The organism is Algoriphagus terrigena DSM 22685, from assembly GCF_000429445.1.
Taxonomy (GTDB): Bacteria; Bacteroidota; Bacteroidia; order Cytophagales; family Cyclobacteriaceae; genus Algoriphagus; species Algoriphagus terrigena.
In genome coordinates, this window is sequence record NZ_AUBW01000008.1 from 1 (window position 1) to 57,671 (window position 57,671).

Annotated in this window: 50 protein-coding genes (1 of these 50 running past the window's edge); 22 read left to right on the top strand and 28 right to left on the bottom strand. The window is 47.7% G+C overall.

Translation table 11 applies throughout. From position 1 onward, the window contains the following. A partial coding sequence (locus G459_RS0108310) for a transposase (RefSeq protein ID WP_026967235.1) occupies nucleotides 1-344 on the top strand: 344 nt, incomplete at its 5' end. A gap of 147 nt (nucleotides 345-491) precedes the next feature. Here G459_RS0108310 and G459_RS0108315 read toward each other — a convergent pair. Then, on the bottom strand, nucleotides 492-791 hold the full coding sequence (locus tag G459_RS0108315; RefSeq protein ID WP_026967236.1) for a hypothetical protein: 300 nt from the start codon (nucleotides 789-791) through the stop codon (nucleotides 492-494). Nucleotides 792-952: 161 nt separating this feature from the next. On the opposite strand from G459_RS0108315, the gene polA reads away from it, so the two are divergent. From polA to G459_RS0108370, 10 genes are all read left to right on the top strand, one after another. Continuing rightward, complete coding sequence (gene polA, locus G459_RS0108320; RefSeq protein WP_026967237.1) at nucleotides 953-3,790, top strand: DNA polymerase I; 2,838 nt, start codon at nucleotides 953-955, stop codon at nucleotides 3,788-3,790. A gap of 205 nt (nucleotides 3,791-3,995) precedes the next feature. Further along, entirely contained in the window at nucleotides 3,996-5,369 is a 1,374-nt protein-coding gene (radA, locus tag G459_RS0108325) for a DNA repair protein RadA (protein ID WP_026967238.1), read from the top strand. 186 nt (nucleotides 5,370-5,555) lie between these two features. Then, a complete protein-coding gene (locus tag G459_RS0108335; RefSeq protein ID WP_026967239.1) occupies nucleotides 5,556-6,446 on the top strand; it encodes a fructose bisphosphate aldolase in 891 nt (296 codons plus the stop codon). Nucleotides 6,447-6,531: 85 nt separating this feature from the next. Next, the gene (locus tag G459_RS0108340) at nucleotides 6,532-7,863 is read left to right on the top strand and encodes a rhamnogalacturonidase (RefSeq protein ID WP_026967240.1); all 1,332 of its coding nucleotides are present in this window, start codon (nucleotides 6,532-6,534) and stop codon (nucleotides 7,861-7,863) included. 144 nt (nucleotides 7,864-8,007) lie between these two features. Then, complete coding sequence (locus tag G459_RS27085; protein WP_245588145.1) at nucleotides 8,008-8,721, top strand: TMEM175 family protein; 714 nt, start codon at nucleotides 8,008-8,010, stop codon at nucleotides 8,719-8,721. Continuing rightward, nucleotides 8,718-9,086 carry a DMT family protein gene (locus tag G459_RS0108350; protein WP_026967241.1) on the top strand — a complete coding sequence of 123 codons (369 nt, stop codon included), beginning with the start codon at nucleotides 8,718-8,720 and terminating at the stop codon, nucleotides 9,084-9,086. Before G459_RS27085 ends, G459_RS0108350 begins: the two co-directional genes overlap by 4 nt. A 373-nt stretch (nucleotides 9,087-9,459) precedes the next feature. After that, a complete protein-coding gene (gene aqpZ / locus G459_RS0108355) occupies nucleotides 9,460-10,146 on the top strand; it encodes an aquaporin Z (RefSeq protein ID WP_026967242.1) in 687 nt (228 codons plus the stop codon). Between the two features lie 57 nt (nucleotides 10,147-10,203). Continuing rightward, nucleotides 10,204-10,638, top strand: coding sequence for a hypothetical protein (locus G459_RS27090; RefSeq protein WP_051315137.1), 435 nt, complete (start codon nucleotides 10,204-10,206; stop codon nucleotides 10,636-10,638). A 296-nt stretch (nucleotides 10,639-10,934) separates the two neighbouring features. Continuing rightward, nucleotides 10,935-11,381, top strand: a complete 447-nt coding sequence (locus G459_RS0108365; protein WP_026967243.1) for a hypothetical protein — start codon at nucleotides 10,935-10,937, stop codon at nucleotides 11,379-11,381. A gap of 50 nt (nucleotides 11,382-11,431) precedes the next feature. After that, a complete protein-coding gene (locus G459_RS0108370; RefSeq protein ID WP_026967244.1) occupies nucleotides 11,432-11,893 on the top strand; it encodes a YdeI/OmpD-associated family protein in 462 nt (153 codons plus the stop codon). Here the strand turns inward: G459_RS0108370 and G459_RS0108375 are convergent. The 8 genes from G459_RS0108375 to G459_RS0108410 form a co-directional block, all read right to left on the bottom strand. After that, nucleotides 11,890-14,292 carry a TonB-dependent receptor gene (locus G459_RS0108375; protein ID WP_026967245.1) on the bottom strand — a complete coding sequence of 801 codons (2,403 nt, stop codon included), beginning with the start codon at nucleotides 14,290-14,292 and terminating at the stop codon, nucleotides 11,890-11,892. The two genes, G459_RS0108370 and G459_RS0108375, sit on opposite strands and share 4 nt — an antisense overlap. Nucleotides 14,293-14,374: 82 nt before the next feature. After that, on the bottom strand, nucleotides 14,375-15,085 hold the full coding sequence (locus G459_RS0108380) for a fatty acid desaturase (RefSeq protein ID WP_026967246.1): 711 nt from the start codon (nucleotides 15,083-15,085) through the stop codon (nucleotides 14,375-14,377). A 17-nt stretch (nucleotides 15,086-15,102) separates the two neighbouring features. Next, nucleotides 15,103-15,948: a 4-hydroxy-3-methylbut-2-enyl diphosphate reductase gene (locus tag G459_RS0108385; protein ID WP_026967247.1), complete on the bottom strand. Its 846-nt coding sequence runs from the start codon at nucleotides 15,946-15,948 to the stop codon at nucleotides 15,103-15,105. Beyond that, complete coding sequence (locus G459_RS0108390; RefSeq protein ID WP_026967248.1) at nucleotides 15,945-16,661, bottom strand: lycopene cyclase domain-containing protein; 717 nt, start codon at nucleotides 16,659-16,661, stop codon at nucleotides 15,945-15,947. The genes G459_RS0108385 and G459_RS0108390 overlap by 4 nt, the downstream gene beginning before the upstream one ends. Further along, the gene (locus G459_RS0108395) at nucleotides 16,661-17,503 is read right to left on the bottom strand and encodes a phytoene/squalene synthase family protein (protein ID WP_026967249.1); all 843 of its coding nucleotides are present in this window, start codon (nucleotides 17,501-17,503) and stop codon (nucleotides 16,661-16,663) included. Before G459_RS0108395 ends, G459_RS0108390 begins: the two co-directional genes overlap by 1 nt. A gap of 20 nt (nucleotides 17,504-17,523) precedes the next feature. After that, nucleotides 17,524-19,008, bottom strand: coding sequence for a phytoene desaturase family protein (locus tag G459_RS0108400; protein WP_026967250.1), 1,485 nt, complete (start codon nucleotides 19,006-19,008; stop codon nucleotides 17,524-17,526). Between the two features lie 4 nt (nucleotides 19,009-19,012). Continuing rightward, nucleotides 19,013-19,525, bottom strand: a complete 513-nt coding sequence (locus G459_RS0108405) for an RNA polymerase sigma factor (protein WP_026967251.1) — start codon at nucleotides 19,523-19,525, stop codon at nucleotides 19,013-19,015. 325 nt (nucleotides 19,526-19,850) lie between these two features. Further along, nucleotides 19,851-20,741: a MerR family transcriptional regulator gene (locus G459_RS0108410; protein ID WP_026967252.1), complete on the bottom strand. Its 891-nt coding sequence runs from the start codon at nucleotides 20,739-20,741 to the stop codon at nucleotides 19,851-19,853. Between the two features lie 442 nt (nucleotides 20,742-21,183). Between G459_RS0108410 and G459_RS0108415 the strand changes: the two genes are divergently transcribed. From G459_RS0108415 to G459_RS0108435, 5 genes are all read left to right on the top strand, one after another. Beyond that, nucleotides 21,184-21,528 (top strand): PadR family transcriptional regulator, encoded by a 345-nt coding sequence (locus tag G459_RS0108415; protein WP_026967253.1) that lies wholly within the window; start codon nucleotides 21,184-21,186, stop codon nucleotides 21,526-21,528. A gap of 45 nt (nucleotides 21,529-21,573) precedes the next feature. Next, nucleotides 21,574-24,192 carry an ABC transporter permease gene (locus G459_RS0108420; protein WP_245588146.1) on the top strand — a complete coding sequence of 873 codons (2,619 nt, stop codon included), beginning with the start codon at nucleotides 21,574-21,576 and terminating at the stop codon, nucleotides 24,190-24,192. Between the two features lie 397 nt (nucleotides 24,193-24,589). Further along, on the top strand, nucleotides 24,590-24,934 hold the full coding sequence (locus G459_RS27095; protein WP_035455466.1) for a PadR family transcriptional regulator: 345 nt from the start codon (nucleotides 24,590-24,592) through the stop codon (nucleotides 24,932-24,934). Between the two features lie 3 nt (nucleotides 24,935-24,937). Continuing rightward, nucleotides 24,938-27,529 (top strand): ABC transporter permease, encoded by a 2,592-nt coding sequence (locus G459_RS0108430; RefSeq protein ID WP_245588147.1) that lies wholly within the window; start codon nucleotides 24,938-24,940, stop codon nucleotides 27,527-27,529. A gap of 1 nt (nucleotide 27,530) precedes the next feature. Next, nucleotides 27,531-30,143, top strand: a complete 2,613-nt coding sequence (locus G459_RS0108435) for an ABC transporter permease (RefSeq protein WP_084454428.1) — start codon at nucleotides 27,531-27,533, stop codon at nucleotides 30,141-30,143. Nucleotides 30,144-30,308: 165 nt separating this feature from the next. Here the strand turns inward: G459_RS0108435 and G459_RS0108440 are convergent, their stop codons facing one another. From G459_RS0108440 to G459_RS0108450, 3 genes are all read right to left on the bottom strand, one after another. Continuing rightward, nucleotides 30,309-30,779 carry a hypothetical protein gene (locus G459_RS0108440; RefSeq protein ID WP_026967257.1) on the bottom strand — a complete coding sequence of 157 codons (471 nt, stop codon included), beginning with the start codon at nucleotides 30,777-30,779 and terminating at the stop codon, nucleotides 30,309-30,311. A gap of 92 nt (nucleotides 30,780-30,871) precedes the next feature. Next, entirely contained in the window at nucleotides 30,872-31,312 is a 441-nt protein-coding gene (locus tag G459_RS0108445; RefSeq protein ID WP_026967258.1) for a sterol desaturase family protein, read from the bottom strand. A 40-nt stretch (nucleotides 31,313-31,352) separates the two neighbouring features. Next, on the bottom strand, nucleotides 31,353-32,018 hold the full coding sequence (locus G459_RS0108450; RefSeq protein ID WP_026967259.1) for a carotenoid biosynthesis protein: 666 nt from the start codon (nucleotides 32,016-32,018) through the stop codon (nucleotides 31,353-31,355). Between the two features lie 96 nt (nucleotides 32,019-32,114). Between G459_RS0108450 and G459_RS0108455 the strand changes: the two genes are divergently transcribed. The 5 genes from G459_RS0108455 to glgP all read left to right on the top strand — a co-directional run bounded on the left by G459_RS0108455 (nucleotide 32,115) and on the right by glgP (nucleotide 38,127). After that, nucleotides 32,115-32,417: a DUF4286 family protein gene (locus tag G459_RS0108455; protein ID WP_026967260.1), complete on the top strand. Its 303-nt coding sequence runs from the start codon at nucleotides 32,115-32,117 to the stop codon at nucleotides 32,415-32,417. Between the two features lie 393 nt (nucleotides 32,418-32,810). After that, complete coding sequence (locus G459_RS0108465) at nucleotides 32,811-34,127, top strand: DUF418 domain-containing protein (protein ID WP_026967262.1); 1,317 nt, start codon at nucleotides 32,811-32,813, stop codon at nucleotides 34,125-34,127. 470 nt (nucleotides 34,128-34,597) lie between these two features. After that, nucleotides 34,598-35,116 (top strand): nuclear transport factor 2 family protein, encoded by a 519-nt coding sequence (locus tag G459_RS0108470; protein WP_026967263.1) that lies wholly within the window; start codon nucleotides 34,598-34,600, stop codon nucleotides 35,114-35,116. 37 nt (nucleotides 35,117-35,153) lie between these two features. Further along, entirely contained in the window at nucleotides 35,154-36,161 is a 1,008-nt protein-coding gene (locus tag G459_RS0108475) for a c-type cytochrome (RefSeq protein WP_026967264.1), read from the top strand. Nucleotides 36,162-36,471: 310 nt separating this feature from the next. Continuing rightward, entirely contained in the window at nucleotides 36,472-38,127 is a 1,656-nt protein-coding gene (glgP, locus tag G459_RS0108480; RefSeq protein WP_026967265.1) for an alpha-glucan family phosphorylase, read from the top strand. Between the two features lie 34 nt (nucleotides 38,128-38,161). On the opposite strand, the gene G459_RS0108485 is transcribed toward glgP, so the two are convergent. Together G459_RS0108485 and G459_RS0108490 are read right to left on the bottom strand one after the other, a co-directional pair. After that, a complete protein-coding gene (locus G459_RS0108485) occupies nucleotides 38,162-38,524 on the bottom strand; it encodes a hypothetical protein (protein ID WP_026967266.1) in 363 nt (120 codons plus the stop codon). A gap of 12 nt (nucleotides 38,525-38,536) precedes the next feature. Beyond that, complete coding sequence (locus G459_RS0108490) at nucleotides 38,537-40,210, bottom strand: PQQ-dependent sugar dehydrogenase (RefSeq protein WP_026967267.1); 1,674 nt, start codon at nucleotides 40,208-40,210, stop codon at nucleotides 38,537-38,539. Nucleotides 40,211-40,379: 169 nt separating this feature from the next. Between G459_RS0108490 and G459_RS28915 the strand changes: the two genes are divergently transcribed. Beyond that, nucleotides 40,380-41,165 (top strand): bestrophin-like domain, encoded by a 786-nt coding sequence (locus tag G459_RS28915; protein ID WP_026967268.1) that lies wholly within the window; start codon nucleotides 40,380-40,382, stop codon nucleotides 41,163-41,165. 51 nt (nucleotides 41,166-41,216) lie between these two features. Here the strand turns inward: G459_RS28915 and G459_RS0108500 are convergent, their stop codons facing one another. From G459_RS0108500 to G459_RS0108570, 14 genes are all read right to left on the bottom strand, one after another. After that, nucleotides 41,217-42,353 (bottom strand): BamA/TamA family outer membrane protein, encoded by a 1,137-nt coding sequence (locus G459_RS0108500; protein ID WP_051315139.1) that lies wholly within the window; start codon nucleotides 42,351-42,353, stop codon nucleotides 41,217-41,219. A 134-nt stretch (nucleotides 42,354-42,487) separates the two neighbouring features. Further along, the gene (locus tag G459_RS0108505; RefSeq protein ID WP_026967270.1) at nucleotides 42,488-44,281 is read right to left on the bottom strand and encodes an acyl-CoA dehydrogenase family protein; all 1,794 of its coding nucleotides are present in this window, start codon (nucleotides 44,279-44,281) and stop codon (nucleotides 42,488-42,490) included. A gap of 48 nt (nucleotides 44,282-44,329) precedes the next feature. After that, nucleotides 44,330-44,689, bottom strand: a complete 360-nt coding sequence (locus tag G459_RS0108510; protein WP_026967271.1) for a four helix bundle protein — start codon at nucleotides 44,687-44,689, stop codon at nucleotides 44,330-44,332. Between the two features lie 68 nt (nucleotides 44,690-44,757). Next, nucleotides 44,758-45,933: a thiolase family protein gene (locus G459_RS0108515; protein WP_026967272.1), complete on the bottom strand. Its 1,176-nt coding sequence runs from the start codon at nucleotides 45,931-45,933 to the stop codon at nucleotides 44,758-44,760. Between the two features lie 61 nt (nucleotides 45,934-45,994). After that, entirely contained in the window at nucleotides 45,995-48,400 is a 2,406-nt protein-coding gene (locus G459_RS0108520; protein WP_026967273.1) for a 3-hydroxyacyl-CoA dehydrogenase/enoyl-CoA hydratase family protein, read from the bottom strand. A gap of 45 nt (nucleotides 48,401-48,445) precedes the next feature. Further along, on the bottom strand, nucleotides 48,446-48,907 hold the full coding sequence (locus G459_RS0108525; protein WP_035455512.1) for a MarR family winged helix-turn-helix transcriptional regulator: 462 nt from the start codon (nucleotides 48,905-48,907) through the stop codon (nucleotides 48,446-48,448). Nucleotides 48,908-49,250: 343 nt separating this feature from the next. Next, nucleotides 49,251-50,999, bottom strand: a complete 1,749-nt coding sequence (locus G459_RS0108530) for an AMP-dependent synthetase/ligase (RefSeq protein ID WP_026967275.1) — start codon at nucleotides 50,997-50,999, stop codon at nucleotides 49,251-49,253. A gap of 404 nt (nucleotides 51,000-51,403) precedes the next feature. Continuing rightward, nucleotides 51,404-53,134, bottom strand: coding sequence for an Ig-like domain-containing domain (locus G459_RS0108540; RefSeq protein ID WP_035455468.1), 1,731 nt, complete (start codon nucleotides 53,132-53,134; stop codon nucleotides 51,404-51,406). Further along, nucleotides 53,131-54,024 carry a class I SAM-dependent methyltransferase gene (locus G459_RS0108545; RefSeq protein ID WP_026967278.1) on the bottom strand — a complete coding sequence of 298 codons (894 nt, stop codon included), beginning with the start codon at nucleotides 54,022-54,024 and terminating at the stop codon, nucleotides 53,131-53,133. Before G459_RS0108545 ends, G459_RS0108540 begins: the two co-directional genes overlap by 4 nt. Nucleotide 54,025: 1 nt before the next feature. Beyond that, nucleotides 54,026-55,891, bottom strand: a complete 1,866-nt coding sequence (gene mnmG, locus G459_RS0108550) for a tRNA uridine-5-carboxymethylaminomethyl(34) synthesis enzyme MnmG (protein WP_026967279.1) — start codon at nucleotides 55,889-55,891, stop codon at nucleotides 54,026-54,028. A gap of 75 nt (nucleotides 55,892-55,966) precedes the next feature. Then, on the bottom strand, nucleotides 55,967-56,392 hold the full coding sequence (gene ybeY / locus G459_RS0108555; RefSeq protein WP_026967280.1) for an rRNA maturation RNase YbeY: 426 nt from the start codon (nucleotides 56,390-56,392) through the stop codon (nucleotides 55,967-55,969). A gap of 2 nt (nucleotides 56,393-56,394) precedes the next feature. Continuing rightward, complete coding sequence (locus G459_RS0108560) at nucleotides 56,395-56,796, bottom strand: ATP-binding protein (RefSeq protein WP_026967281.1); 402 nt, start codon at nucleotides 56,794-56,796, stop codon at nucleotides 56,395-56,397. Nucleotides 56,797-56,835: 39 nt separating this feature from the next. Continuing rightward, the gene (locus G459_RS0108565) at nucleotides 56,836-57,597 is read right to left on the bottom strand and encodes an exodeoxyribonuclease III (RefSeq protein WP_026967282.1); all 762 of its coding nucleotides are present in this window, start codon (nucleotides 57,595-57,597) and stop codon (nucleotides 56,836-56,838) included. A 6-nt stretch (nucleotides 57,598-57,603) separates the two neighbouring features. Next, on the bottom strand, nucleotides 57,604-57,671 hold the 3' end of the coding sequence (locus G459_RS0108570; protein WP_026967283.1) for a hypothetical protein. The gene runs 292 nt beyond the window's last position; 68 of the gene's 360 nt are visible here — the last part of the coding sequence; its start codon lies beyond the right edge, outside the window; the stop codon is at nucleotides 57,604-57,606.

Here is a 57,671-nt window from a genome sequence, read left to right on the forward strand (position 1 = left end):
TCGCCGATGCCAACTATGAGGTGAGCAAAGCCTGGCAGGTGCGGGAAAACTTCAAGGAGTTGTTCAGTGTAGGAAAGCTTTTCGCCAGACTGTTGTTTAACCGATGGAGTACCGATGCGACTCAAAGAAAAATCAAAGAAATAGACAAGGTCGTAGAGATGTTTAACAGGCATGTTTCCGGAGTGGTCAATGCATTACTCACCAACCTAAACAATGCAATGGCCGAACGCCTAAACGGTAAAATACAGGAACTCAAAACAGTGGGAAAAGGCTATCGAACATTCGCCAACTTTAGAAGCGCTATTTTATTCTTCCATGGAGGCCTAAACTTATATCCTCACTAACTTAAGGGTAGAACCAAAAAAATAAAACCGGGGCTGCTTTCATCAGCCCCGGCAGTTTTGGCGAGAGACCATTGTTACAATGATCTCTTCGTATTTGAATTTTGAACTGTAGCGAGTCCAAGACTTGAACTGCCACCATCGCTTATCTTAAAGCAAAAGAATCAACAGCAAGATGATAATGATGATGGCACCGATAGAAAGGTAGACACCATTTCCGGTTGCCCGTGCTTCCGCTTTCATTTCCTTCATTTCTTCCTTGATGTCCTTGATTTCGTCTTTGCTCATGGACTTGAAGTCCATCGCTTTGATTTCCTCCAGCCTGTTTTCGATTTCAGTAATTCGGACTTGTTGTGCAGGTGTCAACTCGTTTTTCGGATTTCTGTCCGGCATTGCTTCGGCATTGAGAACGACCAGAAAAAAGGAGAGTGCGAGAATAAGGTTTTTCATAAGAAGGTTGGTTTTAAATCGATACGCTGTGATTATCAAAATTGAGTCCAGAGCGTGCCATCTCCTGTCTGAAAAACAAATCCCCGGGAAGTCGTTGTCGGAAAAATTGTAACTTAGACCCTTCAATCCGGCCTTCCCAAACTTTAAACAATCCGCCACAAATGTCCCAAAAACAAGCCTGCAAGCTATTTTTACTAGATGCTTTTGCCCTCATCTACCGGGCACATTTCGCCTTCAGCAAAAACCCCAGAATCAGTTCAAAGGGCTTAAATACCGGGGTCATGCTGGGCTTCACCAACACCTTGATGGAGGTGCTGGATAAGGAAAAACCTACACACATTGGGGTCGCATTTGATACGAAAGCCCCAACTTTTCGCCATGTCCAGTACGAGGCTTACAAGGCAAACCGTCAAGAACAGCCCGAGGATATCACGGTTGCGATCCCCTGGGTGAAGGAAATTGTCAAGGCTTTTAATATCCCCATTCTGGAATTGGACGGATTCGAGGCGGATGACATCATCGGAACGCTCGCCAAAAAAGCGGAACGGGAGATGTTTACCGTCTACATGATGACCCCGGACAAGGACTACGGTCAGATCGTCGATGATCATATTTTTCTCTATAAGCCAGCCTTTCTTGGTAACGGTGTCGACGTCATGGGGCCAAAGCAGGTGTGCGCCAAGTGGGATATCGAGCACGTAGATCAGGTGCGTGACATGCTCGGGCTGATGGGCGACGCGGTGGATAACATCCCCGGGATCCCGGGAATCGGCGAAAAAACGGCCACCAAACTTCTGAAAGAATTTGGAACCGTCGAGGGGCTGATCGCCAATGTGGATAAACTCAAAGGAAAGCAGAAAGAAAACGTCGAGAACTTTGCCCAGCAGGGTATTCTATCCAAAGAACTGGCGACGATCAAGATCGACGTGCCAATCGATTTTGACGAAGCGGCGCTGAAGTACGAAGGGTTCAACGAGGAAAAGGTCCGCGCGATCTTTACCGAACTGGAGTTCAGGACGCTGGCGGCACGGATTTTTAAGGAGCCGGGTACAAAGAAGGCGTCGATCAATGCGCCTGCCCAGATGGATTTGTTTGGAGCTCCGGCTGCGCCCGTGGTGACTATCGTCCATGAAAATGAGGACGGGGACTCTGGCTCTGAGCTTGAAGTCGGCCCACCGCCGGTGCTGGACACGATCTGGGCCAATGTCCACAACTACCACAAAATCAAAGGAGCGAAACAGATCCAGGAATTGGTAGACTACCTCCAGCTGCAAACTGAGGTTTGTTTTGACACCGAAACTACCGATCTGGACCCCATGAAAGCAGAATTGGTCGGACTTTCCTTTTCTTACGTCACCGGCGAGGCGTACTACATTCCGGTCACCGAAGACCAGCAGGAGACCCAAGTGGTGCTCGAGATCCTTCGTCCTTTTTTTGAAAATGAGGCAATCCTCAAGATCGGGCAGAACATTAAGTACGACATCCTGGTGCTTAAAAATTACGGCATCGAAGTCAAAGGCAAGATCTACGATACGATGCTCGCCCACTACCTCATCGATCCGGACGGCAAGCATGGCATGGATTGGCTTGCCCAACAATATCTCCACTACAGCCCCGTCTCGATCACCGAGCTCATCGGCAAAAAAGGCAAAGCCCAGGGAAACATGCGGGACGTGGATGAGGATGATGTCACCGCCTATGCCTCTGAAGATGCGGATATCACCCTGAGATTGAAGGAAAAATTCGACCCGATTCTTACCACCAATGGATTGACGAAGCTTTTTGATGATGTGGAAAATCCACTGATCGAGGTGCTGGCCGCGATGGAGTTTGAAGGGGTTAGGATTGACACGCAGAGCCTTGCTGAGCTATCCGTTTTGCTGGAGACTGAGAGCAAGGAAATCGAAAAGCGAGTCTATGAATTGGCCGGAGTCCGCTTCAACCTGGCTTCGCCAAAACAGTTGGGCGACGTGCTTTTTGAAAAACTGAAACTCGATCCAAAGGCCAAAAAGACGAAAACCGGCCAATACGCCACCGGTGAGGAAATCCTCAGCAAGATGGCTAACGAGCATCCCATTGCCGAAGCGATCCTGGATTTCCGCCAGATGGTCAAGTTGAAGTCCACCTACGTGGATGCCCTGCCAACGATGATCAACGCTAAAACAGGGAGAATTCACACGACTTACAACCAGTTTGTGGCGGCTACGGGAAGGCTTTCCTCGATCAACCCCAACCTGCAAAACATTCCGATTCGGACGGCCCGTGGGCGGGAAATCCGCAAGGCTTTTGTACCAAGAGATGAAAATCACCTGCTGCTATCGGCGGATTATTCCCAGATCGAGCTCCGTCTGATGGCGGCCTTTTCTGGAGATGAATCGATGCTGGAAGCATTCAAGACGGGCCGGGATATTCACTCCACCACCGCTGCCAAGATCTTCAAAGTTCCTTTGGAAGAAGTCACTTCTGATATGCGTCGAAAGGCCAAAACCGCCAACTTTGGGATTATTTATGGGATTTCGGCATTCGGACTTTCCCAGCGACTCTCCATCCCAAGGACAGAGGCAAAGGAGATCATCGACGCGTATTTCATGGAGTTCCCCGCGGTCAAAGACTACATGGACGGGGCAATCCAGAAGGCCCAACAAACCGAGTTTGTCGAGACCATCCTAGGTAGGCGTCGCTACCTGCGCGACATCAACAGCCGAAATATCACCACGCGTGGCTTTGCCGAGCGCAACGCCATCAACGCCCCACTTCAGGGTTCGGCCGCCGATCTGATCAAAGTCGCCATGATCGATGTGCACCGATGGATGAAAACCGAAAACCTCAAGTCCAAGATGATCCTGCAAGTACATGATGAATTGGTCTTTGACGCGCACAAGGACGAGGTCGAGCTGCTCAAGAAGCATATTCCCGGCCTGATGTCCAATGCAATCAAGATGGATGTACCGATCGAAGTAGAAGTCGGAGTGGGCACGGACTGGCTGCAGGCGCACTAGGAAGAGGCAAGAGACGAGAAGCAAGAGCCAAGACGCAAGACTTGAGACACTGATACCGAGACATAAGTATCAAGATGCTAGTATCAAGAAGATAGATATTTCTTCTCCGAGTTCGCTATTAGATTGAAGAGCGTCATTTCCCGGCTGATCCATAGAAGTTCTTAGAATCCTCGTAAATCGTATTTCAAAAATCGTAAATCCGAAAATGGCTAAAACCAAAACCTCTTTCTTCTGTCAAAACTGCGGAGCCCAAAGCCCAAAATGGACGGGTCGCTGCCCGGTATGCGGAGAATGGAATACCTACGTCGAAGAAATCATCCAAAAAGAGGAAGTCGGCAAAGGAAGCTGGAAACCCCAAGGTTCGGGTACCAAAAAAGCCAGCGCGCCGCAGAAGATCGCTGAGGTCAGGTACGAAGAGCAGTCCCGCTGGGTGACTGGCGATCCGGAACTCGATCGGGTACTTGGAGGCGGAATAGTACCTGGGTCCTTGGTTTTGATCGGAGGCGAACCCGGTATCGGCAAGTCTACGCTGATGCTTCAGATTGCATTGATTTTAAAAGGAAAAACCATCCTCTATGTCTCAGGGGAAGAAAGTGAAGCCCAGATCAAGATGCGGGCCGATCGGATGGAAGCCAAAAATCCCGACTGCTACGTTCTTTCCGAAACTAATACCCAGCAGATCTTTCAGCAAATCGAGGTCTTGAAGCCGAATTTTCTGATCATTGACTCCATCCAGACGCTCAATAGCCAATATGTAGAGTCGGCTGCTGGCTCAGTTTCCCAAGTGCGGGAATGCACTGCCGAGCTGATGAAATTTGCCAAAGAGACGGGCACGCCGGTTTTTCTGATCGGCCACATTACCAAAGACGGCTCCATTGCCGGACCCAAAGTACTGGAACACATGGTGGACACGGTCTTGCAGTTTGAGGGCGACCGGCATTTGACTTATCGGATTCTGCGTACTTCCAAAAACCGCTTTGGTTCCACCCATGAACTGGGCATCTACGAGATGCGGGCAGAGGGACTTCGTCCTGTCGCCAATCCGTCGGAGATCTTGCTCACGCAGCGCGAAGAGGTGCTCAACGGCGTGGCCATCGGAGCGATGATGGAGGGCAACCGTCCTTTGCTGATCGAGATCCAGTCCCTAGTCAGTCCGGCGACCTACGGCACACCGCAGCGAAGCAGCACCGGCCATGACGCCAAGCGGCTCAATATGCTGTTGGCAGTGTTGGAAAAGCGCGGCGGGATGCGGCTAGGGCAGCAGGATGTCTTTTTGAATGTCGCAGGAGGACTGAGGGTGGATGATCCGGGATTGGACTTGGCGGTTTGTGCTTCGCTGATCTCCAGCTATGAGGACACGCCGGTTTCGGAGCATATTTCCTTTGCTGGAGAGGTGGGACTGGGAGGAGAGATCCGTGCCGTGTCCCGAATAGAAAACCGAATTGCCGAAGCGGAAAAGCTGGGATTCAAGAAAATCATGGTCTCCAAATATGCCGTCAAAGGATTGGATTTGAAAAAATTCAAGATTGAAATCGTCCAAGTCACCAAGCTGGAAGAGATGTATCAGTTGATATTTTAGAAGTGATGTATTCACTGGACTAGATCCTCAAGCTGTTGAAAATCCACCCTTCTGCACTTCGAAACAAACGGGCGCTGGGATCAAAAGGAGGTTTGATCAAAAAGGTCAGGAAAGACACCGGATTGTAGTCTCGTACGCGTTTTGCGTTAAATTGGCAGTAGAGCTGCTAACTAAACCGAAAACGCCATGTACACTTTTCAAAAACAAACTCAAAGAATCAAGGAAGGAAAAGGCTTCATCGCCGCGCTGGATCAGAGCGGAGGTAGCACACCAAAGGCCCTTTTGGGCTACGGAATCGCCGAAAGCGAATACAGTTCCGAAGCCGAAATGTATGCCCTAATGCATCAGATGAGGGCGAGAGTGATGCAGGATCCCGGGTTTACGGGAGACAAAATCATCGGCGTGATCCTCTTCGAAAAAACTATGAATGGGCAGGTCAACGGCATGCCGACACCGGAGTTCCTCTGGTCAAAAGGCATCGTTCCTTTCCTGAAGATAGACAAAGGGCTGAAGGAGAAAGATCTGGGAGTCCAACTCATGAAAGACATTCCCAGTCTTTCTGACGTACTGGAGGACGCAGTATCAAAGGGGATTTTTGGGACCAAGATGAGGTCAGTCATCCTCGAAAATAATCAAGATGGCATCGCCTTGATCGTCAAGCAGCAATTTGAGCTTGGCAGAAAAATCCTCGCTCAGGGATTGGCGCCGATCTTGGAGCCAGAGGTGGATATCCACGCTGCGGAAAAAGGAGAGATCGAAAAACTGCTGCTGGATGAGATTCTGAAGGAATTGGAGGGGATGGCAGACGATCAGCCGGTGATTCTCAAGCTTACTATCCCGAACGCGGCGAATCACTACCTCACACTCGTCAATCATCCCAAGGTCCTTCGTGTCTTTGCTCTCTCCGGAGGCTATGAACTGGACGAAGCCTGCGCCCTCCTGAGCAAAAATCAGGGGATGATCGCAAGCTTTTCGAGAGCCTTGCTCAACGATCTTCGCGCAGATCAGAGCGCCGCGGACTTTTCCGAAGCGCTCGATACTGCTATCGGGAAGATCTACGCCGCATCGATCACCTAGTCCGGGCAGGATACCACTTGACGCTCATTGCTATTTCCGGCCTGATATTGCTGTTGGAAAAATCACCCAGATAGCCCTCTGTTCTATGAAAAAGTCCTTTTTGCTTGTCTCCTTTCTTTCGATTTTGCCGCTCTTCGCATGCTTGGCACAAAGCCAAACTACTGAAACCTGGCCTGATGGAAGCCCGATGTCGGAATGGTTTCTAGACTATTCTAAAGTAGACCCAACCAAACTGGGAAAGCAGTACCGCCTGACCGACCATGGTGTCAAGGACGACTCCACCATCCTCCAAACGGCTCAAATCCAAGCGATCATCAACCACGCCGCAGACTTTGGGGGCGGGGTTGTTGTCGTTCCAAAAGGCACATTTCTCAGTGGAGCGTTGTTTTTCAAACCAAAAACCCACCTCCACTTAGAGGAAGGGGCTGTGCTCAAAGGCTCGGACGACATCGCCAACTATCCGAAGATTCCCTCACGTATGGAGGGTCAAAATCTGGATTACTTCGCCGCTTTGGTGAATGCTTATGGGGTACATGGCTTTACTATTTCCGGCAAAGGAACCATCGATGGCAATGGGTTGAAGTTTTGGGAAGCATTTTGGAAAAGACGGGAAGAAGATCCCAACTGCACCAATCTGGAAGTGTCCAGGCCGCGACTGGTTTTTATCTGGAAAAGTAATGACGTGCAGCTGCAGGATGTCAAGCTGATCAACGCGGGATTTTGGAGCAGCCACTATTACCAGTGCGAAAATGTCAAAATCCTTGATCTACGCATCACTTCTCCCCATCAGCCTGTGAAAGCTCCGAGTACGGACGCCATTGACCTCGACGTGGTTAAAAACGTCCTGATCAAAGGCTGCTACCTTGCTGTCAACGACGACGCCATCGCACTGAAAGGCGGCAAAGGCCCTTGGGCAGACAAAGACCCCAACAACGGGGAAAACACCAACATCCTGATTGAGGACAGCGAGTTTGGCTTTTGTCACGGAGCTCTGACCGCCGGAAGCGAAGCCATTCACAACAAGAACATCGTCATGCGCAATATCAAAGTCCAAGATGCCGTCAGGCTTCTTTGGCTCAAGATGCGCCCGGATACCCCGCAGCACTACGAGTACATCACGGTCGAAAACATCAGCGGTCAAGCGCGAAGCTTCATCTATGTGAAGCCTTGGACACAGTTTTTTGACCTCAAGGGCAGAGAAGACGTGCCGCTTTCATATTCAGATCACATCACCATGCGGAACATCGATCTGGACTGTGAAATCTTCTTTGATGTGGCGATCACGGAGCACGATAGACTTGCTGATTTTTGGTTTGAAAACCTGAGGATAAATGCTAAAAACGGAGTCTTTAATGACTCCTTAGTGGACGGGTTCACGCTCAAAAACGTCGAGGTAAACGGTCGAATGCTGTATTGATTCCCCAGAAGAAGGTTCTCATCTCTGATTGTTTCTTGTAACGGAGCATTTGGAAATTCGAAGGAAGTCATTGATTTTTACAGGGTATAACTCGACTTTTCTTTGAGGACAACTTTAAAAAAATCCAGCCTACGTGATCCAAATATGTCCTATCGCGGAAAGAACCCCGGGAGGCTGGATAATCTTACTGATGCGGTATTTGGCATCGCTATTACGCTGCTTATCTTCAATCTGGTCAATCCCAATTCTTTTGAGAATTTGGTGGCCTTTACCAAAACTCTACCGGCATTTCTGGTAAGCATTGCCTTTCTTATGATCGTCTGGAAAGAGCACGTTAACTTTTCGCAGATCTACGGATTGAACAATTCCTGGATACAGACTCTCAATGTTTTGTTTATCTCATTGATCATTTTCTATGTTTATCCGCTGAGATTCTGGACTCTCTTTCTGACCAATTTTTTGTTTGAGACTAATATTTCTATCCAAATTCAAGCCGCGCAGGTGCCGGATTTAATGATTTATTATGGGTTTATGGCAATGGCACTTTATATCTGTCTGCTATTATTTTACCTCATCGCAAGCGGAAACCAAGATTCTCTTTCGCTGAATCCCTACGAGATTCTTCACACCCGGATGCAGATCATCAGGATGCTGATTTTTGTAGGTGTCCCGTTTGTTTCTATTGTAGTGATCTTCTTTCTTCGCGGCTACAATGTAGGCCTGGCCTCCATGCTCGGAGGAATGGCCTATATCCTGTACACTCCTTTGATGATTTTTTGGAGCAAGAATTACAAAGCCAAGATCAAAAAACTCAACGATTCCAATTCCCTGCAGATTATCGATCCAGCGTCCCTATGAAAGCACTCCTCACCATCGGACTATTGGTCCTCTCCAATACCTTCATGACTCTGGCTTGGTATGGCCACCTGAAATTTGCCGAGTTGAAATGGTTCAGCAAGCTCGGGTTGGTTTCCGTGATTCTGATCAGTTGGGGGATCGCACTTTTCGAATACATGTTCCAGGTGCCGGCCAATAAGATCGGCTTTGCGGGAAACGGGGGGCCATTTTCTTTGGTTCAGCTCAAAGTCCTCCAGGAGGTGATCACCCTGGTGATTTTTATGATCTTCACGCTGATCGCTTTCAAGACAGAAACCTTGCGATGGAACCATGCCATCGGAGCGGTTTTCCTGATCTTGGCAGTCTACTTCATGTTCAAAAAGTAGGTGTAGTCTAACCTTAGCTTTTTCATTTGTGGAAGATTCTCGGCTGGCATTCTCTTTTCAATTTAGCACCCAAAAAGTCGGGGCGGGAAGCTAGCCCTGACTTGGGAAAAAAGTCTAAATCAATCTTTCTTTTCTTTGTCTTCCCGTCCTCAATTCAGCTTTGGGATGCTGTTACTTGGTTTTGATGAGTTAGGCGACCAAAGAAGTAGGGGTCGTCGGAGATACGCTGATCAAACCCCAACTAGCTCCGGTGTTTTTGGCCAAATGGAGAATATAAATAATTGTGTACCAAGGGTCTCAACATAAATAAGTTGAGACCTTTTTTTAGTATCTTTTACCTATATCAATTTTTACCAACCTTAACTCTTGTCTTATGAAAAAACTAGTAGCGGAATTCATCGGGACGCTTTGGCTCGTCTTGGGTGGTTGTGGCAGTGCCGTATTGGCGGCAGGATTTCCCGAGTTGGGAATCGGCTTTGTGGGCGTCTCCTTGGCATTTGGCCTCACGGTCGTGACGATGGCCTATGGCATTGGTCACATCTCCGGATGTCACCTGAATCCGGCAGTCTCTGTCGGGCTGTGGATGGGCGGCAGATTTGATGCCAAAGACCTGCTCCCTTACATCATTGCTCAGGTACTTGGAGGCATCGCGGGAGCCGGGATTTTGTACGTGATTGCGACGGGCAAAGCCGGAGTGGAACTGGGCGGATTTGCGTCCAACGGATTTGGGGAGGCATCACCGGGTGGATATTCCATGACCGCTGCTTTTGTGACTGAGGTGGTGATGACCTTTATATTTCTGATTGTGATCTTGGGATCTACCCATCCCAAAGCACCGGCGGGTTTTGCAGGCCTGGCAATCGGTCTTTGTCTAGTCTTGATTCACCTGATCAGCATACCGGTGACCAACACCTCTGTCAATCCCGCACGAAGTACTTCTCAGGCATTATTTGCCGGTGGAATTTACCTGCAGCAAGTCTGGCTTTTTTGGCTTGCTCCGATCATAGGTGCAGTTTTGGCTGGGTTGGTTTACAAGAATCTCTCACCGACAAATGAGTAATCTCAGAAGAATTTAGATATTTGATTGAGTTTTTTGTACCACTTAACCCTTACTAAAATGAAAAAATTATTTCTAGCAGTAATCATAGTTTTTACAGCGCTGAGCGCACATGGCCAAGCTCAAAAGTATTTAAACCTAGGTGGTGTAGGCACTGGCCTATATGCAGGCCTTGAATTTCCGGTAGGTAGCAAAATAACTGTTGGCCCGAGTGTCTATACAGATTGGGATTTTAACAAGTGGGTTATTGCTGGCAAAGGTAATTACTATCTTGACGATGCCTTTGGACTTGGATCTCAATGGGATGTTTATGTTGGTGCAAATTTAGGTTACAGACTGGAGGAGATTGACAACAATGGTGATGGTGGTGACGGGTTCAACTGGGGAGCACAAGTCGGTGGCCGATGGTTTTGGACCGAAAAATGGGGGATAAATGCAGAATTTGGTGGTGGCTCGGGTGTTACCGGTGGAGTTGGTATCACTAAAAGGATGTAATGCTTAAATAAAATAATTGATTAAAATTTGAGAGCGGGGCGACCCGCTCTTTTTTTGTCCGTATCGGTGATGTCGTCTGGGGAAGCTGCTCATTCCATCCACTGAAAAAGCCAGCCAGGAGCATCCCGGCCTTATTTTGGGGAGAAGAAATTTACTCCTATCAGCGCCGAATTTTTAAGCTTAATCCAAGAATTGGCGCAATTTTGGCTAAGATCGTCTACAAAAATCTGTCTCCTGCCGAATAGCAGAAGACTCTTTTTTCTAGTCAATTTCAATTTTACAAACCAACTTATTTTATGAAGTTTTTGAAAGTAATTTCCTTGGTGATGTTTTTAGGCATCTTCGCTGCTCTGGAGTCTCAAGCACAAGAGGTCGGTATCCGATTTGGAAATGTAAACGGAAACAACGTCGCTGTCGATGGAGTGTTTGCCTTGGGTGAATTTAGCAGGATACATGCCGATGTCAGCTTTGGAAATGACGGTGTGGGTATCGACGCGCTTTGGAACCCAGTGTACGACAATATATCCACCTCTGATTTTAAATGGTACGCCGGATTTGGTCCATCGCTGTTTCTTTCGGATAATTTCAAATTTGGAGTAGCCGGTGAGATCGGGGCAGAATATCCCTTCCCGGACGTTCCCATTACCATCGGCTTGGACTGGAGACCTTACTTTATCCTTGTCGAGGAAACCAGCTTTGATGCTGGAGGATTCGGCCTCAACATCCGATGGAGATTTAATTGATTGCTTACCACTGATGACCGGAGCGGGGAAACCCGCTCTATTTTTTTGCCATGGAATTAATATTGGAAGGTGAGTTTCTACTGGAACGGTTTGCCGGCAAGGGTGGCTGGACTTTCGTGCGTGTTCCGGTGAGCCGTTTGCCTGGCGGCAAAGCTTTTGGCATGGTCAAGCTCAACGGGAGCATCGACGAGTTTGAATTTGTCGGCAAGCACCTCATGCCGATGAAAAAGGGCATTCTCTTCTTGCCCGTCTCCAAACCAATTCGAACTCAAATCGGCAAAGAGGAAGGCGACGTGGTGTTGCTCAAGCTATACCGCGAAGACATGCCCTCCACAACGCCGCAGGAGCTGATCGATTGCCTGGAAGACGATCCGGGTAAACTTTCGCTTTTCTACCTGCTGAGGGAAAGCGAGCAAAAAGAATGGGTCGAATTCATCTACAGCGCAGATTCTGACGACGTCAAGGCTAGCCGAATCGTCAAGCTGCTGGATGAGCTAAAGCCCGATTCCTAAAATTCCACAATGATGCCGACCGTGGGCAAAACGCTTCCGGCCGGATTTTCAATGAGTTTCAGCAGGTACCGGCTGGGATCGGTCGGGTCAATCAGGATGTCGCCCGACTCATCTCTGACAGGAATAAGGATGGGAGCCTGTGCGGCCTGGAAATTATAGAGATTTTGGATATCCACGTACCAGTTGAGATTCCAGCGCTTGAAGTAGTACTTTTTGTCAATCCTGAGATCCAGTTGGTGAAATGGGTCCAGACGAATGGCGTTGATCTGGCTGTAGTCCAGTATTCCGGCATTTCTCAGATCCCAGTTGCTGATCAGGCTGGACTCCTCCAAGTCGTAGGGAGTGTACGGGGTTCCGCCAAGAAATCTCCATCGGGCACCGACTTCCCAATTTTTCCCAAACCGCTTCCCCGCCGTTAGACTGACGATGAATTTGTTGTCCCAAGAGGAGGGAACGAAGCCCTCGGTATTGGGATTGGTAAATTCGCTTCGAACCAAGGTCAGGGCTGCGATCCCGTAAAAATCATTGAATAGTCGCTGTTGAGCCAAAAATTCCAGTCCGTAGGCCCGCCCTTCAGAATTCGAGACGACGGGCTCGTTTCCGATCACCCCAAAATCGGCTCCCAGATTCGCCAGCGATATTCCGTTTCGGATTGAGGAGGGATAGTTACTGTATTTCTTGTAAAAAGTCTCAACCGTGAATCGCCGATTTTTGTCAGGTCTGAGCCACTCGATCCCGGCGATAAACTGGGTGTTTCTGATAAAGCGGACGTCATTCTCGCGATTTTCGAGCTCTCCATCGCCGTTACGATACCCCAACACCGTGTAGGGAGGCTTTTGATAATAAATGCCGGTATTGGCGGTGACAAACAGATTTGGCTTGAGTTGGTAGGAAAAGGAAATCCTCGGACTGATCTGATTCAGCGGATTCGAAGCAGTCTTCGCAAAGTCCGCACCGTCCATGCGGATACCTCCAGTCAAGAGCAGCCGTTCTCCGTAGAAATTCTTGCTTCCAGATACAAAAGCACCGTATTGGTTGAAAAATGAGGTCGACTCCACCTCGATCACCTCGCCGCTCGCCGCGAGGGTAGATCGGTCGTAGTTGCTGATGAAATATCTGGAATACTGATAGTTAAGCCCATACTTGAAAGTAAATCCTTTCGCAAAAATGCTGTTTTCTGCCCTGAATTTATTTTCTGATTCCTGTGAGGAATAGTCGAAAAGCAGATTGGCAGCCGAGCTTTCATCGTTGCCCGCATACTTGTAAGACTGGTTGCTGAGCATATTTCTGCTGAGGACAAACGTCCAAAAGCCATTTTCGCGAAAACGCTTCAGCCGGAGTCCGGTGGCATAGTTCCACTGCTTCTGCACCGGAAGCACATCCAGCAGATACAGCCTATTTTCCAGGTCCTCACCCGTCTCTCCCTCCGGAATTTCCTCATTCAGCTCAAAGTTGTCTATCGCTCCCAATCCGATAAAGGTCAACTCTGTTTTGTCATTCAGCTTGGTGGTAGTTTTGAGCTGAAAGTCATTGAAAGTGGGCAAAAATGGCAGCTCCAGCAGCTTAAAAAGTCCTTGAAGATAAGATCGCCGGGCCGAGAGCGAGTATGTAGTCTTGTCGGAAATGGGCCCTTCGTTGGACAGCGTCAGCTCCGAAGCCCCGACGGTGACCTGCGTGGCCATCTTGTCTCTTCGGCCCTCCTTGAGTTGAATTTCGAAAAAGGAACTCATCGCATCCATCCTGTTGGCGGGAAATCCCCCTGCGATGAGATCGACATTTTTGATCAGGTTGACGTTGAGGATGCCCACCGGCCCGCCCGAGGAGCCTTGGGTCGAAAAGTGGTTGATCACCGGCACTTCGATCTCGTCGACATAGAATTTGTTTTCGTTGGGAGCGCCGCCTCTGATGAGGATGTCATTACGAAAGCTCGGCGTGCTCGCCACACCCGGCAACGCCTGGATGACGCGGGAGATATCCCGATTTCCGCCCGGATAACGTTCTATTTCACTGGCATTGAGCTTTCGGACGGACAGCGGCGTCTCCTCAGATCGGGAAAATTCGCTGCTGACGACGACTTCACTGAGGTCCGCCGCGTCTTCCTGCAGCTGAAAATCCAGCTGAACCGGCTTGGCCAACGTCACCTGAACTTCAAATACGGTGGCGGTCTTGAACCCAACAAAACTTGCCCTGACATTGTAAAGCCCAGGAGGAACGGAGGAGATTTGGTACATCCCATTTTCGTCGCTGATCGCTCCCAATTCTGTGTCAAGGATCAAAATATTGGCAAAACTGACCGGTTCGTTGTTGACCGGATTTACTACTTTCCCGCGGATGACTCCCTGCGAAAATGCCTGAAAAGTAACTGTGATAAAGACCAGAATGGTCAATCTGAATTTCATGGAAGGAGTTGGTTTAGGACTAGAATCAAAATACAGCCACAAAGTTTAGTAGTTCAAGAAATTTTGACAAAAATCAACAGATTCAAGCAGCCTTTTTTTCTTTTTCTCTCCAAAGTCTCCACCAGGGAGTACCCGGAGCGTCGTGATGCTCGTAGTGATATCCAAAAAAGTAGCAGCTCAAAAAGGCCCAAAGGTGGTTTTTGGATTGGGTGTCCGAATGGTGCTTGTTGTCGTGATCCCCGCGGTGGGGAAGGTAGGTGCCAAAGTAAAACAGCTGAAAGGTCGAAAGGATCGCTGGAAGCATCCAAAAGACGATGAGATTTTCGGTATTGAAAAACAGCTTCAGGATATTGAAAGTCACTGCCATCAGCAGAATCTGCCAGACAGTCACGTACTGCCGGATAAAGCTGACGTACCAGATCAGAAAATTGCCCGAATCATGGTAATCCGGATCCTCCGCAGTGGCAACATGGCGGTGGTGGGCATGATGCCTGGGGAACAGCCGTTTGTAAAAATTGAAAGAGAACAGAATAGCGGCTATCCATCCGGTGAGGTCATTACTTTTTTTATTAGAAGAAACGACCCCGTGCATCGCGTCGTGAGCCGTGATAAAAAGCCCCGTGTATAAATGCATCTGGACTAAAATCCCGAGATAAACCCAGGGATTCGCCCACGAAATCGTCAGCCGGAGCAAGATGGAAAGTGATACAAACCACAGCAGGATAATCGTCCATCCGATGGCCAATCCTTTCGGATCGACTGGGTTGGAAGTAGAAGATCTGCCCGAGTCCATAAGAGTAGTACGCTTGATCAAAGGGTCAGGATGCGTTCTTTCACCTGCTCCATCAGCCACATGGGAGTGGAGGTGGCACCGCAGATTCCTACAGATTCATCTTGCCCAAACCAACTTGGATCTACCTGCTCTGGATTAGAAACAAAGTATGTATTCGGATTGCTCTCTTGGCAGGCTTTGAAGAGCACCTTGCCGTTGGAGGATTTGGAGCCCGCAACAAACACGATCTTGTCATACTTTCTGACGAATTCACGCAGGTCCTTGTCGCGATTAGATACCTGTCGACAGATTGTGTCATTGGTGTTGACAGTGATCCCGTTTTTTCGTAGCGTTTCGTTGATTTCGTAAAACTTATCAGTGCTTTTGGTAGTCTGGCTGTAGAGCGTGAGGTTTCTCGGAAGACTGTCAAGGTCCAGTTCTGATATGTCCTGGAATACCACCGCCTTGTTGCCAGTCTGACCCAGCAGGCCAATGACTTCCGCATGCCCGTGTTTGCCGTAGATGTAGATAGTTTCCTTTTTGTCAAAAGAGCTTTTGATCCGGTTTTGCAGTTTGAGCACCACCGGACAGCTGGCATCGATCAGGGTCAGGTTGTTTTTCAACGCCAACTCGTAGGTAGCAGGCGGCTCTCCGTGAGCGCGGATCAGGACTTTTTCGTCTCTCAATCCATATAAGTCGCCGTGATCGATGATTTTAAGGCCTCTTCTGGCGAGTCGCGCGACTTCCTCGTCGTTGTGCACGATATCGCCGAGACAGTAGAGATGACCCTGCTCGTCCAGGATCTCTTCGGCCATCTCGACGGCATAGACCACACCAAAGCAAAATCCGGAATGCGTGTCAATATGTACTTGGAGACCTTTCATATACTATCAACTCCAGAGGTTCGCAATTGTTTTTGGCTGCGGATCTTTTCGAAGATGCTGACATTCAGTAGCAACAAAGACATCGAATAGACCAAATCCTCGACCGGCACCGTCCAGATCCGGATTCCCAGATTTTCGGCGTCGTTGTAGATCACGACAGGCTCTTCGGTCAGTCCTCCGGTAAGAATGCCATTGCACAGGATGAAGGGGATCAAATGAACCAGATAGGTGAACAAGAATCTACCCAGAAAGCGATCGTTGAAAATGAGAAAATGACCCAGCAGCACCAATGCTCCCAACAGAAAATTGAACGAAGTGTACAACTGGTCTAAATGAAGCAGTCCAAATCCCAGGAGGAAGGGAACCATCACGTAGACAGTCGGCTTTGCAAAAGGCCGAAAGATGTCTTTGGGGAAAAAGTATCGCAGTACTTCATAGATGAATATGCAGGCAAATGGAATGACAAAAAAGAACAGGATCTCCTCGATCGGAAGACCATAGATGAAAGCCCCCAAGACGTATCTCGGATTGAATTCCCAAACGCCGATCTCGGTAAACCAGTAATCCCAAACCAAAAAGATCAATGCTGACAAAAGTAAAGCAGGAAAAAGCGCATACCACTGCGACGCATAGCGGACCCGATGCTCAAAAGACCGGGCAAGCGGGAACGAAAGTGCAAAGAGCAAAACTCCTGAATAGAGGTATTTTTCCATCAGAGCATTCCGAGTTTTGTTTCGAAATACATCCCGACAAAAAGGGACAGTTTCTGGGAATTGGGGATTCTGACCCGTCTCTTGGTGAGGGTGTCAGCCGGCATTCCTTTGATTTTGTCGAATAGTTTCTGGTAGTAGCGATAGGCGATCCGAACGCCAAATTTTGCTCCAGCGGGCAAATTGTCGATACCGATCAACGAATCGTTGAAGTCTTTTTGGATGTCTGCTTCAATCTCCCCTTTCATCGCGTTGTCAAACCGGAGATAGTCTACGCCGGGGAAATAGACTCGGCCGCGCTCCTCATAGTCACTTTTTATATCCCGGAGAAAATTTACTTTTTGAAAGGCAGATCCCAGCTTGCAGGCCGGAATGCGAAGGCGCTCGTACGCCTCGGCGTCACCTTCGCAGAAAACCTTGAGACACATCAGCCCGACTACCTCTGCGGAGCCGTAGATGTATTCGGAATAGCGTGAATCGCTGTAGGTCTGGAAATCCAAATCCATTGCCATGCTATGCAGAAACGCCTCGATAAGCGCCGAGTCGATCTGGTAGCGGTTGACCACGAGCTGAAAGGCATGGAGTACCGGGTTTAGCGATACTCCACTCTCTAAAGCCAAGTATGTGTCAGTTCTAAATCGGGCTAAGAGTTCTTTCTTGTCTTTATCATGAAACGTGTCTACGATTTCATCGGCATATCGGACAAAACCATAGATCGCATAGATGGGCATGTGAAACTTTTTGTCCATCGTCTTGATCCCCAACGTGAAGCTGGTGCTGTACCGCTGCGTGATCAGCCGGCTACACTCCAGAGAAGTTTGGTCAAAAAGCGCTATAGAGTCCATTGTTATAATATACTAAATGTCTACAAATTGTATTCTTTGATCACTTCCCCCGCCACCACTTCTCCGGAGATCAGCGATGGCGGGACCCCGGGACCTGGCACGGTCAGCTGACCGGTGTAAAACAAATTTCTTACCTTTTTGTTTTTTAGACTTGGCTTTAGGACTGCAGTTTGGAGCAGCGTATTGGCCAAGCCGTAGGCATTTCCCTTGAACGCATGATAGTCCGACTTGAAATCAGTGTGCGCATAGGATCTTTTGTAGATCACATGCGGCCGGATTTCCTGTCCGGTGATTTTCTCCAGGCGATCCATGATAATATGGTAATATTTTTCCCGTAGGGTCTCCGAATCTTCCAGATTTGGCGCCAAAGGAATGAGCAAAAACAGGTTCTCCATCCCTTCCGGCGCCACAGTAGGATCAGTGATAGACGGGACACAAGTATAGAAAAGCGGCTTCTCGGGCCATCTCGGGTTTTTGTAGATCGCATCTGCATGCGGACCCAGCGGCTCGTCAAAGAACAGATTGTGGTGCCGAAGGTTTTTCAGCTTTTTGTTTACTCCCAGGTAAAAAAGTAGGCTGGATGGCGCCAGGACGCGCTTATCCCAATAGTCTTCCGAGTAGTTGCTGTATCTTGGATCGAGCAGATGCCGGTCGACGTGGTGGTAGTCTGCTCCCGCGATGACCACATCGGCGTGGATGATTTCGCCGGATGTTAGGCGGATCTGCTTCGCCTCTCCCGATGTCACCTCGATCGCCTCCACCTCTGCCGAACAGCGGATCTCGACTCCTTTTTCTTCGGCTAGGCTGACCATCGCGCGGATGATCTCGTGCATCCCTTTCATAGGATACCAAGTGCCCAGCGCAATATCTGCGTAGTTCATCAGGCTGTAGAGCGCGGGAATATTCTCGGCCGTTTCTCCGAGAAACAGCACAGGAAACTCCATAAGACGGATGATTTTGTTATGAGAAAAGAACTTTCGCAGGTGCTTAGACATGGACTGGAAGACGTCCATTCGGATCATATCGACTAGCAAGCCGGGCGAAGCAAATTCAAGTAATGAACGACTGGGACGATTCACCAGATCATGGATACCTACCTCGTATTTGTACTTGGCCTGCGCAAGAAATCGATCCAACTGCGCTCCAGCACCGGGTTCGATCTGTTCCAGCATTGCTTTGAAATCCCTCAGGTCCGCGGGGATATCCATCACTTCTTTTTCTCCGAAAATCACGGAATAGGAAGGATCCAAACGGATCAGCTCGTAATAGTCGGAGGGTTTTTTCCCAAAATGTGCAAAATACTGCTCAAACACATCCGGCATCCAATACCAGCTTGGACCCATGTCAAAGGTAAATCCGCCCGTCTCGAACTTCCTGGCCCGGCCGCCGGGGGAATCGTTTTTTTCCAACAGTGTAACTGAGCAAGTACCTCGGGCTGCGAGGTGTGTAGCTGCGGAGAGTCCGGCAAAACCAGACCCAATCACCACCACGTGTGTTTGCGGCATGGGATCAGTTGTTATGCATGTAGACCATCAAGCTCTCCTTGAGTAGTTTACGGGCAATATGAATTCGATTTTTCACAGTTCCAATCGGAATCTGGAGCGTATCAGCGATCTCTTGATACTTGAATCCTCGGAAATACATCTCAAAAGGAACTTTGTACCCTTCATCCAACCGCTCGATCGCTGCACGAATATCCGTCAGCGTAAAGCTGCCAAATACCTCATTTTCGATCAGGGCATCGCCTGAATTGAGGTAGTGCAGGTTATCTGTCTTGTCGACAAATGTCCCCCTTCTCACCATCCGCTGGTAATTGGTGAAAAAGGTGTTTTTCATAATAGTATAGAGCCACGCCTTAAGGTTAGTGCCTTCAGCAAACTTGTCCTTGTTGGAGAAAGCCTTGAGGAATGTGTCCTGAAGCAGGTCATTGGCATCGTCCACATCTTTGGTGAGTTTCAAAGCAAAGGGTTTCAGCGAACTTGACGCCTTGTTGAGGGAGTAGCTAAATTCCAGAGTTGTCATAGTGGACTTGTTTTGTTTAACGAAAGTTAGGAAAGATTAAACAAAAAACCAAACCCGGTTTGCAAAAACTTAAATACCAAGGTGGTATAGAAGCTTGATGGGCATGTCAAAAAAGGCGTAAAAACGATCAATAGGGGAGAAATCGAATGAGTTCTTCGGATTATAACCTTAAAAAAATAATTAAAACAGAAGCTTTAATGGCTATACCGAATAGCTGCCGCCCAGAGCAGCGCTGTCGGCAAGGAGCGAAATAGTTGAGAGTAAAAAGTTATTGCCGTTGCCGGAGAGCATCAAAGATACCTCTAATCTTGGCCTCCAGCTGTCATCAAATACCAACGGCGCTTATTTCAGCCAGGATCTTTCGGAAGTCAGCGAAGTCACGCATCACACGGACGTTTTTAGGGAAATGAAGCTCTCTGCCGATCACCTGATAGCCAGACATCAGAATCTGGGCGGCTGGAAACTTCGCGGAAAGTGCGTTAATATAGTCTTGTACGTGTTCTGCTGAGGGCGACGAAGTCACGACAGTCAACAAATAGTCCGGCTGATGAAGGCGATAGACAGAAAGGAGGTCAGCGCTGGGAGTACTCTGACCAAGGTAGACCACACGATGTCCGCTGGCTTTGATCAAGTAGTTCGAAAAGAGCAGCGAAATCTCATGCAGTTCCCCCTCGGGCAGGAAGAGCAGAAAAGTCCTCCCATCGCTTGGTTTTGCCAGTCCATCGATCGCTACTATCAACTTTTGTCTGACCAGATTGGAGATAAAATGCTCTTGAGCCGGCGCGATGGCACCCGTCTGCCAAAGCACTCCAATTCTGGACATGAAGGGATAGATCAATTCAAACATCGTCCGCTCAAATCCATACCTGCGGATCTGAGATGAGATAATCTCCTCAAAGCGATACTCATCCATATTGATCAGACAAAGAGTAAGCGCGTAAATCTGGTCATCCAGCGCCTCCGATTCGTCCGTCACCCGAAGCACCTCGGCGCGGATCTCCTCGGGACGCAGCGCCGCAATCTTACTGATCTTGAAGCCATTTTCATTCAACAGCGCGACGTTCAATATGAGCTTCAGATCCTCATTGTCGTAATAGCGGATATTGGTATCCGTCCGCTTGGGGTTGAGCAAGTGATAGCGTTGCTCCCAAATCCGCAGGGTATGCGCCTTGATGCCGGACAGCTGTTCCAGATTCTTGATCGAATATGTGCTCAATGGTTTTTGTGTTTAAAAATAGTTTTTGGGCCAAAAACAGCCCGAAAGATACAGCTTTACTTCCTCCGGTTCGATGTGCGACTGAAGTGCTTTAATTAAAGCCCGTCAGTGTAGCGAATCAACCAAAATCCGGTTGAAATGTTCAAATCTATTTTTTTGAATTACCCGGGACAAAATTTTTCGCAGATGTAACATGCGCCTTTCACGGATTTTCAGATGAATGAGAGCACTCATTTCGGCTAAACGATGGAAATGTCCCCAGAGTAAGAGTTTCCAACCCAACGTCTTGCGTGGGGAAAAAAACAGACATCACTTTTCCCATGTGCGGACAAGACTGTTCTGTTCCGAACATTTTTTCAGCAGATATCCCGTCAGTTCAGTCCATTTAAGTCTCTTTTTTTTGGCACACTAATTACTACAAATAGGAAAATATTATCCACTGATGAAAAAGTATCAACTGGGAGAATTTGAAGAGGTCGTAATGCTCACTGTGGGAGTCCTGTATGACGAAGCCTATGGCGTATCCATCAAAAAGGAAATCGAAGGCCGCCTGTCTCGGGGTGTCAGCGTCGGCGCCCTGCAAACGGCGCTCAAACGATTGGAAGAAAAAGGCTATCTGAGATCCCGAGAAGGCGAATCCACCGAGGAGCGGGCGGGAAGGCCGAAGAAATATTTCCAAATCACCGCCCTAGGCAAACGGGCGCTGGAGTATTCCAAAACCACCAGAGAGGAACTTTGGAAGGCTATCCCGAATATGGCCTGGGACATCAAATCGTCCGGAATCTGAGAAAGCTGCCTGCAGTGCCTACCTGATCCTGCCCATCACTAAAACATGATAAAACATACTCCTCCCCGTGTCCCTCTCCGCTTCTTTCGCTGGTTTTGCCATCGGGATCTGAGGGATTCTATTGAGGGCGATCTAATGGAGCTGTATGGGGAAAGAGTGCAAGAGATGGGAAAAAGAAAAGCGGATTGGAAGTTTGCAAAGGATGTGTTGCTGCTTTTCCGACCGGGGATTATCAGACAAATGGAAGGATATCAACCTGTAAACAATATCGGTATGTATAAGAGTTATTTTAAAATCGGTTGGAGAAATCTGGTGAAAAACAAAGGCTATTCTGCCATCAACATAGGCGGTCTTGCTGTTGGGCTAACTGCAGCAATCCTTATTGCCTTGTGGGTTCATGATGAATTAACCTTCAACAAGAATTTTGAAAACTATGACAAAATTGCAGAGGTTTTACAAAACCAGACTTTCAACGGGGAGGTAGAAACCTGGTCGAGTCAGGCTAGGCAGATTGCTCCAGAACTCCGAAACCACTATGGAAGTGATTTCAAGCATGTGATCATGAGCTCCTGGAACGGTACCCACAAACTTACATTCAATGAGCAAGATGTAAGGAAATCCGGGAGATATATGGAGCCTGAGGTAACAGAAATGTTGACGCTCAAAATGTTGTCCGGAACCCGTGATGGCCTCAAAGATCCCTCTTCCATTTTACTTTCCGAATCCGCAGCAAAGGCCATTTTTGGTGATTTAGCACCTCTTGGACAAGCCATTCAGATGGATGACAAATTGGAAGTAATGGTGACTGGGGTATATGAAGACTTACCCAGAAACTCAAGTTTTCATGACCTTACGTTTATAGCCCCTTGGGAACTGTATGTATCAAGTGAAAATCTGGAAGAAAGAACAGGCTGGGGTAACAGTTGGTTTCAATCCTTAGCCCAAATTGAAGACAATGCCGACATGGATCAGGTCTCTCTCAAAATCAAAGATGTGAAATTGAATGCTGTGGTGGCCGCGGGTGATGATGATGACCGGTTTAAACCTGAAATTTTCCTCCATCCCATGAGCCGTTGGCATTTATATTCTGATTTTAAAAATGGGGTTTCTGTTGGTGGTGGAATCCAATATGTTTGGTTGTTTGGGTTGGTGGGCGTATTTGTTTTGTTGCTAGCCTGCATCAACTTTATCAACCTCAACACTGCCCGTTCTGAAAAAAGAGCCAAGGAAGTTGGCATCCGAAAGACACTCGGATCGATCAGGATTCAATTGATCAATCAGTTTTTTACAGAATCCATGATGGTGGTGGTCCTGTCATTATTCCTTTCACTTGTCCTTGCCCAACTGGCTTTGCCCTGGTTCAACGAGGTTTCGGGAAAGCAAATTGACCTGTTATGGTCGAATCCGTATTTCTGGATGATTGGTCTTGCGTTTACCATCCTTACCGGAATGATCGCTGGAAGTTTCCCGGCATTTTATATCTCATCATTTCATCCTGCCAGGGTTTTGAAAGGTGCATTTAAAGCAGGTCGTTTTTCGGCAGTTCCTCGGAAGATTCTGGTAGTGGCTCAGTTTACAGTTTCGATCACGCTCATTATTGGTACCTTGATTGTTTTCAAACAAATTCAGTTTACCAAAAACCGCCCCATCGGATACGATAATATTGGAGTGATTTCGGCTCCTATCAGAGCAGATGGCATACGGGATCATTTCGATGCCTTCAGAAATGATCTGCAAAACTCAGGTGCAGTTAAGGAAGTGGCGCTGACAGACTCCCCATTGACAGCAACGAATGTGACAAATGGCGGCTTTACTTGGGAAGGCAAAGATCATGGTATGGCAGAAGAATTTGCTACGCTTCGTGTAACCCATGAATTTGGAGAAATGATTGATTGGCAGATTCTGGATGGTAGGGACTTTTCAAGGGATTTTGCGTCTGACTCGATGGCTTTTATCATCAATGAATCAGCAGCGAAATACCTTGGCATGGAGGATCCCGTCGGCAAATCACTCAAGTGGGGAAATAATGGAGAATATAAAATAATAGGTGTTGTCAAAGATATGATCACACAGTCTCCTTATTCTCCTGTCAAGCAAATGCTTTTCTTTCTCAACTATAAGCGGGTGAATCTGGCGCATGTTAAGATTAATCCGGATGTAAGCGCAACCGAAGCTTTAAGTAAGATTGAAACTGTGTTCAAAAAATATGATCCTTCCAATGCCTTTGAATACTCCTTTGTAGATCAGGATTATGGCAAAAAATTCGACAACGAAAGGCGGATTGCCAAACTGACCTCGGCCTTTGCTGCACTTGCCATGCTGATCAGCTGTCTCGGACTTTTTGGATTGGCATCATTCATCGCAGAACAACGGACAAAAGAAATTGGAATCAGAAAAGTAATGGGGGCTTCTGTAGCCAATTTATGGAGCATGTTGTCCAAAGATTTTGTATTGCTTGTGGTCATCTCAAGTTTGATTTCTATTCCGATCGCTTATCACTATCTGAGTAGCTGGTTGGAAAACTATGAGTATCGAACATCAATTTCATGGTGGATTTTCGCTGTCACAGGTTTTGGCGCAGTATTGATCACATTAATGACTATTAGCTATCAATCCTTAAAAGCTGCCCTAATGAATCCGGTGAGGAGTCTGAGATCAGAATGATATGAAAACCACTCCTCCCCATCTCCCTCTCCGCTTCTTTCGCTGGTTTTGCCTTCTGAATTTGAGGGGTAGTAGCTTCGAAACGGGTAGCTCTTCAATTCAGAGCGGCATCGATTGATTTGTCCCTAACCATATCAGCTTTTTAACATTGTCCTTCACCGCCCGTTTTTGTTCGGGATCGCACAAGTCAACTGACAAAAAGGGCCTATTCTTACCGGAATAGGCCTTGTTTGTTGTGGCACACTTATTCCTACAATTAGATAATATTATTTTGCCGTGAAATCGAGCAAGTTGCTGGCAACACACAATGGGATGATTATCAGTAATACGAAGATTTTCCCGATCCGCCGAAGCGGACGGGACAGTCTATAGAACCGCTGAAAAAATTTACAATGATATGAAAGACTTTCAACTAGGTGAATTTGAAGAGATCGTGATCCTGACCGTCGGGATTCTCAACCAATCAGCCTACAGCGTAGGAATCAAAGACGAGATCGAACTGCGGCTTTCGCGGACAGTCAGCATGGGTGCACTTCACACTGCGCTGAACAGGCTGGAGGAAAAAGGGTACCTAAAATCCCACTCCGGCGAGTCCACCGAAGAGCGGGCAGGCAGACCGAGGCGGTATTTCGAAATCACAGCACTTGGCAAGAAAGCCATGCAACATGCCAAAGACACCCGGGATGAGCTCTGGAGCGCGATTCCAAAAACACTTTGGCAGGCTAATCTAGCAGGTATCTAGTCCATGAAAAAAGAAGCTGCTTCTCCACCGGGCGTCTTCCTCCTCTTCTTCCGCTGGTACTGCCATCCCAGGATGCGGGATTACATCGAAGGCGACCTGATGGAAGTGTATGACAGAAGGGTAAAAGAATCGGGGAAGCGCAAAGCTGACTGGAAGTTTATTCTAGATGTGCTGCTGCTCTTCCGGCCGGGGATTATCAGACCACGAAGACCCTATCAAGATTTAAACACCTATGGTATGTATAAAAGCTATTTTAAAATCGGCTGGAGAAACCTTCTCCGTGACAAAGGTTTCTCGCTGATCAATGTCGGCGGATTGGCTATGGGAATGGCTGTGGCGATGTTGATCGGATTGTGGATCTGGGACGAAGTATCTTTCGACTCCTATTTTGAAGACCACGACCGGCTGGCCAAAGTTATGCTCAATCAGACGGACCAAACCGAGACCTCCACGGACGGAACCATCGCCACGCCATTGGAAGATGCGCTCAGGACGCTTTACCCCGATGACTTTGAAAGATTGTCGCTCATCTCCTGGAATAGTGACCGGGTGGTGATCTTTGAAGACAAGAAGCTATCGGCTCAGGGAAGGTGGGTTCAGCGTGATTTTCCCGAGATGTTCACGCTTACGATGCTAAGCGGCAGCCGACAGGCGCTGAAAGACCCTTCTTCCGTTTTTATTTCCGCCTCGGTCGCCAAGGCGATCTTTGGTGAGGCAGATCCAATAAACCAAGCCATTCGCATAGACAACGAGTTAGACATGACGGTTGCCGGTGTGTTCGAGGATTTCCCAAAGAACACCACCTTCTACTCCACAAACCTGCTTTTGCCTTGGGATAATCAGGCGAATAGAAATAACCGACAGACCAGCTGGAGCAACCACTCTTGTGAGTTGTTTGTTTTGCTAAGCGAAAAAGCGGGCGATGTCACGGCTCTCAGCGAAAAGGTCAAGAACGTTCCTACCCCACACATTACCAAGATCAAGGAGGAGATCCTGCTTCATCCGCTCGATAAGCTCCATCTGTATGACGAGTTTGAAAATGGGAAGGCAGCCGGTGGAAGAATCGAGTTTATCTGGCTATTTGGTACCATCGGAGCCTTCGTCCTGCTGCTGGCCTGCATCAATTTCATGAACCTGTCCACTGCCCGGAGTGAAAAGCGAGCCAAGGAAGTCGGGATTCGTAAGGCAATCGGATCGATTCGCCAGCAGTTGATTACGCAGTTTCTCTGCGAATCGATGGTAGTCGCGTTGCTGGCTTTTGTGCTTTCCCTTTGCGTGACTCGCCTTGCTCTTCCTTTTTTCAACGCCATGGCCGAAAAGCAAATGCAGATACCCTGGAATAGTCCCGAATTCTGGGGGATGCTGTTGGGCTTTGTCCTGATTACCGGAATAGTTTCCGGAAGTTATCCTGCCTTTTATCTCTCTGCCTTCAAACCCATCTCCGTCCTTAAAGGCACCTTTCGAGTCGGCCGTTTTGCCCAGCTTCCACGCAATGTCCTTGTGGTCATTCAGTTTACCGTTTCCATCACGTTGATTATAGCTGCGATCATCGTGTTTCGACAGATTGAGCATGCCAAAAGCAGGGTGTCGGGTTATTCGAGAGAAGGCCTGGTGACAGTCAACATCAATACCCCCGATCTGGACAGGCATTACGAGGTGGTCAAAGATGAATTGCTTCGGGCTGGAGTCGTTGCCCACATGTCAAAATCATCCTATTCTCCCGCACACTTCAGCAGTAATAATGGTCTGGAATGGCCAGGGAAGGATCCTGAGCTCTCTGTAAACTTCAGAAATGTCAACGTCACTCCAGAGTTTGGACAAACGCTCGGATGGGAAATTGTAGACGGGCGCGACTTCCTGGCTGATTCCCACGCTGATTCGGCAGCTGTTATTTTCAATGAGACTGCTATTAAGATCATGGGGTTGCAAAATCCCCTCGGCGAACCAATCACATTCGGAGGAAAGCAGTACACGATCGTGGGTATCACCGAAGATATGGTCACTCAGTCTCCGTATGCGCCCATCGAACCCACGATGTTTTTCACCGATGGATGGAAGGGAGTGATTCTGATGAGGCTAAATGCGGAAGCTTCCACCAGCGAATCGCTCGCGAAAATGGACGCGATATTCACTAAATATAATCCCAACGCGCCATTTCAATACAACTTCGTGGACGACGTGTATGCCCGGAAATACGCCACTGAGGAGAGTATCGGGACATTGGCTGCTTTCTTTGCCGTGCTGGCAATCTTCATTTCATGCCTCGGTTTGTTTGGGCTTGCCTCGTTCGTGGCAGAGCAGCGTACCAAGGAACTGGGTATCCGAAAGGTGCTCGGAGCATCTATACTCAATCTCTGGGGGATGTTGTCCAGAGAATTTGTGCTTTTGGTGGTCATCTCCTGCAGCATCTCCATTCCAATTGCATTTTGGTTCATGGACAACTGGCTCCTGCAGTTTGAATACAAAACGACCATGTCATGGCAGATATTCGCTGCGGTGATCTTTGGAGCAGTGGTGATCACGCTGTTGACGGTGAGCTTCCAGACAGTCAAGGCGGCACTTTCAAATCCAGTCCGTAGCCTGAAATCAGAGTAAGATGCCCCATCCCCCAAAACTCCCCCACCGATTCTTCCGATGGTACTGCCATCCCAGGATGCGTGACTACATCGAAGGCGACCTGATGGAAGTCTATGACAGACGAGTCAAAGAATCCGGAAAACGCAAAGCAGATTGGAAATTCATCCTCGATGTGCTGCTGCTCTTTCGCCCGGGAATTATAAGACCGAGAAAACCTTATCAGAACTTAAACAATTACGGTATGTATAAAAGTTATTTTAAAATCGGCTGGAGAACCCTCCTGAGAAACAAGGAATATGCGGGGATCAATATTGCCGGACTGGCACTCAGCATCACCTGCTGCATCGTGATCTTTGTGCTGGTGAAGCATCATCTGAGCTTTGACGATTTTCATCAAAACAAAGACAGAATCTACCGCGTCGTCACCGAGCAACACCGGGAAACGGTTTCATTTACCAATAATGTCCCTTCACCCTTGGGGGCAGTTTTGAGAGACAATCATACCTATGGGGAAAAGGTCGCGAGGATGTTTCATGAATCTAATGCTGTGATTTCTTTTGAGCGGAATGGGGAAAAGCAGCTGATCAAGGAGCCGGATGGTTTTGCTTTTGCTGAGCCAGCTTTTTTTGAGATTTTCAATTTCCCGCTTTCCAAAGGATCCATCGAAACTTCGCTGACTGAACCCAATACCGCCATTCTCACCGAAAGGCTGGCTGAGAAATATTTTGGCGACCAAAACCCCATCGGTCAGGTGATCACTTATGACAATTTTTTGCCTTTCAGGATTACCGGAGTTTTGGAGGATCTTCCTTCCAATACGGATATCAAGCCGGAGATCTTTGTTTCCTATGTCACGATGAAAGATTTCAATCCCTGGCTGGCCAGTGATGAGGCTTGGGGAGGAATCATGTCCGGGATGTCTTGCTATGTGCTATTTCGACCAGATGTAAGTTCTGCCGAGGTGGAAGAAGCCATGCAGCCTTATGTGAAACAGTTTCGGCCAACCAGTAAAAATGTCCATCACTACAAAATGCAGGCACTGTCAGACATCCATTTCGATGGTAAATATGGTGGGGCAATGGAGAAGTCGGACATCGGAATTCTGATTGCAATTGGGATCTTTTTGTTGCTCACAGCCTGCGTGAACTTTGTCAATTTAGCGACCGCTCAGGCACTCAAACGGTCCAAAGAAGTGGGAGTGAGGAAGGTGTTGGGCAGTTTCCGTGGACAGCTTTTCTGGCAGTTTATCGCTGAAACGGCGATCATAGCGACGATCAGTATCCTGGTGGCAGTGTTGGCGGGATATGCTTTGGTGCCCTATATCAATGACTTCTTCAGCACTCAGATACCTGTCAATTTCCTTGCAGACAGCACTTTGGTCCTGTTTATCTTAGGACTGGATATCTTGATTACGCTTTTGGCAGGTTGTTATCCGGCCTTTATTTTGACTGGGTTCAAACCAGTAGCTGCACTGAAAGGGAAGCTTTCCTTCCAGCAATTGGGCGGCTTCAATACCCGACGTTCTCTGATCGTTACCCAGTTTGCCATCTCCCAGGTATTGGTCATTGGTGTGATTGTGATCATGAATCAGATGCGGTTTGCCAAACAGGCAGATCTTGGTTTTGACAAGTCATCCATTGTGATGGTGAAGCTCGGAGGCGATTCTCTGAACACGATGAATGTGTTGAAAAATGAGTTTTTGCGCCTGCCAGGAATAGAAAAAGTGTCTCTCTGCTATCAAGCTCCGTCCTCTGATGACTCCTGGAACAATTCCATCCGGTTTGGGACGGATCCGGAGGAAGTGAATTTCCTCACCAATATGAAACTGGCAGATGCGGATTACATCTCCACTTTTGATCTCGAACTACTGGCTGGCAGGAATCTCACGCCTTCTGATACCGTTCGTGAAGTCGTCGTCAACGAAGCCATGCTTCAAAGTCTGGGTATCACCTCCTACGAGGAGGCTTTGGGCGAAACGGTCTATGCCAACGGAGGGACAATGAAAGGTCAAGTCGTCGGTGTGGTGCGCAATTTTCACGACAGATCCTTGCACGAGCCGATTTCTGCTGCTTTGATCACCACTGCGAGTGGCATGTATTCCAATTTTGCGATCAAGATCAATGGTAATTCGGTGAAAGCTACTATGGAGGAAATTCAAGCACTTTGGGAAGAACAATATCCCGACAAGATGTTTGAGTATTCCTTTTTAGATGAAGATATCGCCAGGTTTTATGAAGCTGAGGATACTTTACTCAAAGGCATTCAGTTCTTTTCCTTCATCGCCATTTTCATTGGTTGTCTAGGTCTTTATGGATTGATTTCCTTTATGATTTCACAAAAGACCAAGGAGGTTGGCATCCGCAAAGTATTGGGCGGGGGAGTTCCGCACATCATCTGGCTGTTTGGACAGGAGTTTGTGCGCCTGATCCTGATTGCGTTTCTGATTGCAGCGCCAATTGGCTGGTGGTTTATGAGCGGATGGCTGCAGGATTTTGAATTCAAGATCACACTGGACGCATGGACCTTTGTCGTGGCCATAGGCAGTTCTTTGGTGATCGCTGTCTTGACTGTGGGCTATCAGGTACTTCGCGTGGCCTATGTCAATCCTGTACGGAGTTTGAAAACTGAGTAAGTCGCGCCAGATTCGCATTGGACTGGTCAGGCGCTAGCGATCAAGCCTCTCCGGTGGCCGCGCTTTTTGGTCGTTGGATGGCAAGAGCGCCTAAATGTAGCCGGAGATTTCAAGCTAGCTTCTGCAGGCTTGGAATCTCCGGCTCTTTTGTCGGAAAATCGTACGCTAAAACCGCACCTTTTTGGTATCCTCCACCGAGCCTAGCCAGACTCTTCCGCCGTCGAGATCAAGGGCGGATCGGCTGGTGATTGCGAGATACGGTGACGGAAAGTCAAAGGAGAAATTCAGATCTTTTCCCTCCGGCACAGCTCCGAGACGATAGGTAAACTCCCATTCCTTGGTTTGATTTCCGGCAATCTCCGCGAGCCAGTCATTTGTCCAATAGTTCCAAGGATCTGGGCTCTCAATTGCTGTTCGGTCATAGACGTAATCGGGGATTTCAGGATTGTAAAAGGTCAGACCGTTCGTGAAATAGTGAAAAAGTCCCGTGCCCATCTTGTCAGGATCGAGGTGGTAGTAAGAAATGGGATCGAGGTTTTTGAGTCTGAGGGTGGTCTTGATGTCATTTCCATTTTTCTCCGCAGAAACGATCTCGACCGAGAGCCCTCTTCTCAACTTATCGTGACGCTCCAGCACGTCACTGATGCGCGGATCGAGTCGCGGATCAAAAACCCGAATCTGCTGATAGGTAGACCGTTAGAAGACTCCCCGACTGCCCAAGCAATCGATTACCTTTCCTTAAAGAATTTTTTGGGGACGAAAAACAGGCCGAAGGACTCAGCATCGTCTCTTTGGTTAGTTCTGTGATGCGCCTGATGGGCTTTGAAAATCCCCTTTAGAAGGATATTCCGCGGTTTTCCAAACCATTTCAGTCTTCGGTGAACCCACACATCATGCAGGATGAAATACAGCATTCCATACAGGCTGATTCCCACGCCGAGCCAAAAGCGATAATCAAACCCATCCACTCCCAGGAAAATCAAGATCACCGCAACGCTTCCAAAAACAAGGGAAAACAGGTCGTTGAGCTCAAAAAAGGACTTTGAAGGCTGATGATGCGTCTTGTGGATCGCCCAAAGGGGCCCGTGCATCAGGTACTTGTGAATAGCCCAGCCGGCAAGTTCCATCGCGGCAAAACCAAGAAGTAAAAAAGCTATCGCCTTCATCATTATTCAAACAACTCCCATCCGGCAGGTTTTGTTACGTTCCCTAAACCTTCAGCGTGAAATTCAATATCGCAAAAAACAAGATCATTGCCATCAGCATCAAGGCCGCTATGGGATTGGACTTTTCGAAATTCGCTTTGCGATAAATCAGATGGATCAGGAAAGATACCCCAAACCACCCGGCGTAATTTCCCGGAGGGATGATATCAAACTTCCAAACCCAAAACTCCAACGCCACAGCTACCGGCTCCATGATGTAATCCAGCGCCGTCATGGCCAAGGCTCCCAAAAATGCCGCATAGTAGTCGTTGGGGATCTTGCGGAACACAGTTCCTGTGAGGTAGCTGAGGATAAACCAATTGACTCCGATGATAATGGGGATATCCCAAAGCTTTGGCCCCAAAGTCGGTCCATAGACATAGTCTCCATACAGGTAGCCGGTATGGATACCGATCAACTCAGAACCAAATCCGATCCAGAATGCCGCTGCCGCAAAGATGGGAAAGGCGTCGCTCCAGCCCCTATGAAAGAATAGGACGAGAAAAAGGGAAACCAGCAGCTGTGCAGGAACCAGCTTCAAGAATAAATCCCGATACTCAGGCAGACTCAAGCCGATCACCCCTACCAGATAAAATGCGACGACCAGGATCTTGCCGATCAATTCTCTAGAAACGCGGGGCTCTCCACGGGAGGGAACATATTTATGCATAAAACGAATAGCAGTCGAAGTTTCGATTTGGGATGCTTAACTTTGGGCACCCGTTTTTGTTGGCAGCAAAAGTAACCAAAACCGCGCGCTCCGCTTATGATCCTTTACAATATCACCTTCAACGTGTCACCAGACATCGAACAGGACTTTATCTCCTGGATGAAAGAAATCCATATTCCGGAAGTTTTGGGTACAGGTAAATTTCACGAGCACAAGTTTTTCAGACTTCTGCATGACAGCGAAGATGGCTCTTCCAATCTTTGTGTCCAATACTTCGCCGAGAGCATAGAGGACATGATGGCCTATGAGAAGGAGCACGCCGCTGGACTCCGCTCCAAAACTCAAGGGAAATTCGGAGACAAAGCAATCGCTTTCAGAACGCTGTTGGAATCGATCTGAGCCATTCGACGAGCTGCGGAGGCACATCTCTCTCAATCATTTTTTTATTCTTCTACGATTCGAAGTGGGGGTAATCGCCAACTTTAGCGCGACTGCTTTTCTCCCCCACTAAAATGCTTTTTGGAAAGTTAAAACCTGCTGATTTTTAGCTATTTTAGGAGGAAAGCTGGCAACCAAACCCGGTTTTGAAGTCAGGATTGAACTCTCATCTCCGATAACCGATGCCTGTTTACCCCCGTTTGCCAGCCGAACTCTCCCCTTGGATGGATAGGTCTTGGAGCCGAGCTCCATTACGCGACCCGGACCGATCTCGTCCCAACGGCATTCTATTGCTTTTTCCCGCCTACCCGCCTTTTTGAGTCCTAGATCCCATCCACCAACCCAATCCTCCCCATGGAACAAACCTCCAATCCAGAATTAGTCCCGATCAGACAAGCTGATCGAATCCTTTCCCTCGATGTGATGCGTGGGATCGTGCTGTTTGGCATCCTCTTGATGAACATCAACGGATTCGGTCTCGCCCATGCCTACGAAGATCCGACGGTCTCCGGTGGAGCCACCGGCTTGAATCTGTACACCTGGATTATCACCAACATGTTCTTCGAGGGGACGATGAGGGCCCTGTTCTCGCTGCTTTTTGGTGTTGGCATGTTCATTTTTCTAGACCGCTTGGTCGAGAAGGGCGCTGGTATCAAGGCCGCCGACGTGTATTTCCGCCGAATCACCTGGCTGCTGGTATTTGGCTTGATCCATGGCTATCTCCTTCTTTGGGTTGGCGAGATCTTGTATCAGTATGCGTTGATGGGATTCTTGGTTTATTCGTTTCGACTGATGGCTCCCAAGAAATTGATCGCGATCGCGCTGGTGCTTTTCATGATAGGCACTGCGTGGAATTATTACGATTACAGGGATGCCAAGAAATGGATGGGGGAGGTAGAAGCGGCAAAAGTTGATCTGGCGGCAGGTAAAGAGCTGACCAAAGAATTAGAAAAAGCAAAAGAGGCCTGGGATAAAAGGGAGGAAAGGCGCGCTCCCGAAGCGATCGAGGAGGAAAATGCGGAAATGCGAAAGGGTTACTTTTCAGTCGTCGCACACCTCGCTCCCGTAAACTATGATTTTGACGTCAACTGGCCGTATCGAAACGACGTGTGGGATGTGCTGAGTATGATGCTGATCGGCATCGCGCTCTTCAAGCGGGGGGTCTTGACTGGAGAAAAGCCCACGTCCTTTTATTTGCTGATGGCGGGAATCGGCTATCCTATCGGGATTGCGATCAACTACTATGAACTGCGGCTGGTCCTGGATGACAACTTCTCGCTGCTCTCCTTCGCGGAATCCAACGTCAGCTATTACTGGGGGAGGTTCTTTGTCGCGATGGGCCATATCGGCCTTATTATGCTGTTCTGCAAGTCCCGGTTTTTTGGTTGGCTAAAAGCCGGACTCGCTGCCGTCGGAAAGATGGCCTTAACCAATTACATGATGCATTCAGTGATCTGTATGGTGGTATTCACCGGAGTGGGTTTTGGTCTTTTTGGCGAGCTACAGCGCTATCAGTTGCTGTATGTGGTATTTTCGATCTGGATCTTCCAATTCATCGCCAGTCCGATCTGGCTCCGGTATTTTCACTACGGGCCGATGGAGTGGATCTGGAGAAATCTGAGCTATCGCAAAGTTCACGCGCTGAGAAAAGGCGGCCCGCAGCCGGAATAGATCTGAGCTTTCAAAGAATGTCTCTCGTCTAGCGGCATCAGAAAACATCCGATCCCAGCGATTTTGTATTATCCCAATTTCCATTCGAAGGATCAACTGAAAAATGAGCTCAGGTATCTATAAATCAGTATTTTGAGCAAAAAATTCATTTGGATCGATCCCCGTATTATCCAATTATTCTATCTAGATTCCGATACCAAATATTCCAGTACCGCATACTCTGCCACCTATTTTTAGCATACCAGCGCCAAGTCTTACACTCTCAATTACTCATTGGTCTTCTAGTGAGGTCGATCGCGAATCAGTCCCTGAAATGAAGCTAGCGAGCTTCTGACGGGGAATTGTCCTTTGTGGCAATTGTCTTAACAAGCATTACCGTCCACGTACATGACACAGGAGCGGGCTATTGCTGCTTTTAAACTTTCCCTCGAGTCCCATTCCCTTTTCTCACCAACAATCCAACCAATTCTATGAAAAAGCCCATTTATGTTCTACTGATGGCCTTGGCCCTGACGGCCTGCCAACAAACTCAAAGATACACTCAACAATCACCGGAGATCGACGCGGTTAAAGCGCTATTTGCAGCCTATGAGTCTGGCGAACTGGAATCGCAGCGCTCTTTCTATGCTGAAAACGCCGAAATCTTCTATAATGCTCCCGAATCCAAGCCTGCGACATTCGACGAGATACTTTCCAAGCAGACGATGGAAATCGCCGATTTTTCTGAGTATTCCATCGAGTTTGACGACGATGGGATCGAGATGGTCGTCACCGACAAGGGTGAAACCTGGGTGAACGTCTGGGGAGAATGGCAGGGAACTATGAAAGCCACTGGGCAAAAATTCGTGGTCCCAATGCATGAGACCTTCCAGTTTGTGGACGGGAAAATCGTCAAGGATTTTGGCTATTGGGACAATTCGGAGATCATGGCAGCTTTTATGGAGCTTGAAGCAGCGGAGATGGCACCGGCAGACTCGATTCCTCAGTAGCGACTCGACGCTTCCTGAACTTAGGCACTAAATCGCCATGATCAAGAAACTATTCCTAATCGTCATCGCTTCGATCCTTACCCTCGGATTGGGCTTGTGCTTATACATCCTGATGATGTGGGACAAGCAATACGACATTCCCTATCCGGATCTAAAGACAAGCACTGATTCGACCGTCATCGCGCGCGGCAAGTACCTCGTCCACGGCCCTGCCCACTGCTCCAACTGCCACGTGTCGAGTATTCCGGATATGATTGCAGCGGACGCGGGAGAGCCGGTTCCGCTCAAGGGTGGTGCTCCCTTCCATTTAGGGCCGTTGGCTGTCCTCTATGTCCCCAATCTGACTCCTGACCCGACCACCGGAATCGGCAGATATTCTGACGGGCAAGTCTTTCGGATGATGCGACACGCTGTGAGACCGAGCGGGATTGCTTCGATATCGCTTTTGATGCCATTTTGGAATATGGCAGACGAGGACTTGGTAGCTGTGGTCTCTTATTTGAGAAGTATGGAACCGATTGAAAACGAGATCAACCCGGCAGAATGGTCTTTTTTAGGCAAGGCCATCCGCGTGTTCGTGTCTTCGTTTCAGCCCATTCAAAATCCGACTCCACCGAAATCCGCTCCTCCAATGCTTCCCACGATCGAACGGGGCGAATACCTCGCGCGGTCGGTTGCCAATTGCGTCGGCTGCCATACCCAACGCGATCCGATGACATTTGAGGCCACTGGCCCCGAGTATGCCGGTGGCATGGAGTTCGAACCCGATCCCGAGTTCAACAAATCAATCGGAGAAGATCCCGAGATCTGGCTACGAACTCCAAATCTCACCCCAGACCCCGGAAGCGCACTCTCGAAATTCAAAACTTTGGAGGAATGGAAAGCGCGCTTTCGACAAGGCCGACAGATTAAGGTTTCTCCCATGCATTGGGGACCTTTTTCGAGACTTTCGGATGAGGACTTGGAAGCTTTGTATCTGTATCTACACAGTCTGTCCCCAGTCAAAAAAGATAACAATCCTTTGATGTTCAAGCCAAGCGAGTGATTGAATGATTCAAGTCGAGCGGGGAGATCATGGATTCATGGTCTCCCTTTTTTATTTCTCCGGATCATTGTTTTAGATTTTCCCTTTTCTCTTCGAAAAGTTGCTTCGGGTAGTTCGCTTTCGATTTATAGGGGGATTTACCGGTTTGGCTGTAGTTTTTACCTCGATTCCAAAAAATGCTTCCAAGTCCTTTTTTTGGGGCCGTTCATTTTCTTACCTTATCAGAAAGAATTATTTTTCTATAGATTAGAATTCCATCGCCCAAAAACCGCCAGTTCTTAGGCAATCACGTTCCATTAACCCCCTTGACATGACCGACTTCAAAAATTTCAAAGTTCCCTTTGATCTTGCGCCCGAATATTCCAAATCGGTAGCCTATTTCTCGATGGAATTTGCCATCCACCAGCCCCTGAAAATCTACAGCGGCGGCCTGGGGTTTCTATCCGGATCCCACTTGCGCAGCGCCTATGAGCTCAAACAAAACCTGATCGGCATTGGTATCCTATGGGAATACGGGTACTACGATCAAGGCAGAAATCAGGACCAAACCTTAAAACCCGAGTGGTATGAAAAAACCTACAGCTTCTTAGAAGACACGGGCATCAAGTTTCAGGTCCCGGTACACAATCAGCCCGTCTGGGTCAAAGTTTGGTATCTTCCGCCAGACACTTTCAAGAGTGCGCCGCTGTTTCTCCTGAGCACCGACGTTCCGGAAAATGATTACATCAGCCAGACGATCACACACCGGCTCTACGACGCCGATACCGCTGCCAAGATCGCCCAAATGATGATCTTGGGGATTGGCGGGACGATGCTTGTCGATCAGTTGAATTTCAACCCGGAAGTCTATCATCTAAATGAAGCTCATGCCGGAAGTGGCATTTTCTACCTGATGAAAAAATTCGGAAGCAAGGAAGAGGTTAAAAAGCATCTCGTCTTCACTACTCATACCCCGGAAGAAGCAGGCAATGAAAAGCATGACTACTATCTTCTGGACAAAATGAGCTTTTTCTATGGCCATTCCATCTCTGAAGTGCAGAAACTAACGGGAATGGATGGTTCCGTTTTCAACCACAGTTTGTCGGCTCTACGATTTGCCCGAGAAGCTAACGGCGTGAGCAAACTGCACGGAGAGGTCAGTCGCAAGATGTGGGGTGGCTATCCTGACATTCCTGAAATCCAGTCCATCACCAACGCCCAAAACTGGAAATATTGGTCGGATAAGCAGCTCTATCGCTTCATGGAAGAGGCAAACAACGACGCCTTTGACGATCGAAAACGCTTCCTGAAGAAACGAGCCTTTGAAATAGTCGCCGACCAGACTGGTAAACTACTCGATCCAGATGTGCTGACGATTGTGTGGGCAAGAAGATTTGCGGCGTATAAGCGTCCCGATCTGATCGCGCAGGATTTGACAAGATTTCAACAATTGATGGACAACACGGAGCATCCTGTGCAAATCATCTGGGCCGGAAAACCGTACCCGATGGACTACGGTGCGATCAGCGTCTTCAATTCCTTGGTCCACCTGAGCAAGCGGTTTAAGAATGTGGCTGTCTGTGTGGATTATGAACTGGCCCTGAGCAAGCGGCTCAAGCAGGCCTCAGACGTCTGGCTCAACAATCCCCGGGTACCCAGGGAAGCATCCGGCACCAGCGGCATGACTGCTTCCATGAACGGATCGGTCAACTTCAGTACCGATGACGGCTGGATTTGCGAGTTTGCGAAGCATGGTGAAAACTCCTTCATCGTACCTCAGGCAGACTATCATACCCTAAGCATTCAGGATCAGGACAGTCAGGATCTGGATCATCTCTATGAAATCCTGAAAAACGAAATCCTGCCGACCTATTATGGTAACAAGCGCAAGTGGAGAGACATCGTCCAAGCTGGCATGCACGACGTGCGCCAGGAATTCGAAAGCAACCGCATGGCAGATGAGTACTACCAAAAACTCTACAAATAGATTGTCAAAAGCCCGCTTCTGCGGGCTTTTGCTTTTAGTTGGAAAAGACCCGCATCTGCTCTTTGGCACCCTCCGAGTCAAACAAAAGCAGCGTCTTCTGGAGTTCGAAATGAAACAGGCCCACAAAAATCTCTCTGTAGTGTCTCCCTTCGAATGTAATGGCTGATCCCTCACTCTCCATCGTCAGCTTTCCCTCTTCTGCCATCTCCCAATCAAATTCAGTCTCCTCTATCAGGTTGAAATAGACGCCCTTTCCGCTTTCATGGAAAAAATACCAAGGGATTTCTTCTCCCGGACTTCTAAAAATACACCAGAGATTCGCGCAGAGGATCTCCTTCGTCAATGGAGATCCCTCTCGGCTGATGAGATAAAACAATTCTTTTTGGTGTTTTTCCATAGGGATAAAAATTTAGGTTCCTTTAATCTTATAGACCTTCCCGTCAGCCTTGGTCATGAGGTAAAGCTGTCCGCTCTTGTCCTGTCCAAATTTAAGATCGACTCTATTATTCCCGCAGAGTTCTTTCAGATCCATCTCCTTGCCCTGATAGCGAACTTTCCACGACTCGACTTTGATATTCTGATGATCCGTCAGATCCGCGATCATCAACCTACCTGAAGGTACGTCTCCGAAGAGTAATTTTCCTTTATGTGTGCCTTTTTGAACGAAATATCCAGCGATAATCGCCGCAATCTCGTCATGATCCAGCTGAAGGAAGGGGTAGGTAACACCAAGCTTGGCGTCGTCTGCAGGCAAGGCAAATACCTGGTCCATATCCTTGTAAGGATCGATCACAAAGGTTCCCTCCCGGTTTGGCCATCCGTAAAATTTGCCAGATTCGATGAGGTTAAGTTCCTCCACATTCTTGTGTCCGATGTCTGAGGCCAAAAGCCTCCCCTGAAGATCCCACAAAATCCTGTTGGGATTTCGGAAGCCATAGGCAAAGACTTCCTGGGCTTTTCCAGCCTGACCCACAAAGGGATTGTCCGATGGGATCCCATACTTCCCGTTTTTGCTGTTGCGGCCAGCAGGGTCGATCCGAAGGATGCTGCTCCAGATGTCCCGCCCCTGATGATCGCAAATGTAGGCGAAGCCGCTTTCGGCAGACCCGCCGTCTCCGATGCCAATGTAGAGCATGCTGTAGTCTGGATCTCCTTTCTTCGCATTCGGATTAAATGTGACTTCCTGCATGCCGTGAATCTGGGTCACAAAGTTGATCCGGAGCAGTTCGCGGCTTGTGCCTTCAAACTTCCCGGCCATTGGATCATTGGCTTTCCACTCAGTAAGAACCCATTGGAGAAAGACTTTTACCGAATCCGGATAGGCGTAGTCCGCCGGAGCGGCATTTCCCTTTTCGCTATGGCCCGTGTAGAAAATCCCATTTTCCGCAAACTCCGGATGGAAGGCATAGCTGCCCAACCCCGTAGCCAAACCCGGTTTGAAGAGGATATTTGGCATCAAATCACGAATCGGCAGATACTCGTGGTACTTATTGCCCTTAAACTCATACAGGACACCCCGCTGATCGTTAAGAAACGTGCGACCGGTGGCCGGTTCTGATTCCAGCTTGGTGATCTTGGCAAGTGGGGGGACGGTGTCGGATGGAGGAATCTGCATCACAAATTCCAAATCAAGCCGGATGCCCGAATCGGAGACGGAATCTACGATGGGATTTGCCAGGCCGGCCAGCGAAGTGGTATCCGGCAATGTCGTGTAGGTATGAAGGTAGCTGAGGATGGCGTCCAAATCGTCTTCTTTCAGCTGGGGAAATCCCGGCATGTAGATCTTGAATTTTGCAAATAGCGCGGCGCCCCGCTCGTCACCCCCGTCAATGACTTCAATTGGGTGCTTCACAAACTCGCTAATCCAACGGGAGTCCACGGAGCGGGTCAGTCCGCTGAGGTTCGGGCCAATGGTGGTCTGTAGGAAATTGTGGCAAGACGAGCAGTTTTGCTCAAATAGCTGCTTGCCCTTGGCGATCTGTTCGGTGTCGGTGGAGATTTCAGATCCAAATTCGCTTTTTTCGGAATTGCAAGAGAAAATTAAAAGGCTGGTGGCCAATACAAGAAACAGGGCGTTTTTCATCGCTACTAATTTGGGATTTTCCACCTGTTAGAAAAACCACAAAACAAATTCTTTCGGGCTTTTTTGCCTTCCGTGCGATCCAACAACAGCTCTATGAGGTGACGTCCGTCATGATTTTGCAGCAATTCAGTTCTTAACTTGCTTTTCAGATTGCCAAAATCCCCCCTTCATGCTTGAACTTTCAGCAATTGACTATGTAGCCCCTGGAATTATCGGAGTGTCGCTCTTTGTCCTTCTCATAGCGGCCTACGTCGTAGGATTTCGACTGAAAAAATGGAAACTCAAGCGAAATCCATCCAAAACGAACGACGAGTTGGGATCGATCAGTTCGACTTTGCTCGGCTTGCTCGCGCTGATTCTAGCCTTCACGTTTAGCATGGCCAACTCCCGATTCGACACCCGAAGAGAACTGGCTACGCAGGAAGCGAATGCGATAGGAACGACGCTCCTTAGAATGGGCTTTTTCCCAGACAGCGTCCAGGCCCCGATGAAGTCCAGTCTCAAGTACTACCTCGATGAGCGGATCGCCTTTTTTGAAGCCGGATCGGATGTCGGAAAAATCCTGTACCATTTGAAAAATTCTGATTCAACCGGAAAGGCGATTTGGAACCAGGCAACGGAGTTCGCAAAGTCGGATCCAAATCTGGTAAAAACCTCAGAAATCGTCCCCGCGCTCAATGACATGATCGACGTCACCACGTCACGCAAGGCAGCAGGGGAGGCAAACATTCCTCCCTCGATTCAGTGGTTTTTGATTATCCTTTGTATTTCCTCTACGGTTCTCCTTGGCTATGAGCGTAAAGACAATTTCGACTGGATCATTGTCATTGGATTTTCGCTGATGCTATCGATGACGGTCTTTTCGATCTTCGATCTGGACAGACCCCGATCCGGCTTTGTGACGCTTGACGAAGCAAATTCGAAGATCATTGAGTTGCGCGGAGAGTTTGATTAAGAGGTCAAATTCAGCTTTTCAACGGTGAAGAAAACATTGAGAGACTGGCCTTTATTTTCTCCAAGAAGTCCCAAACACAAAATAATACGCCCACTCCTCCGGCCCCCGTGCGATGTCAATGCCCATCCTCAGTTTAAGCTTCCTCGCAATCAGATACCTTCCACCTGCTCCGCCGGAAGTTTTCCAAGACTCGTCACCCCAAGAATCCTCCTTCAATACTGCTTTTCCTGTGCCGACAAATCCTACCACGCTGAATCTCGGGCTGAAGTCCCATCTCCATTCCGTCTCGGCCGTCGCGGTGGTGTTTCCTTGATAGCGTGCCACTGGTATACCCCGAAGATTCACAAAAGGAAGCACGTAAAACGGCGCATTGCCCCATAAATTTTGTGCCTCCACCCGGAAGCCAGAAATCAAGGTAGACGTGACAGGGAGCCAATAAAACGCTGTTGTACTCACCAACCCATAGCTATATTCACTACCCAGCCACTCGGCAGATGTACCGATCAGATTGGTCCAGTGCAGGCCCCGGTCAGGCGTAAAGATATTATCCCTCCCGTCATACTCAATCAGCACACTGGGACGGCTGATGATGGCACTGATCGCCTTATCATCGTGGAAATCGTAATTGGTGAGCCCGAGATCAGTTTTCAAAAACAAGTAATTCAGCCCCGCATACCAGTCACTTTTTCCAACCTGCTTGGTCAACTGACCCATGATGGGGATGGTTCGGATATTGAATTCAAACGTCCTTTCGCCCAACTGCTCAAATGTTCGGTAAAATTCCAGATTAACATCCGCATAGCCCGTGACTAGGCGATAGTTAGAGCGCCATTTTTTGATTACCCCGATGGCAGCTGCACCCAGCATCCAAGTACCGTTTACGGTCATTGCTCCACCCGCTCCATAAATGTTGGGCTTGACCCGAGTAAGGACCTCCTTTCCATCCACACTGTCCCGATAAGGCGTGTTTGGGTCTACGAATACTCCGAATAAGGCTCCTCCAAAGCCACCCAAAGCCGGCTCCGTGATGATAGAAGGAAAGGGGATGAAGCCATGTGCAGTCAAAACCCAGTCGCTGAGATCGAGCTTCTGATCCAGGGAATCTTTGAAAGACACTTTTTGCTTTTGCGCCAGCGCAATTCCCAATTGAAGTGAAAAAACGAAAAAGAAGAGGAGGGCTTTTTTCATGCTAAAAATCATTAGATAAAATATAATCCAATCTAAAAAGGGATCAGCATTCGACAAAAGGATTTTACAGGGAAAAAGAAAAGCCTTTGGTTTGTCTGAAAACCAAAGGCTTTGTAATCTAAGTCCGTCAAATCCTAAAAAGGATATTTGCCCTCGGCGATCATGTAGTCTGCGATCTGTCTTCTCAGTTCTTTGGTATTCACCAGATCTGCTTTGGTAAACCGTTTCAGGCCCATCAGCATGACTTTTTGTTCGTCTCCTTTGGTAAAAGAGCCAATGGCTTCTTTGGCAGCAATAGCAATCTTGTCCACCGCTTGGGAAAGGTAAACTTTCGCCATGGCGATCTGATGCGCACAGGCTTCTTGACCTTTCAGGCTCACGAGCTTCTCAGTTCGTAGGATTCCCGACTCCGCTGCGTAAATCTCAATCATCAGGTCTGCCAGGTTCATCATGATCTCCTGCTCGTCCTCGATGCGATCCTGCAAAGCAATCGCCGCCTTTCCGCCCACCATCAGGAATACTTTTTTGAGTTTCTTGAGGACTTCTTTTTCGGCTGCGAACAGCTCCGAGGTGTCAATGGTCTCGAAAGAAGGTACAGAAGTCAGCTCTGCGGAGACGGCCATTGCCGGTTCGAACAGGTTGATTTCGCCTTTCATCGCGCGCTTCAGCACCATGCCCACCATCAGCATCCTGTTGATCTCATTAGTACCTTCGTAGATTCTGGAGATCCTTGCGTCCCGATAGGCTTTTTCCATCGGTGCTTCTGCGGAATATCCCATTCCCCCATAGATCTGGACACCCTGATCCACTACATAGTCCAACACTTCAGAACCGTGGATCTTGGCAATCGCACATTCTATCGCAAATGCTTCCACGCCTTTGAGCTTGGCCTCGGCATCATTCATCCCGTCCGCAATGAGCGCATTGATCCGGTCGTCGATGTCCTGACCTGCTCTGTAGCACAGGGATTCAGAGACATAGGCCCGGGTTGCCATCTCTGCCAGCTTGGATTTGATGGCACCGAAGGTATTGATGCTCACACCAAACTGCTTCCGCTCGGTAGAGTAAGCGATGCTGCGGGAAGTAACGGTCCTCACCCCACCCAACACGCCCGCACCCAGTTTGACCCGCCCGATGTTCAGGATATTTACTGCGATCTTAAAACCATTTTGGCGATCTGAAAGCATGTTTTCTAGCGGCACCGGGCAGTCATTGAAAAATACCTGACGGGTGGATGAACCTTTGATGCCCATCTTCTTCTCCTCCTCGTTCATCGTGATACCACCAAAGGTCTTTTCGACGATAAATGCGGTCAGGTTTTTATCCTCGGCGATCTTAGCGAAAACGATAAACAGATCCGCAAAACCGGCATTGGAGATCCACATCTTCTGCCCGGTGATCAGGTAGTGTGTCCCGTCCGGTGAAAGAACCGCCTTTGTTTTCCCGCTGTTGGCATCCGAACCGGCATCCGGCTCGGTAAGGCAATAGCAGGCAGCCCATTCACCGGTTGCGAGTTTGGGCAAGTACTTTTGCTTCTGCTCCTCAGATCCATAGTACAGGATCGGCAAAGTCCCGATCCCGGTATGTGCTCCGTAGGTGGTAGAGAAAGATCCCGCTGCGCCAATAATATCCGCGATGAGCATTGAGGTGTTGAAGCTCATGCCCAACCCTCCGTATTGCTCGGGAACAGCCACTCCGAGTAGGCCCAGCTCGCCTGCCTTCTTGAAAATGGAAGGGACCAAATCGGGGTGCTTCATGCTGTCGATTGCCTCGGAATTCGGAGTGATTTCCGTATCGATAAAGTCCTGACAGGCCTGAGCCATCATTTTCTGCTCTTCGCTGAACTCCTCCGGGATGAATATATCCTGCGCGGAAGTTTCTCGGACGAGGAATTCACCTCCTTGGATTGCTTTGGTTAGTGTGGTCATATTGATTTTTTAAGATTTTAGAAACTAGACTTTAGATGTAAGATCCATCTAGATTTTGGAGTCAAACTTTAGAATTAAGGCGTAAAGCATTTTCTGTATTTCAGTGATTTCGGTGGTGATGAAATCAATTTTATCGAAATAAGTAAACTCGAGTTCTACGCTAACATAAAGCTGGGATTCGACTTCACAGATCGATCCATGCGCAATGCCAAGAAAATGCGCAAACTCCTTATCGGTACGCCTTCCACCGCCTTCTGCAATATTTGAAGGTACAGAGACGACAGCCCTACGTATTTGAGAAATGAGGCCAAACCTTTCCTCATTTGGAAAATCTGCAGTAAGCCGATAAATATGAGCACACAACCTAATGGCTTTTTTCCAAACAATTAGTTCTTTGTAGTTATGCATGGAAGTCCGGTTTAAAAGTGTAACTGACCTTGTGCCTGTCTTAGATCTTGTGTCTCTCGTCTTACTATTTATTTCAACAACTCGTAAATCCCTGCCACGCCCTGTCCACCGCCGACGCAGGCGGTGACCAAGCCATATTTTTTGTTTTGACGGCGAAGTTCATTGAAAATCTGCACGGAAAGCTTGCCTCCGGTGCATCCGAGCGGATGTCCCAAAGCGACCGCGCCTCCGTTGACATTGACGATGTCAGGGTTCATATCCAGCGACTTCATCACCGCCAGCCCCTGCGCAGCAAAGGCCTCGTTGAGTTCGACGAGATCAATGTCGTTCAATGTCAATCCAGCCTGCTTCAGGGCTTTGGGAACTGCCTCTCTCGGTCCGATACCCATGATGCGTGGATCGACTCCAGCGACGGAGTAGGACATCAATCTTGCGACCGGATCCAGATTGAGCGACTTCATCAGACGCTCAGACATCACCACCACAAAAGCGGCTCCATCAGAAGTCTGCGAAGAATTTCCGGCAGTCACTTGTCCGCCGTTTTTGAATGCGGGCTTTAACGAAGCTAAGACTTCCATGGTCGTTCCGGCGCGTGGGCCTTCATCCGTATCCACGGTGAACTTTCGGGTTTTCTTTTTGCCCTTTTCGTCCAGATAGGTTTCTTCCACCTCGACCGGTACGATCTCGTCTTTGAATTTGCCAGCTGCGATTGCCGCAAGGGCTTTCTCATGTGACCTGACGGAAAAAGCATCCGCTTCTTCGCGGGTGATGCTGTATTCTTTGGCCAGCTCCTCAGCAGTCAGTCCCATGCTGATGTAGTAGGAGGGATGCTCGGTTGCGATCTTGTAATTGAGGGCTGTTTTGTAGCCCATCATCGGTACCAAAGACATCGATTCCGTTCCGCCTGCGATGATGCAATCAGCCATTCCCGCTTTGATCTTGCCTACTGCCAAAGCAATTGCTTCCAGTCCTGAGCCGCAATATCTGTTGATGATGAAACCGGGATTTTCGATTCCAAGGGCCAAAAGAGAGATCATTCGTCCCATCTGCATGCCTTGCTCGGCCTCGGGAACGGCATTGCCGACAATCAGGTCGTCAACCATCTTGGTCTCGAGTCCCGGTGTGTTTGCGACCAAATGCTTGATCACATCAGCTGCCAGATCATCTGGCCGGTAAAACCTGAACCCTCCTTTTTTTGATTTTCCTACTGCTGATCTATATCCGTTGATTATGTATGCTTCCATGTTGTTGTCTAGTTATTTGCTTATTGAGTTACTTGGTACATTGTACTTCGTACTTTGGACATCAGTTTCTCAGCGGTTTGCCTTTGAACAAGATACTGTGAATGCGCTCCAAGGTCTTTTTCTCTCCAGTCAGACTCAAGAATGCTTCCCGCTCCAAGTCAAGTAAATACTGCTCGGTGACTTCGGTAGGAGAGGACAAGTCTCCGCCTGACATCACCCAAGCAAGCTTTCGGGCGATCTTGGCATCATGTTCCGAGATATAAGCGCCGTACTGCATTCCGGTGATTCCTGCTTCAAAGAGCGCCAGGGAGGTTTTTCCCAACACTTTGATGTTCGTCTGCTGCAGTGGCTGAGTGTAGCCACTTTCGCTCAATACCAAAACTTGCTCTTTCGCGTCGGCCAGTTGGCGCTTTCTGTTGATTGAAATACCGTCGCTCTTCCTCAGGTAACCCAGTCCCAGGGCTTCGTGTGCCGAAGTCGAAACTTTTGCAGTGGCGATGTTCATAAAGTACTCCTGAAGCTGATTAAGTTCGACATCTCCATTGATGATCGCGTTCGAAAACCGCAAGGTCATCTCCTTGGTGCCTCCGCCGGCGGGGATCAGCCCCACCCCAACTTCTACCAATCCCATGTACAATTCCGCATGCGCTTGCACATGATCAGAGTGAAGCGAGAGTTCACATCCACCTCCCAAAGCCATGTTGTGCGGTGCGACCACGACGGGAATCGATGAATATCTCGCCCGCATCATGGTGTTTTGAAACTGGGCAATCATCAGATTGACCTCGTCGAAATCCTGATCTCCGGCAAACATGAAAAGCATCGCGAGATTGGCGCCTGCGGAGAAATTTGCTCCTTCATTTCCGACGACCAAGCCTTTGTAAGATTTCTCTGCCATGCCGATTGCGGTGTTGATCCCTTCGATCACTTCGGCGCCCATCGAGTTCATCTTCGTGTGGAATTCCAGTCCGATGACATCGTCGCCCAGATCATAGACCGTAGATCCTGCATTTCCCCAGACCTTTTTACCCGCGGATTTGAGCGTGTCCAGGATGATGAAATCTTTGACACCAGGTACCTCAACGTAAGACTTACTTGGTATGTCGTAAAAGAGTTTTTTGCCGCCATCTACTTTGTAGAAAGTTTCGTTCCCAGCTGCAAGCATTTCGTGAACCCACGGAGCCGCTGTTTCTCCAGCTGCTTCCATTTTTTCGACGGTTTCTTTTACACCCAAGATATCCCAGGTCTCAAACGGTCCCAATTCCCAGCCGAAACCGGCCGAAACGGCCTGATCGATTCGGAAAAGTTCATCTGTAATTTCCGGAATGCGGTGGGAACAGTATTTAAACAAATCGTAAAACGAAGCGCGGTAAAACTCTCCGGCACGGTCATCAAAATTGACCAAAAACTTAATCCTTTTTTTGAGATCCTCGATGTCTTTCGAAGCTTCGAGCGCCTTGAATTTTGGTTTCTCTACGTCTTTGTATTCGAAGGTTTTCAGATCCAGTTCCTTCAGTTCTTTGGTTCCGTCCTTGTGACGGATCATCTTGAAATACCCCTGACCGGTCTTGTCTCCAAACCATTTGTTGTTGTAGAGCACCTCGACGATTTGGGGAAGCTTGAATTTGTCTCGGGACTCGTCATGGACAAGGGCTTTGTACAGGTTGTTGGCCACGTTCACCGTGGTATCCAGACCGACGACATCCATGGTACGGAACGTCGCGGATTTGGCCCTACCAATTATTGGTCCAGTCAGTTTGTCCACTTCAGAGACGCTGAGTCCCATCTTTTCGATGGTGTGCATCCCCGAGATGATCGCGTAGACGCCGATTCGATTGGCGATAAACGCCGGAGTATCTTTGCAAAGCACGGTCTCCTTTCCCAAAAACCGGTCACCATATTCCATCAGGAAATCGATGATTTCCGGTTTGGTCTTTGGCCCGGGGATGATCTCAAGAAGTCTCAGATATCGGGGAGGGTTGAAAAAGTGCGTTCCGGCAAAATTGAGCTGAAAGTCTTCGCTTCGCCCTTCGCACATCATGTGCATCGGAATCCCTGACGTATTGGAAGTAATCAGGGTACCGGCTTTTCTAAACTTTTCTACTTTTTCGTAGAGCGACTGCTTAATGTCCAAGCGCTCCACCACCACCTCCATCACCCAATCATAATCTTTGATTTTCGGCAGATCATCTTCAAAATTTCCAGTCGTGATCCTGCTGGCGAAGGCCTTGTCGTAGATCGCCGACGGGTTGGATTTCAGGGTGTTTTGAAGGGCGGTGTTGACGATCCGGTTGCGGACGGCGGGATGTTCTTTGGTCAGTCCCTTTTTCTGCTCTTCCTCGTTGAGCTCAAAAGGAACGATATCCAAAAGAAGCACCTGTACACCGATATTTGCAAAGTGACAGGCAATGCGCGATCCCATTACACCTGAACCTAAAATGGCTACTTTCTTAATGGTTCTGTTCATTATTTTGAGTTTTTGGTAGTCTCCTCCGCCGGGAGGAATATTGGTTTACAATTCAAATATGGGCTTGTTGACTTCATTGATGTTGACCTGGTCGATCACGAGCTGGATCTTTTCAAACACCTCGAAAAACGCATTCAGTTCCTTTTCGCTGACCAACTCACGGACTTGCTCATTGAAGTTTCTGATGGTGTTGACAGACCTTTCCTTTTTTTCCTTTCCTTCCTCCGTCAGAAAAATCCGAACCGAGCGCTTATCCAAGGGGTCGGCTTTTTTGAAAATCAGGCCTTTCTCCTCCATGGTTTTCAGCATTCGGGTGAGGCTTCTGGTCTCCAAACCAATCAACGGGGCAATCTTGGTTGCAGGAGTACCGTCCTTGGAGTGGATGTTGATCAGGACAAATCCAATCGCCGTGGTAAATCCCTCCTCAGCCGCTTGCTGATTGTACATCCGGGAGATGGCATGCCAGGCACTTTTGATATGATAGTCTACGGTCTCTTCTCTTTTCATGTGTTCATAACTGATTTTCATTGGCCATCCGGAATCTCGCAGATATTAAAATCATCACAGTGTGAGGCGCTGCCAACATGCTCGATTTCATGGCGATCAAAAGCTGAATTTGAGCAGACCTAATTTAGAGATATTTTGTATGCATGCATACTATTTCGCAAAAAAGTTATGCATGCATCACAAATTTAAAACTGTCAATACGATGGTTTGAAGAATAATAATTCATCATCACGCCGATTATGTCACGAAGTCCAAATAATCGTATCGATAAATCCACATCACCAAAAAGTAATTCTGAGATTAATTTTTCATAAAGAATCCTAAACCGGCAAAAAATAGGAAGTTAGACATGGTAGATTCCTTCGATTTCTTTGGAAAACTTCTGAGTGATGACTTTTCTTTTCAATTTCAGCGTTGGGGTCAATTCCCCCGAATCGATTCCCCAAGGTTGGTCCAGCAATTTGAACCGCTTGACCTGTTCCCATTTTGCAAAGTGCTTGTTCAGGTTGTCTACTTCCGACTGGTATTTTTCCTGAATTTCAGGCTTCAATACCATCTCAGCGTCAGAGGTGTACGGGATATCCTTTCGGCGGCAATACTCCCGGAGCCCATCAAAGCTCGGAACAACCAAAGCCGCCGGATAATTTTTGCCATCACCGACTATCATCAATTGTTCGATCAGCAGGGATTCCTTGAATTTGTTCTCCATCAATTGCGGCGCAATGTACTTTCCGCCGGAGGTTTTAAACATCTCTTTTTTGCGATCTGTGATCTTGAGGAATTCTCCGTCCAGCTCGCCGATATCTCCTGTGTGAAACCAGCCGTTTTGGAGTACCTCTGCGGTCATATCAGGCTGCTTGTAGTATCCTAGCATCACATTGGGTCCTTTGACGAGGATCTCGCCGTCTGAGGCGATTTTCACTTGCACGTCTTTTACTATTTTGCCGACATAGCCGATCCTTACCCCGTCGGTCGTTCCGTAGGTTGCTGAAACCACCGGTGAGGTCTCTGTTAATCCGTAGCCTTCACAGACTTTGATGCCCGCGGCCCAAAATACTCTGGCCAATCTAGGTTGAAGTGCGGCAGACCCAGAGTTGATCTGCATGATGTTTCCGCCCAATGCTTCTCTCCACTTCGAAAAGATCAGCTTGTTGGCCATTTTGAGCTGAAAATCATACCAGCCGCCCTTCTCTTCTGTAGGATCGTAGCTGAGACCCAAGTTTAGCGCCCAAAAGAAAAGCTGCTTTTTCACCCCGCTAAGGCCATATCCTTTTGCGACAATCTTGTCGTACACTTTTTCCAAAAGTCGCGGTACGGTATTGAATACATGAGGCCGGACTTCTTTCAGATTGTCCGAAATCTTCTCCATGCTCTCAGCGTAGTAGACTGAAAAACCAAGATACAGAAAGCAAAAAGACCCCGTACGCTCGTAGATGTGGCAAAGCGGCAAAAAGCTGAGCGCGGTTGACACGCCTGGAGGAGGCGTCATCCGGTCGGAGACAGCAAAGACATTGGACAGAATGTTGGCATGGCTAAGCATGACGCCCTTTGGTTTTCCGGTCGTGCCTGAGGTATAGATGATCGTAAAGAGATTCTCGTTTTTCACCCGGCTTTTGCTGTCTTCCAGTTTTGCCAGATCGCCAGATTCGCCCAATTCGACTAGAGATTTCCAATCTTCGACCCCATCCAGCGAATCAAAAGAATAAATAAGTCGCGTACCGGCAACTTCCGCTGCTTTGGCATAGATAGTCTGATCGCCCACAAAGATCATTTTCACCTCGGCGTGATCAAAGATATACGCGTAATCCTCCGTAGTGATGGTCGGGTACATCGGTACCGAAATGGCACCAAGCTGCTGCAATGCAAAATCCACAAAATTCCACTCGGGACGGTTTTCGGAAATAATCGCCACTTTGTCTCCAAATGAAATTTGCGAAGCCAGCAGTCCGAGACTCAGATTGTCGACGATCGTCTTTACGTCCCGGGAGGAATAGGTTTTCCAAGCTCCTTCAGATTTCTGAGCAAAAGCAATCTTCTTGTTGTAGGTAGAAATCTGATACGGGATCAGGTCAAAAAGGCGATTGAGCTCCATCGGTTATCTTGGGTTGTCTATTCTAATATTAGCCAATCCAAGACGCATTCACAAAAGCTATCCACACAATTCACAGGGTAATAACCTTATTAATTTATTTAAATAAATAAAACTATTAAGGTTATTAAGGCTGTGGATTTGTTGATAAGCCATTGATTAAAAGTTTACCACAATTTCTGTAGGTGTGAATTGATGTTCTTGACAAGTTATCAACCGTCTATCCACTTGTATGGTTTTGATATGCTGTCTTTTATGGAAAAGGTGAAGATATGGTGGATTTCTCCGAGTTTGCTGAATGTGGTTAAGTGGGGTGTGGATAGCTTCTCAGGTGAATGTGGACAAATGGATACTTTTCCCCAGAGAGATTCTTCCGAGGCGGGAAAGTCTCAGAATTGTTGACGGAGCTATAATTTTCCGGAGTTTTCATCCGAGTTGTCTACATTGATTTGGGGCTTTTCCACAGGCTCAATTTGATCTTTTGGAAGACCGGTAGGGTCGGATGCCCGTATGTTTTGGTCTTGAAGCGACCATCCACTTCTGATGATAATCGTTGGCTGTAGCTCTGCGTTTTGGAAATAAAAGACTCTTTCTGCCAGTCTTCTGTGTGCGAAATTGGATGGATCCCAGCGCCGGTTTCCGTTGAGATCTTCAATTACCCGGATTTTGAACGTTCCGGGTTCGACAAGTTTAAAGGAATAGGCGCTTGAATTCTCTAAAAATTGCTCCTGAATGAGCTCGTTTTTAGAGTTTAGCAGCTGCACAAGGAAGGGTGGTTTGGCATCAAGGATGTTTCCGGAGATTTCATCGGCGAGGCCCTCACGTTTTAGTTTCCTGTAATTGGCCGATAGGACTGCTTCATTTACTTGGTTTTCGATGTCGGTGAAGGTAGAATCGGCTGCTTTGATGGTAAAGACCTCTTGAGAAATTGAGTCAGGGACGCTCAAAAGGATTTTTAGAATGTCTCTTTTCGTGGAATCTGGGAAGAAAAACATCGATTCGGTGATAGGAATGGTCGATGCGGTGTCGTATGTCACATAGAGTGAGTCGGTATTGATTGACTTCAGTGGCTTGTTAAACTTCAGCTCTACCTCCAGATTTTGGTAGAAGTTTTTTCCAGAGTTGGCTGTCACCGTCAGTTTTTCAGGTTTCCGGTCTGATTCGGGAAATTTTGCCCAGAGCAATGAGTCCTTGGTATAGCCCACAGAATCTTTTAGACTGACCTGAAACGGGACGCTGTCGGTTTGTGCACCGGTAGCGTAGATCCTGATTCTTGAGTCCAGATTGGCATAGAAATAATCCTGTCCGAGCTTGTCGTTACCGAGTTCGGTTTCAATAGGACTCCGGTTTACGATGATATCGAAGTTTTGTCCAAAGGTGGCGGATCTTAGAATTCTTATGGGTGTTATATCGGCTTTAGACAGGTTGAACGTAATGTTTTCGATGTTCGAGTTGAGATTCAAGGTGTCCAGGAGGAAGTCATAATCCTCCGATTTGGCCTCGGCTTTCAGCGTTCCGTTGGTGTCTTTCCAGGCGTATGCGAGGTATTTTCCGTTTTTGATATTGGTGATGGTAAATGTGCCCGTGGTGTCTACCTGGCTTAGATAGTAGGGCTGTGCAGTCAATACATCCGTGGTGTCTCCAACGGGATAGATTCCGACAAGGACATCTTTGAGGTCGGTCTTCGAAAGCGGAAAATAGAAATTGACCTTTCCTGAGATACTCATGCTGTCTATGGAGTTTCCGGTAGAAAAAACCAGTTTGAGGTTTTCTGCTGGGTTTTCCTCCGAGATATCTACAATTGATTTTTGAAAATCAAACACGTAGGTGGTGCTGTCTTCGAGTTCTTGATTGAGTTTGATGGTGACCACATTTTTTAAAGCAGAAAACTCAACCTCATCTTTTTTGACCCTAGGCGTGATTACAATTCCTTTTGACGGATTTTCCAATTTGATGTATTCGTCAAAGGTGATCGTGATTTCGTCTGGCCTCGTGTTTAGGCTTTGGGTAGCTGGATTAGATTCTAACAGCACCGGCGGATCTTCATCCCTTGGGCCACCCGTGGGAGTACTTTGCTTAGCGCATGCAGCAAGGATCAAAAATGTGAGTCCGTATAGCAGTAATCTTAGCTTGTTCACTTCTTTTGGAAAACGAAAATATTGCTTGAAAATTGACCCGGTGAATTTGCAGAACGATTTGATTTGAGGCCATTGGCTATGGCCTTCGAGTATCTTGAAATTAAGGAAGAGGTTTTGTCGAGATATCCTTCGGATAGAAGAGAGACATAGAAACTGTCGAATTTCATCGGCTGTACTTCTTTTAATTCCAGTCCAAACTCCTCTCGATAACTTTCCATCGATTCCTTGGTGAAATGGTAGAGATGTCTTGGTACATCCCAGCCGGCCCAATACTTTCCATAGTTTTTGCCGTCCCAGCTTTCGTGATTTGGGACAGCAATCACTATGTAACCATCTGATTTTAAGTGATTTATGATCTTTTTTGATGTTTTTCTTAGATCGTGAATGTGCTCGAGAACATGATACAGTGTGATGATATCAAAGCTTGAATTTTTTTTGAGGTCGTCGACGGATGCTTGGATTTTGTTTTTGAGCTTTAGGTTAGCTTGGGTTCTCGCTTTTTCATTTGGCTCGACTCCGGCAACTTTCCAGCCTTTACGTTTAGCCGCGTTTAAGAATTCCCCCGTACCGCAACCGTAGTCGAGAAGGTTTCCTGTTTCTTTGAGCAATCCGATAGCTTCTACCTTCTTAGAAATACTGTAGTTTCTCACCTTTTGGTAGACCCATTGGGTTAAGTTTTTTGCCTTGTCCTCGTGGGAATAGTATTCCGGGAAATTATAGTAGGGACCAATATTCTCTTGACTAGGTCTTGGGTTTGTGAAGAGCAATTTGCAGCTAGAGCACTTGCAAAGAATGAAGGCTTCTTTGCTCACCGCATAGTCATTAACTTCGGAGTGGTTAAGAAAAAGCCCACTTTTGCAAAGTGGGCATTTACTAAGTCGTTCTAGCATTTTACCTTCCCAAATAGACCGTTAAGATAGATAAATCAGCCGGTGATACCCCACTGATTCTGGAAGCTTGTCCAAGTGTTTCCGGACGGATTTTGTTAAGCTTTTGTTTTCCTTCATTGGATAGTGCGGTGATGGCCAGAAAGTCAAACTGAGTGGGGATGCGGAAATTTTCCATGTTTGAAAGTTTTTCTACCATCTGCTGCTCTTTGTCGATGTAGCTGTCGTATTTGATCTGAATTTCGGCTTGCTCCTGTACTTCCTTCGTGTACTTGCTAAGGCTTCTCCGCAAATCGTCATCGATGTTGACTAGTTCACTGATCCCTATTTGGGGTCTTTTCAGAAGTTTTTCGGCGCTTGTCTTTTCTTGAATCGTCGCAGTACCGATCGCTTCCAGACCACCGTTTGCCGTTTCTGGACTTAGTTTTTTCTGTTTCAGTTCGTTGATAAGTCCTGCAGTGGCGGACTTTTTGTCCAGCATTTTTTCCAATCGTTGATCTGAGGCTAGGCCAATTTCATGTCCTAACTTCGTCAGGCGAAGATCAGCGTTGTCCTGACGCAGGAGCAATCTGAATTCTGCTCTAGACGTGAACATCCTATATGGCTCCTCAGTGCCTTTATTGATCAAATCATCTATCAGTACACCTATGTAGGCATCGGAACGCTTGAGAACAAACGGATCTTTTTCTTGGACTTTAAGGCTCGCATTTATGCCAGCCATCAGGCCCTGCGATGCGGCTTCTTCGTATCCGGTGGTTCCGTTTATTTGCCCAGCAAAAAAGAGATTTTCAATCAGATGAGTTTCAAGGGAAAGTTTCAGCTGGGTTGGCGGAAAGAAATCATATTCGATCGCATATCCGGGACGGAACATCTTGGTATTTTCAAAGCCCGGGATGAGACGCAATGCTTTGTACTGTACGTCTTCCGGTAGAGAGGTGGAGAATCCGTTGACATAGATTTCGACAGTATCCCATCCTTCTGGTTCGACGAATATTTGGTGTCTTTCCCGCTCTGCAAATCGATTGATTTTATCCTCTATACTTGGGCAATATCTTGGACCAAGCCCTTGAATCCGACCATTGAACATCGGAGAGCGATCAAAACCTGTTTCTAAGGCCTGATGAACTTCCTTGCTTGTATAGGTAATCCAGCAGCTCCGTTGTTTTTTCAGAGGCTCTGTTGAATCCAAATAGGAGAATTTTTCCGGGTTTTCATCCCCGAATTGTTCTTCCATTTTAGTATAGTCCAAGCTGCGCCCATCGACTCTTGGCGGAGTTCCGGTTTTCATTCGTCCTGCTTCAAAGCCAAGTTGAACCAGCTGTTCTGTGATGCCTTTGGCTGCGGACTCCCCTGTTCTACCTCCACCAAATTGCTTTTCACCAATGTGAATCACGCCATTCAGGAATGTTCCGTTGGTAAGCACAACTGCATTTGATGGGATTTCTATACCGATTCCAGTTCTTACCCCGCATATTTTGCCGTCTTTCACCAATAGGCCGGATATCATTTCTTGCCAAAAGTCGACGTTTGGAGTGCTTTCTAAGGCCAGTCTCCATTCTTCAGCAAATCTCATTCGGTCATTTTGAGTGCGCGGCGACCACATGGCGGGACCTTTGGATCTGTTGAGCATTCTGAATTGGATCATGGATTTGTCTGATATGATCCCTGATCTTCCCCCCAGCGCATCAATTTCGCGTACAATTTGCCCTTTAGCCACACCTCCCATTGCTGGATTGCATGACATTTGGGCAATGGTGTTCATATTCATTGTGCAAAGGAGCACTTTTGAACCCATCATCGCTGCCGCGTGCGCGGCTTCGCAACCTGCGTGACCCGCTCCTACTACTATAACATCGTATGTTGGAAACATGCTTTTCTATATTGTGTTCCACGTGAAACACTGTCTTTTTGAAACGAATTTCATTCAAGGTTTCACGTGGAACAGTTAACTTTTTTCGTACAATTTGATGGCCAATCCTTCTTGAGTTCTCATAGCTTCGCTCTCATCCTTGGATTTGTCTTTGTATCCCATGAGATGAAAAAGACCGTGGCTGATGACTCGACTAAGTTCGCTGGCTTCGTCTTGCTGATGTTTTGAAGCGTTTTCTCTTACCCTATCAATACTTATAAAAATGTCACCTTCGATGACGTTCTCTTCTTCAGAATTGTCGAAAGTGATGATGTCTGTGTATGTGTGATGATTCAAATAGTCGACGTTGATCTGGTAGAGATATTCATCAGAGCAAAAGATATAATTCAGTTCGCCGATTTTGAAACCTTCAGATTGGGAAATTTTCTTCAGCCATGCCTTTCTTCGCAGTTTCTGGGGGAGGTCAAACTTGATCTCTTCCGAAAAGAAATTGATAGCCATAGTTAATCCATGTAAAAGGAGAGTACGGTCTTTTTGCCTCCATCTTCGAATCTCACTTCGTCGCTTAGATGACGAATGAGAAAGATCCCTCGCCCTCCCGGTTTTTCTATGTTTTCAGGTGCAGTAGGATCTTGAAGCGCTTGCATGTCGAATCCCTCGCCTTCATCCTCAATGATGAATTTAAGCTGATCGTCCTCCATTTTGAGTTCGAGGTGAACGAGCTTATTCTTGTCATTTTGATTGCCGTGAATGATCGCGTTGCTGATGCATTCCGTCACGGAAATCATAATGTTTCCGTAGATGTCATCGTTGATCTCAAATTTATCTTTTGCGTTGTCAATAAAGCTTTCGATGACTTTGATGTTCTCTATTAGAGACGGAATTGAGATTTTTATAGACTTCATCTGGGAATATTCTATGATTCAGTTCGTATTGATCGATTTTTATTCAATTTCTAGTACAACCGGACAATGATCCGAGTGTTTCACATTTGGCAAAATTACGGCACTTTTCAGTCTGTTTTGCAATGACTGGGTTGCCATGTGGTAGTCTATTCGCCAACCCAGATTTTTTGTGCGTGAGTTTGCTCTGTAACTCCACCAACTGTACTGATGAGGATTTGGATTGAAGTGGCGAAACGTGTCGATGAAACCAGACCCAGTGAACCGATCCATCCATGCTCGCTCGTCCGGTAGAAATCCGGATGAATTTTTGTTTGAAATAGGATTGTGGATATCAATCGGTCTGTGGCAAATGTTGTAGTCGCCGCTGAGTATTATCGAAGAATTGTCTCTTCTCAAATCCTGCATGTATCCGAAGACGTCGTCCAAAAACCCGTACTTGAACCCCTGCCGAATATCGCCCGTCGTCCCAGAAGGGAAATAGGAAGAAATGAAAGAGAAGTTTTCAAAATCAGCTTGGATCATCCTGCCCTCATCATCGTATCGATTCAGACTCATTCCATACCTTACTGCTTTCGGTTTGATTTTTGAGAAAATGGCGACTCCGCTGTATCCTTTTTTCACCGCCGGATACCAGTATAGCTCATAGCCCATATCTTGAACGATCGCCGCATCAATGTCTTTCTCTTGAGCCTTAATCTCCTGTAAACCAATGATATCTGGATTTTCTTCCCTCAGCCATTCTACAAAACCTTTGTTGATGGCAGAACGAATACCGTTGACGTTGTAAGAGATTAGTTTCATTCAAATTCAAATTTCGATTTGATATTCTTTTTCGAAATATTCCATTACTTGGATTTTCAAAAGCTTTTCTTGTT

Excerpts from the sequence above, each read along its gene's own strand:
- G459_RS0108315 (WP_026967236.1), bottom strand. The coding sequence starts at position 791 with ATGAAAAACCTTATTCTCGCACTCTCCTTTTTTCTGGTCGTTCTCAAT.
- polA (WP_026967237.1), top strand. The coding sequence starts at position 953 with ATGTCCCAAAAACAAGCCTGCAAGCTATTTTTACTAGATGCTTTTGCC.
- radA (WP_026967238.1), top strand. The coding sequence starts at position 3,996 with ATGGCTAAAACCAAAACCTCTTTCTTCTGTCAAAACTGCGGAGCCCAA.
- G459_RS0108335 (WP_026967239.1), top strand. The coding sequence starts at position 5,556 with ATGTACACTTTTCAAAAACAAACTCAAAGAATCAAGGAAGGAAAAGGC.
- G459_RS0108340 (WP_026967240.1), top strand. The coding sequence starts at position 6,532 with ATGAAAAAGTCCTTTTTGCTTGTCTCCTTTCTTTCGATTTTGCCGCTC.
- G459_RS27085 (WP_245588145.1), top strand. The coding sequence starts at position 8,008 with ATGTCCTATCGCGGAAAGAACCCCGGGAGGCTGGATAATCTTACTGAT.
- G459_RS0108350 (WP_026967241.1), top strand. The coding sequence starts at position 8,718 with ATGAAAGCACTCCTCACCATCGGACTATTGGTCCTCTCCAATACCTTC.
- aqpZ (WP_026967242.1), top strand. The coding sequence starts at position 9,460 with ATGAAAAAACTAGTAGCGGAATTCATCGGGACGCTTTGGCTCGTCTTG.
- G459_RS27090 (WP_051315137.1), top strand. The coding sequence starts at position 10,204 with ATGAAAAAATTATTTCTAGCAGTAATCATAGTTTTTACAGCGCTGAGC.
- G459_RS0108365 (WP_026967243.1), top strand. The coding sequence starts at position 10,935 with ATGAAGTTTTTGAAAGTAATTTCCTTGGTGATGTTTTTAGGCATCTTC.
- G459_RS0108370 (WP_026967244.1), top strand. The coding sequence starts at position 11,432 with ATGGAATTAATATTGGAAGGTGAGTTTCTACTGGAACGGTTTGCCGGC.
- G459_RS0108375 (WP_026967245.1), bottom strand. The coding sequence starts at position 14,292 with ATGAAATTCAGATTGACCATTCTGGTCTTTATCACAGTTACTTTTCAG.
- G459_RS0108380 (WP_026967246.1), bottom strand. The coding sequence starts at position 15,085 with ATGGACTCGGGCAGATCTTCTACTTCCAACCCAGTCGATCCGAAAGGA.
- G459_RS0108385 (WP_026967247.1), bottom strand. The coding sequence starts at position 15,948 with ATGAAAGGTCTCCAAGTACATATTGACACGCATTCCGGATTTTGCTTT.
- G459_RS0108390 (WP_026967248.1), bottom strand. The coding sequence starts at position 16,661 with ATGGAAAAATACCTCTATTCAGGAGTTTTGCTCTTTGCACTTTCGTTC.
- G459_RS0108395 (WP_026967249.1), bottom strand. The coding sequence starts at position 17,503 with ATGGACTCTATAGCGCTTTTTGACCAAACTTCTCTGGAGTGTAGCCGG.
- G459_RS0108400 (WP_026967250.1), bottom strand. The coding sequence starts at position 19,008 with ATGCCGCAAACACACGTGGTGGTGATTGGGTCTGGTTTTGCCGGACTC.
- G459_RS0108405 (WP_026967251.1), bottom strand. The coding sequence starts at position 19,525 with ATGACAACTCTGGAATTTAGCTACTCCCTCAACAAGGCGTCAAGTTCG.
- G459_RS0108415 (WP_026967253.1), top strand. The coding sequence starts at position 21,184 with ATGAAAAAGTATCAACTGGGAGAATTTGAAGAGGTCGTAATGCTCACT.
- G459_RS0108420 (WP_245588146.1), top strand. The coding sequence starts at position 21,574 with ATGATAAAACATACTCCTCCCCGTGTCCCTCTCCGCTTCTTTCGCTGG.
- G459_RS27095 (WP_035455466.1), top strand. The coding sequence starts at position 24,590 with ATGAAAGACTTTCAACTAGGTGAATTTGAAGAGATCGTGATCCTGACC.
- G459_RS0108430 (WP_245588147.1), top strand. The coding sequence starts at position 24,938 with ATGAAAAAAGAAGCTGCTTCTCCACCGGGCGTCTTCCTCCTCTTCTTC.
- G459_RS0108435 (WP_084454428.1), top strand. The coding sequence starts at position 27,531 with ATGCCCCATCCCCCAAAACTCCCCCACCGATTCTTCCGATGGTACTGC.
- G459_RS0108445 (WP_026967258.1), bottom strand. The coding sequence starts at position 31,312 with ATGATGAAGGCGATAGCTTTTTTACTTCTTGGTTTTGCCGCGATGGAA.
- G459_RS0108450 (WP_026967259.1), bottom strand. The coding sequence starts at position 32,018 with ATGCATAAATATGTTCCCTCCCGTGGAGAGCCCCGCGTTTCTAGAGAA.
- G459_RS0108455 (WP_026967260.1), top strand. The coding sequence starts at position 32,115 with ATGATCCTTTACAATATCACCTTCAACGTGTCACCAGACATCGAACAG.
- G459_RS0108465 (WP_026967262.1), top strand. The coding sequence starts at position 32,811 with ATGGAACAAACCTCCAATCCAGAATTAGTCCCGATCAGACAAGCTGAT.
- G459_RS0108470 (WP_026967263.1), top strand. The coding sequence starts at position 34,598 with ATGAAAAAGCCCATTTATGTTCTACTGATGGCCTTGGCCCTGACGGCC.
- G459_RS0108475 (WP_026967264.1), top strand. The coding sequence starts at position 35,154 with ATGATCAAGAAACTATTCCTAATCGTCATCGCTTCGATCCTTACCCTC.
- glgP (WP_026967265.1), top strand. The coding sequence starts at position 36,472 with ATGACCGACTTCAAAAATTTCAAAGTTCCCTTTGATCTTGCGCCCGAA.
- G459_RS0108485 (WP_026967266.1), bottom strand. The coding sequence starts at position 38,524 with ATGGAAAAACACCAAAAAGAATTGTTTTATCTCATCAGCCGAGAGGGA.
- G459_RS0108490 (WP_026967267.1), bottom strand. The coding sequence starts at position 40,210 with ATGAAAAACGCCCTGTTTCTTGTATTGGCCACCAGCCTTTTAATTTTC.
- G459_RS28915 (WP_026967268.1), top strand. The coding sequence starts at position 40,380 with ATGCTTGAACTTTCAGCAATTGACTATGTAGCCCCTGGAATTATCGGA.
- G459_RS0108500 (WP_051315139.1), bottom strand. The coding sequence starts at position 42,353 with ATGAAAAAAGCCCTCCTCTTCTTTTTCGTTTTTTCACTTCAATTGGGA.
- G459_RS0108505 (WP_026967270.1), bottom strand. The coding sequence starts at position 44,281 with ATGACCACACTAACCAAAGCAATCCAAGGAGGTGAATTCCTCGTCCGA.
- G459_RS0108510 (WP_026967271.1), bottom strand. The coding sequence starts at position 44,689 with ATGCATAACTACAAAGAACTAATTGTTTGGAAAAAAGCCATTAGGTTG.
- G459_RS0108515 (WP_026967272.1), bottom strand. The coding sequence starts at position 45,933 with ATGGAAGCATACATAATCAACGGATATAGATCAGCAGTAGGAAAATCA.
- G459_RS0108520 (WP_026967273.1), bottom strand. The coding sequence starts at position 48,400 with ATGAACAGAACCATTAAGAAAGTAGCCATTTTAGGTTCAGGTGTAATG.
- G459_RS0108525 (WP_035455512.1), bottom strand. The coding sequence starts at position 48,907 with ATGAAAAGAGAAGAGACCGTAGACTATCATATCAAAAGTGCCTGGCAT.
- G459_RS0108530 (WP_026967275.1), bottom strand. The coding sequence starts at position 50,999 with ATGGAGCTCAATCGCCTTTTTGACCTGATCCCGTATCAGATTTCTACC.
- G459_RS0108545 (WP_026967278.1), bottom strand. The coding sequence starts at position 54,024 with ATGCTAGAACGACTTAGTAAATGCCCACTTTGCAAAAGTGGGCTTTTT.
- mnmG (WP_026967279.1), bottom strand. The coding sequence starts at position 55,891 with ATGTTTCCAACATACGATGTTATAGTAGTAGGAGCGGGTCACGCAGGT.
- ybeY (WP_026967280.1), bottom strand. The coding sequence starts at position 56,392 with ATGGCTATCAATTTCTTTTCGGAAGAGATCAAGTTTGACCTCCCCCAG.
- G459_RS0108560 (WP_026967281.1), bottom strand. The coding sequence starts at position 56,796 with ATGAAGTCTATAAAAATCTCAATTCCGTCTCTAATAGAGAACATCAAA.
- G459_RS0108565 (WP_026967282.1), bottom strand. The coding sequence starts at position 57,597 with ATGAAACTAATCTCTTACAACGTCAACGGTATTCGTTCTGCCATCAAC.